This is a genomic window from Nocardia sp. NPDC050793 (assembly GCF_040654065.1).
In the GTDB taxonomy this organism is placed as follows: Bacteria; Actinomycetota; Actinomycetes; order Mycobacteriales; family Mycobacteriaceae; genus Nocardia.
Genome location: NZ_JBFAHG010000008.1, coordinates 225,720 through 283,038, shown reverse-complemented (window position 1 = coordinate 283,038; position 57,319 = coordinate 225,720). Strand labels below are relative to the sequence as shown.

Annotated in this window: 53 protein-coding genes and 2 pseudogenes (1 of these 55 running past the window's edge); 34 read left to right on the top strand and 21 right to left on the bottom strand. The window is 65.2% G+C overall.

Translation table 11 applies throughout. The features are described 5' to 3' along the window. The 3 genes from AB0H50_RS26460 to AB0H50_RS26450 form a co-directional block, all read left to right on the top strand. Positions 1–702, top strand: partial view of a methyltransferase domain-containing protein gene (locus tag AB0H50_RS26460; RefSeq protein ID WP_357457469.1) — the 3' portion only. 96 nt of this gene lie to the left of the window's left edge; only the last 702 of its 798 coding nucleotides appear in the window; the start codon falls outside the window, past its left edge; its stop codon occupies positions 700–702. A 16-nt stretch (positions 703–718) separates the two neighbouring features. Next, positions 719–1,663: a helix-turn-helix domain-containing protein gene (locus tag AB0H50_RS26455; RefSeq protein WP_357457467.1), complete on the top strand. Its 945-nt coding sequence runs from the start codon at positions 719–721 to the stop codon at positions 1,661–1,663. Positions 1,664–1,782: 119 nt separating this feature from the next. Then, a complete protein-coding gene (locus AB0H50_RS26450) occupies positions 1,783–2,784 on the top strand; it encodes a carbon-nitrogen hydrolase family protein (protein WP_357457465.1) in 1,002 nt (333 codons plus the stop codon). A gap of 268 nt (positions 2,785–3,052) precedes the next feature. On the opposite strand, the gene AB0H50_RS26445 is transcribed toward AB0H50_RS26450, so the two are convergent. Next, positions 3,053–4,027: a helix-turn-helix domain-containing protein gene (locus AB0H50_RS26445; protein ID WP_357457463.1), complete on the bottom strand. Its 975-nt coding sequence runs from the start codon at positions 4,025–4,027 to the stop codon at positions 3,053–3,055. Between the two features lie 102 nt (positions 4,028–4,129). On the opposite strand from AB0H50_RS26445, the gene AB0H50_RS26440 reads away from it, so the two are divergent. The 9 genes from AB0H50_RS26440 (at position 4,130) to AB0H50_RS26400 (ending at position 15,262) form a co-directional block, all read left to right on the top strand. Further along, positions 4,130–5,182, top strand: coding sequence for a nuclear transport factor 2 family protein (locus tag AB0H50_RS26440; protein WP_357457461.1), 1,053 nt, complete (start codon positions 4,130–4,132; stop codon positions 5,180–5,182). 324 nt (positions 5,183–5,506) lie between these two features. Then, positions 5,507–6,774 (top strand): IS3 family transposase gene (locus tag AB0H50_RS26435; protein ID WP_357457459.1). Its coding sequence is split into 2 segments (ribosomal slippage): positions 5,507–5,780 and positions 5,780–6,774, totalling 1,269 coding nucleotides; the frame shifts between segments, so codons are not numbered across the junction. 4 nt (positions 6,775–6,778) lie between these two features. Next, on the top strand, positions 6,779–9,553 hold the full coding sequence (locus AB0H50_RS26430; protein ID WP_357457457.1) for a hypothetical protein: 2,775 nt from the start codon (positions 6,779–6,781) through the stop codon (positions 9,551–9,553). 88 nt (positions 9,554–9,641) lie between these two features. Continuing rightward, positions 9,642–9,944, top strand: a complete 303-nt coding sequence (locus AB0H50_RS26425; protein WP_357457455.1) for a metalloregulator ArsR/SmtB family transcription factor — start codon at positions 9,642–9,644, stop codon at positions 9,942–9,944. Positions 9,945–10,128: 184 nt separating this feature from the next. Further along, complete coding sequence (locus AB0H50_RS26420; protein WP_357457453.1) at positions 10,129–10,626, top strand: RidA family protein; 498 nt, start codon at positions 10,129–10,131, stop codon at positions 10,624–10,626. After that, positions 10,626–11,639, top strand: coding sequence for a threonine/serine dehydratase (locus AB0H50_RS26415; protein WP_357457451.1), 1,014 nt, complete (start codon positions 10,626–10,628; stop codon positions 11,637–11,639). Before AB0H50_RS26420 ends, AB0H50_RS26415 begins: the two co-directional genes overlap by 1 nt. A gap of 314 nt (positions 11,640–11,953) precedes the next feature. Further along, on the top strand, positions 11,954–12,235 hold the full coding sequence (locus AB0H50_RS26410) for a hypothetical protein (protein ID WP_357457449.1): 282 nt from the start codon (positions 11,954–11,956) through the stop codon (positions 12,233–12,235). A gap of 239 nt (positions 12,236–12,474) precedes the next feature. Further along, positions 12,475–13,947 (top strand): aminotransferase class V-fold PLP-dependent enzyme, encoded by a 1,473-nt coding sequence (locus tag AB0H50_RS26405; protein WP_357457447.1) that lies wholly within the window; start codon positions 12,475–12,477, stop codon positions 13,945–13,947. 82 nt (positions 13,948–14,029) lie between these two features. Further along, positions 14,030–15,262 (top strand): MFS transporter, encoded by a 1,233-nt coding sequence (locus AB0H50_RS26400; RefSeq protein WP_357457445.1) that lies wholly within the window; start codon positions 14,030–14,032, stop codon positions 15,260–15,262. Between the two features lie 195 nt (positions 15,263–15,457). Here AB0H50_RS26400 and pcaD read toward each other — a convergent pair whose 3' ends face one another. The 7 genes from pcaD to catA are packed head-to-tail and all read right to left on the bottom strand — an operon-like array spanning position 15,458 to position 21,342. After that, positions 15,458–16,246 (bottom strand): 3-oxoadipate enol-lactonase, encoded by a 789-nt coding sequence (pcaD, locus tag AB0H50_RS26395; RefSeq protein ID WP_357457443.1) that lies wholly within the window; start codon positions 16,244–16,246, stop codon positions 15,458–15,460. Further along, positions 16,246–17,424, bottom strand: coding sequence for a thiolase family protein (locus tag AB0H50_RS26390; protein WP_357457441.1), 1,179 nt, complete (start codon positions 17,422–17,424; stop codon positions 16,246–16,248). Before AB0H50_RS26390 ends, pcaD begins: the two co-directional genes overlap by 1 nt. Beyond that, positions 17,421–18,203, bottom strand: a complete 783-nt coding sequence (locus AB0H50_RS26385) for a CoA-transferase subunit beta (protein WP_357457439.1) — start codon at positions 18,201–18,203, stop codon at positions 17,421–17,423. The genes AB0H50_RS26390 and AB0H50_RS26385 overlap by 4 nt, the downstream gene beginning before the upstream one ends. Continuing rightward, a complete protein-coding gene (locus tag AB0H50_RS26380; RefSeq protein ID WP_357457438.1) occupies positions 18,200–18,985 on the bottom strand; it encodes a CoA-transferase in 786 nt (261 codons plus the stop codon). The genes AB0H50_RS26385 and AB0H50_RS26380 overlap by 4 nt, the downstream gene beginning before the upstream one ends. Positions 18,986–19,018: 33 nt before the next feature. Beyond that, positions 19,019–19,345, bottom strand: coding sequence for a muconolactone Delta-isomerase (catC, locus tag AB0H50_RS26375; RefSeq protein ID WP_357457436.1), 327 nt, complete (start codon positions 19,343–19,345; stop codon positions 19,019–19,021). 14 nt (positions 19,346–19,359) lie between these two features. Next, positions 19,360–20,481, bottom strand: a complete 1,122-nt coding sequence (locus AB0H50_RS26370; RefSeq protein ID WP_357457434.1) for a muconate/chloromuconate family cycloisomerase — start codon at positions 20,479–20,481, stop codon at positions 19,360–19,362. 21 nt (positions 20,482–20,502) lie between these two features. Then, positions 20,503–21,342, bottom strand: a complete 840-nt coding sequence (catA, locus tag AB0H50_RS26365; protein ID WP_357457677.1) for a catechol 1,2-dioxygenase — start codon at positions 21,340–21,342, stop codon at positions 20,503–20,505. Between the two features lie 278 nt (positions 21,343–21,620). Here catA and AB0H50_RS26360 point away from each other — a divergent pair, with 278 nt between their 5' ends. Next, positions 21,621–22,622, top strand: a complete 1,002-nt coding sequence (locus AB0H50_RS26360) for a helix-turn-helix domain-containing protein (RefSeq protein ID WP_357457432.1) — start codon at positions 21,621–21,623, stop codon at positions 22,620–22,622. A gap of 15 nt (positions 22,623–22,637) precedes the next feature. On the opposite strand, the gene AB0H50_RS26355 is transcribed toward AB0H50_RS26360, so the two are convergent. Together AB0H50_RS26355 and AB0H50_RS26350 are read right to left on the bottom strand one after the other, a co-directional pair. Then, on the bottom strand, positions 22,638–22,907 hold the full coding sequence (locus AB0H50_RS26355) for a hypothetical protein (RefSeq protein ID WP_357457430.1): 270 nt from the start codon (positions 22,905–22,907) through the stop codon (positions 22,638–22,640). Between the two features lie 158 nt (positions 22,908–23,065). Next, entirely contained in the window at positions 23,066–24,571 is a 1,506-nt protein-coding gene (locus AB0H50_RS26350) for a PAS domain S-box protein (protein ID WP_357457428.1), read from the bottom strand. 197 nt (positions 24,572–24,768) lie between these two features. Here AB0H50_RS26350 and AB0H50_RS26345 point away from each other — a divergent pair, with 197 nt between their 5' ends. The 7 genes from AB0H50_RS26345 to AB0H50_RS26315 all read left to right on the top strand — a co-directional run bounded on the left by AB0H50_RS26345 (position 24,769) and on the right by AB0H50_RS26315 (position 30,457). Next, positions 24,769–25,923, top strand: a complete 1,155-nt coding sequence (locus AB0H50_RS26345) for an acyl-CoA dehydrogenase family protein (RefSeq protein ID WP_357457675.1) — start codon at positions 24,769–24,771, stop codon at positions 25,921–25,923. A gap of 46 nt (positions 25,924–25,969) precedes the next feature. Beyond that, positions 25,970–26,347 (top strand): hypothetical protein, encoded by a 378-nt coding sequence (locus AB0H50_RS26340; protein ID WP_357457426.1) that lies wholly within the window; start codon positions 25,970–25,972, stop codon positions 26,345–26,347. Between the two features lie 6 nt (positions 26,348–26,353). Next, on the top strand, positions 26,354–26,887 hold the full coding sequence (locus AB0H50_RS26335) for a nuclear transport factor 2 family protein (RefSeq protein WP_357457424.1): 534 nt from the start codon (positions 26,354–26,356) through the stop codon (positions 26,885–26,887). A gap of 13 nt (positions 26,888–26,900) precedes the next feature. Next, complete coding sequence (locus AB0H50_RS26330) at positions 26,901–28,190, top strand: aromatic ring-hydroxylating dioxygenase subunit alpha (RefSeq protein ID WP_357457422.1); 1,290 nt, start codon at positions 26,901–26,903, stop codon at positions 28,188–28,190. Continuing rightward, the gene (locus AB0H50_RS26325) at positions 28,177–28,680 is read left to right on the top strand and encodes an aromatic-ring-hydroxylating dioxygenase subunit beta (RefSeq protein WP_357457420.1); all 504 of its coding nucleotides are present in this window, start codon (positions 28,177–28,179) and stop codon (positions 28,678–28,680) included. The genes AB0H50_RS26330 and AB0H50_RS26325 overlap by 14 nt, the downstream gene beginning before the upstream one ends. A 33-nt stretch (positions 28,681–28,713) precedes the next feature. Continuing rightward, the gene (locus tag AB0H50_RS26320) at positions 28,714–29,454 is read left to right on the top strand and encodes an SDR family oxidoreductase (RefSeq protein ID WP_357457418.1); all 741 of its coding nucleotides are present in this window, start codon (positions 28,714–28,716) and stop codon (positions 29,452–29,454) included. A gap of 76 nt (positions 29,455–29,530) precedes the next feature. Then, positions 29,531–30,457, top strand: a complete 927-nt coding sequence (locus AB0H50_RS26315) for a PDR/VanB family oxidoreductase (RefSeq protein WP_357457673.1) — start codon at positions 29,531–29,533, stop codon at positions 30,455–30,457. Between the two features lie 15 nt (positions 30,458–30,472). Here AB0H50_RS26315 and AB0H50_RS26310 read toward each other — a convergent pair whose 3' ends face one another. From AB0H50_RS26310 to AB0H50_RS26295, 4 genes are all read right to left on the bottom strand, one after another. Continuing rightward, entirely contained in the window at positions 30,473–31,093 is a 621-nt protein-coding gene (locus AB0H50_RS26310) for a response regulator (RefSeq protein ID WP_357457416.1), read from the bottom strand. A 36-nt stretch (positions 31,094–31,129) separates the two neighbouring features. Continuing rightward, positions 31,130–32,416 carry an amidase gene (locus tag AB0H50_RS26305; protein WP_357457414.1) on the bottom strand — a complete coding sequence of 429 codons (1,287 nt, stop codon included), beginning with the start codon at positions 32,414–32,416 and terminating at the stop codon, positions 31,130–31,132. A 100-nt stretch (positions 32,417–32,516) separates the two neighbouring features. Further along, the gene (locus AB0H50_RS26300; protein WP_357457412.1) at positions 32,517–33,104 is read right to left on the bottom strand and encodes a flavin reductase; all 588 of its coding nucleotides are present in this window, start codon (positions 33,102–33,104) and stop codon (positions 32,517–32,519) included. Between the two features lie 182 nt (positions 33,105–33,286). Continuing rightward, positions 33,287–34,723 (bottom strand): aldehyde dehydrogenase family protein, encoded by a 1,437-nt coding sequence (locus tag AB0H50_RS26295; RefSeq protein ID WP_357457410.1) that lies wholly within the window; start codon positions 34,721–34,723, stop codon positions 33,287–33,289. A 394-nt stretch (positions 34,724–35,117) separates the two neighbouring features. On the opposite strand from AB0H50_RS26295, the gene AB0H50_RS26290 reads away from it, so the two are divergent. Next, the gene (locus AB0H50_RS26290) at positions 35,118–36,656 is read left to right on the top strand and encodes an acyl-CoA synthetase (protein WP_357457408.1); all 1,539 of its coding nucleotides are present in this window, start codon (positions 35,118–35,120) and stop codon (positions 36,654–36,656) included. A 141-nt stretch (positions 36,657–36,797) separates the two neighbouring features. On the opposite strand, the gene AB0H50_RS26285 is transcribed toward AB0H50_RS26290, so the two are convergent. Further along, positions 36,798–37,229 carry a CBS domain-containing protein gene (locus AB0H50_RS26285; protein ID WP_357457406.1) on the bottom strand — a complete coding sequence of 144 codons (432 nt, stop codon included), beginning with the start codon at positions 37,227–37,229 and terminating at the stop codon, positions 36,798–36,800. 198 nt (positions 37,230–37,427) lie between these two features. Between AB0H50_RS26285 and AB0H50_RS26280 the strand changes: the two are divergent. Further along, positions 37,428–38,013: pseudogene (locus AB0H50_RS26280) on the top strand (biotin transporter BioY). Continuing rightward, the gene (locus AB0H50_RS26275) at positions 38,006–38,986 is read left to right on the top strand and encodes an IS5 family transposase (RefSeq protein WP_357457404.1); all 981 of its coding nucleotides are present in this window, start codon (positions 38,006–38,008) and stop codon (positions 38,984–38,986) included. Before AB0H50_RS26280 ends, AB0H50_RS26275 begins: the two are co-directional and overlap by 8 nt. Before the next feature lie 323 nt (positions 38,987–39,309). Here AB0H50_RS26275 and AB0H50_RS26270 read toward each other — a convergent pair. From AB0H50_RS26270 to AB0H50_RS26260, 3 genes and pseudogenes are all read right to left on the bottom strand, one after another. Beyond that, positions 39,310–40,215 (bottom strand): annotated as a pseudogene (locus AB0H50_RS26270) (molybdopterin-dependent oxidoreductase); the annotation flags it as partial. Positions 40,216–40,409: 194 nt separating this feature from the next. Continuing rightward, on the bottom strand, positions 40,410–40,589 hold the full coding sequence (locus AB0H50_RS26265; RefSeq protein ID WP_357457402.1) for a hypothetical protein: 180 nt from the start codon (positions 40,587–40,589) through the stop codon (positions 40,410–40,412). A gap of 61 nt (positions 40,590–40,650) precedes the next feature. Further along, the gene (locus AB0H50_RS26260) at positions 40,651–41,112 is read right to left on the bottom strand and encodes a nuclear transport factor 2 family protein (protein WP_357457400.1); all 462 of its coding nucleotides are present in this window, start codon (positions 41,110–41,112) and stop codon (positions 40,651–40,653) included. 187 nt (positions 41,113–41,299) lie between these two features. Here AB0H50_RS26260 and AB0H50_RS26255 point away from each other — a divergent pair, with 187 nt between their 5' ends. Next, positions 41,300–41,746 (top strand): sigma 54 modulation/S30EA ribosomal C-terminal domain-containing protein, encoded by a 447-nt coding sequence (locus tag AB0H50_RS26255; RefSeq protein WP_357457399.1) that lies wholly within the window; start codon positions 41,300–41,302, stop codon positions 41,744–41,746. 9 nt (positions 41,747–41,755) lie between these two features. Continuing rightward, the gene (locus AB0H50_RS26250) at positions 41,756–42,715 is read left to right on the top strand and encodes an acyl-ACP desaturase (RefSeq protein WP_357457397.1); all 960 of its coding nucleotides are present in this window, start codon (positions 41,756–41,758) and stop codon (positions 42,713–42,715) included. Positions 42,716–42,965: 250 nt separating this feature from the next. Here the strand turns inward: AB0H50_RS26250 and AB0H50_RS26245 are convergent, their stop codons facing one another. Then, positions 42,966–43,403: a pyridoxamine 5'-phosphate oxidase family protein gene (locus tag AB0H50_RS26245; protein WP_357457395.1), complete on the bottom strand. Its 438-nt coding sequence runs from the start codon at positions 43,401–43,403 to the stop codon at positions 42,966–42,968. 368 nt (positions 43,404–43,771) lie between these two features. Between AB0H50_RS26245 and AB0H50_RS26240 the strand changes: the two genes are divergently transcribed. Next, a complete protein-coding gene (locus tag AB0H50_RS26240) occupies positions 43,772–44,797 on the top strand; it encodes a hypothetical protein (RefSeq protein ID WP_357457393.1) in 1,026 nt (341 codons plus the stop codon). Between the two features lie 29 nt (positions 44,798–44,826). Here the strand turns inward: AB0H50_RS26240 and AB0H50_RS26235 are convergent, their stop codons facing one another. Further along, on the bottom strand, positions 44,827–45,306 hold the full coding sequence (locus tag AB0H50_RS26235) for a GNAT family N-acetyltransferase (protein ID WP_357457391.1): 480 nt from the start codon (positions 45,304–45,306) through the stop codon (positions 44,827–44,829). A gap of 219 nt (positions 45,307–45,525) precedes the next feature. Between AB0H50_RS26235 and AB0H50_RS26230 the strand changes: the two genes are divergently transcribed. The 8 genes from AB0H50_RS26230 to AB0H50_RS26195 all read left to right on the top strand — a co-directional run bounded on the left by AB0H50_RS26230 (position 45,526) and on the right by AB0H50_RS26195 (position 56,137). Continuing rightward, positions 45,526–45,882: a hypothetical protein gene (locus tag AB0H50_RS26230; RefSeq protein WP_357457390.1), complete on the top strand. Its 357-nt coding sequence runs from the start codon at positions 45,526–45,528 to the stop codon at positions 45,880–45,882. Next, a complete protein-coding gene (locus AB0H50_RS26225; RefSeq protein WP_357457388.1) occupies positions 45,882–46,922 on the top strand; it encodes a hypothetical protein in 1,041 nt (346 codons plus the stop codon). The genes AB0H50_RS26230 and AB0H50_RS26225 overlap by 1 nt, the downstream gene beginning before the upstream one ends. A gap of 187 nt (positions 46,923–47,109) precedes the next feature. Continuing rightward, entirely contained in the window at positions 47,110–49,011 is a 1,902-nt protein-coding gene (locus AB0H50_RS26220) for a glycoside hydrolase domain-containing protein (RefSeq protein WP_357457386.1), read from the top strand. 567 nt (positions 49,012–49,578) lie between these two features. Continuing rightward, positions 49,579–50,010 (top strand): Fur family transcriptional regulator, encoded by a 432-nt coding sequence (locus AB0H50_RS26215; protein WP_357457384.1) that lies wholly within the window; start codon positions 49,579–49,581, stop codon positions 50,008–50,010. Positions 50,011–50,049: 39 nt separating this feature from the next. Continuing rightward, the gene (katG, locus tag AB0H50_RS26210; protein WP_357457382.1) at positions 50,050–52,281 is read left to right on the top strand and encodes a catalase/peroxidase HPI; all 2,232 of its coding nucleotides are present in this window, start codon (positions 50,050–50,052) and stop codon (positions 52,279–52,281) included. A gap of 242 nt (positions 52,282–52,523) precedes the next feature. Continuing rightward, positions 52,524–53,240 (top strand): metal-dependent hydrolase, encoded by a 717-nt coding sequence (locus AB0H50_RS26205; RefSeq protein WP_357457380.1) that lies wholly within the window; start codon positions 52,524–52,526, stop codon positions 53,238–53,240. Positions 53,241–53,836: 596 nt separating this feature from the next. Beyond that, complete coding sequence (locus tag AB0H50_RS26200; RefSeq protein ID WP_357457378.1) at positions 53,837–54,841, top strand: SMP-30/gluconolactonase/LRE family protein; 1,005 nt, start codon at positions 53,837–53,839, stop codon at positions 54,839–54,841. A gap of 45 nt (positions 54,842–54,886) precedes the next feature. Further along, positions 54,887–56,137 carry an alpha/beta hydrolase gene (locus AB0H50_RS26195; protein ID WP_357457376.1) on the top strand — a complete coding sequence of 417 codons (1,251 nt, stop codon included), beginning with the start codon at positions 54,887–54,889 and terminating at the stop codon, positions 56,135–56,137. Between the two features lie 7 nt (positions 56,138–56,144). Here AB0H50_RS26195 and AB0H50_RS26190 read toward each other — a convergent pair whose 3' ends face one another. Further along, the gene (locus tag AB0H50_RS26190) at positions 56,145–57,236 is read right to left on the bottom strand and encodes a hypothetical protein (protein ID WP_357457374.1); all 1,092 of its coding nucleotides are present in this window, start codon (positions 57,234–57,236) and stop codon (positions 56,145–56,147) included. Between the last annotated feature and the right edge of the window lie 83 nt (positions 57,237–57,319).

Here is a 57,319-nt window from a genome sequence, read left to right as displayed (position 1 = left end):
GTCATCGACACGATGAAAAGGCTTGGCATCGACGCTGTCTCGAGAAAGGTGTTGGTGGTCGGCGGTGGGCGCGGGATCCTGCCGAGCGGTCTGGCGCGGCAGGGCTTCGATGTGACGGCCGTCGACCCGTCCGGCAGCGCGACCACGATGGCGCGCGCTGCTGCCGAGCGCGACGGTCTGGCCATCGTGTACCGGACCGCACCGGCCGAGGACCTTGGTGCGGTGGAGGGCAGCTTCGATGTCGCGTACTACGCCGATACGTTCGAGATCACCTCGGACCTGGAGCGTGTCATCGAGCACGCCGCCGGTGCACTGGCAACGGGGGGTGTGCTCTTCTATGACACCGTCAATCGCACACTGTTGTCCCGCTTGGTCTATCTCGGTATGTTCCAAAGGATTCCGATGACCCGGATCATGCCTCGCGGGCGGTACGCGGCCGATCGGCTGCGCAGGCCGGACGAGCTTGCCGAGGTTCTGGAGCGATATGGACTCCACAATGAAGACGTCTGCGACTTCAAACCCAAGAACGCGCTTGGTCTTCTGAACGGAGTCCGCGCCCTCCGCCGCGGTGCGATCACCGACGAACAGATCGCGGCGATGGTCGATTTCGTCCTGAATCCTGATGGCCGGCCGGTGGTCACTTATCTCGGGTACGCGCGAAAACGTCTGAAGCTGCCCGCACCCGACAACGTACGCCGCTAGTGTCCTACGCCTGGAAATGTCCGTTATCTTGGACCGGCGTAGCTATGCCGAATTCAGCACTCGCGGGTTGCCCGTGGGAGATGCTTTCCCCTACTGGCGGGAGGTGATCTGCGCGACGTTCGTCCGATTGGCTGCGGAACCGGTGGGCGACGGCGGATTCACCGGGAAGATCGTGCACGTGCCCGTCGGTGACATCGAGTTGTCGACGGTGAGGGCCACCAGCCAGCATGTCTGGCGCACCCGCAGCCTGATCGGTCGCGACAGCGAGGAGTATCTGCTGGCGAGTATCCAGCTCGACGGTCGCGGACGCGTGGAGCAGGACGGACGGACCGCCGTCCTGACAGCCGGAGACATGGCGTTCTACGACAGCGTTCGCCCATACTCCCTGCACTTCGACGACATGTTCCATCAGCTCGTAGTCCAGGTGCCGAAGCGGGAATTGCTGCTGCGTGACACCCGGCAGCTGACTGCGCGCACTCTCGGCGGCGGTACTCCAGGTGCGGTCGTTTCGGCCTTCTTCACCTCGTTGCGTGAGGTAGCCACCGTAGCGGGTGCGCAGTCGGCGGTGCTCGTCCCGCATGCCATAGGGCTGATCGTGGCGGCTGCGTCATTCGCCGCCGGCACCGAACCGGGGCCGTACGCGGCAAACGCCGTCGAGCGCCAGCGCGTCATGGACTTTCTGCACCGCAACTTCGCTGATTCGCGGCTCGATGCCACCGTCATCGCGCGGGCATGCAACGTATCGCGTCGTTCGCTGTACCGCATCGTCGGCGGGGATGGCATCGCCGCCCAACTGCGCCGAATCCGGATCGAGCGCGCAAAGGCGATGCTGGCGCACGATCCGGGCAGGCCGATCGGATCGCTCGCTGCTGCGTGCGGTTTCGAGAGCGAGTCCGGGTTCCATCGCGCGTTCCGGGACGTCACCGGGCAGACGCCAGGTGGCTATCGGGAAGCACTGTGAACCGGACAGAATCTCGGCACACCGCGTCAGTAACCGCGGCATGACTGGTCAGCCGTGACCGACATTCACCGGGCATCCTCTGAACTCACCGAGCCCCGATAAGGATAGAGGAGACCGAAATGCAACAGACCGTACGCGTTGCCGCAGTGCAAGCCGAACCCGCCTGGCTGGACCTGGCCGCCGGGGTGGACCAGATGACTTCACTCATCGCCGAGGCAGCAGCCGGTGGCGCCGAGTTGGTGACGTTCGGCGAAACCTTCATTCCCGGCTACCCGGCATGGATCTGGCTCGATTCCCCCGCCGCCGGCATGCAGTTTGTTCCCCGGTACGCGGCCAACTCGATGACCCGCGACGGCGCGGAGATGGACCGGATCCGACAGGCCGCCGCCGCGCACTCCGTGCACGTCGTCTTCGGATTCAGCGAGCGGGCCGGCGGCAGTCTCTATATGGCCCAGGCGATCATCTCCAATACCGGCGAGCTGATCGCGGTGCGACGCAAACTCAAGCCGACCCACGTGGAGCGCTCGGTCTTCGGCGAGGGCGACGGCAGCGACCTGACGGTCTACGACACCACGCTGGGGCGGATCGGAGCGTTGAATTGCTGGGAGCACTTGCAGCCGCTGACCAAGTACGCGATGTACAGCCAAGGCGAGGAGATCCACGTCGCAAGCTGGCCCAGCTTCTCGCTGTACCGCGGTGTCGCACAGGCGCTGGGACCGGAGGTGAATACCGCCGCCAGCGTGATGTACGCGGTGGAGGGACAGACTTTCGTCGTCGCCCCGTGCGGGGTCGTCGGGGATGCCGCGCTCGAGTTGTTTTGCGACACTGACCTCAAGCGTCAATTACTGTGGCCGGGCGGCGGGCACTCCCGCATCATCGGCCCCGAAGGCACGCAGCTGGCGCAGCCGTTGGCCGAGACAGAGGAAGGCATCCTCTACGCCGATCTGCACTCCGACCTCATCGCGATCGCCAAGTCAGCCGCCGACCCGGTAGGCCACTACTCGCGCCCGGACGTGCTGCGGCTGCTGTTCAACCGCAACCCCACACCGAAGGTGATCGAGGTCCCGCGGGACGAGCAGCCGACAGACGAGGAGTTCGCGCCAACGCCGATGCCGGCCTGAGGGCCAGGCGGATCGATGGAGTCAGCGACATCCGTGCAGCTGGTCCGGCCGACGGGTCTGTGTCAGGACTGGCAACGGCACTGATCCGTCCCTCGCGGCTCGGTTCGCAGCGTCGATACGGCAGGTGACTATGGCCGTGCTTTGCCGCTGGTACCGGGCCGCGAGTGGGTTGGCGCAGGTGGGTGATTTCATCCTGAATCCTGATCGGTGTGGTCGCCTCTCTCTGGTACGCGCGGGTCTGCAGCTGTCCGCCCGGCGACGTGCGCGGCTAGGATGACGCCGTTGTGGGGTGGGTGGTGTGGAACATGGTGCGGTAGGCCTGTGGTGAGATGCCGATGAAGCGGGTGAAGTGGTAGCGCAGTGTGTTCGCGGCTCCGAAGCCGGTTTGTTCGGCGATGCGGTCGATGGACAGGGTGGTGGTTTCCAGTAGCTGTTGGGCCCGGTTGGTGCGGGCGCGGAGTAGCCACTGCAGTGGTGTGGTGCCGATTTGGGCGCGGAAGTGCCGGTTGAGGCTGCGGATGCTGGTTCGGGTGTGGCGGGCGATGTCGTGCAGGGTCAAGGGGTGGTGGAGGTTGGTTTCCATCCAGTCCAGGGTGTCTTGCAGGATAGTGTCGTGGTCGCTGGGGTCGGGGTATTCGATGAATTGTGCTTGGCCGCCGTCGCGTTGCGGGGCCATGACCAGGCGGCGGGCTGTGGCGGCGGCGCGGGCGGCGCCGAGATCTCGCCGGAGTAGGTGCAGGCAGAGGTCGAGTCCGGCGGCGACGCCGGCGGAGGTGAGCAGGAGGCCGTTGTCGATGAACAGGACTGTGGGGTCGACCTCGATGCGTGGGTAGCGGTGGGCTAGTTCGGTGGCGTGTTGCCAGTGGGTGGTGGCGCGCATGCCGTCGAGCAGGCCGGTGGCGGCGAGGGTGAACGCGCCGATGCAGACCGACCCCAGTCGGGCTCCGCGCGCGGCGGCGGTGCGGAGTGTGTCGAGCACGGGGTCATCGGGCGGTCCGGCACGGAAGTCGGCGCTGCCGGGGATGATGATCGTGTCGGCGTCGGTCAGGCTGTCGAGGTCCCATGGGGTGTGCAGTTGCAAGTCGCCGAGGCCGGCGTCGGTGGTCACGCTGCGGCCGGGGGCGGTGATTCGGATCTCGTAGTGAGTGCCAGTGGCTCTGTTGGCGGTGCCGAAGACCTGGCCTGGGATGGCGAGTTCGAAGCCGACCACGTTGTCGAGTGCGAGAACCGCGACAATGTGCATGGCCACAATTTAGCGCATATCGGCATTATCGCCACTGGTTCGGGCAGTGCCGCAGGTCGCAGGATCGAAGCCGGAGCAATCAAACGATCGAGGAGCGCCGCTGTGGCTGATGACCTGCCCGACTTCTACACCGACTTCCAGTTGCCCGAGACCGCGTTGGCGGTAGCGGCGTTTCGGTTCGCCGAACAGGCCGAATCCGCTGTCGTGTTCCACCACAGCGTGCGTGCCTTCGTGTACGCGCGGGTGCTGGCCGAGCGGCGGGGGCTGGTGGCGGCCGCGGACTACGACGAGGAGTTGCTGTTCCTCGGCTGCGTCCTGCACGACCTCGGTTTGAGCGAACCAGGTAATGGTGATCAGCGATTCGAGGTCGACGGAGCCGATATGGCCGCGGCGTTCCTGCTCGAGCAGGGGGTGGAGGAAAGCCGGATCGAAACGGTGTGGGACGCGGTCGCTTTGCACACCTCTGTGGGGATCGCGGGTCGCAAACGCCCGGAGATCGCATTGACCCACGCCGGTACCGGCGCCGACGTGATCGGGCTCGACCGCGAGCTGCTGCCCGCCGATCTGGTGGAGCGTGTGCATGCCGTGCTCCCGCGAGCCGATATCGGCTACGCATTGACCGATGCGATCGTGGCCCAGACCATCGGAAAGCCGGGTAAGGCCACCCCGATGAGCTTCCCGGGTGAGCTGCTGCGCAGGCACCTGCCGGTCGGGGCGATGCCGTACTGGCATGATCTGCTGCTGCAGAACGGGTGGGGAGATCAGCCCGCCGCCGCCCGAACCGAGGGCGTGGCCGGTACTCCGGAAGAACTGGGTCCGTTGTTCATGAAGAACCTTGCCGCGGGCGATCTGGAGGGCTTGGTGTCGCTGTATGAACCGGAAGCGACGTTCGTACCGGCTCCGGGTGTAGTCGTCTACGGTACCGAGGCGATCCGCGACAGCCTCCGCGGCTACATCGAAGGCGGTGCGCGTATCTCCTTGGCATTGCGGAAGATTCACACCGTCGGGGACGTGGCCGTCCTATCCAGCTCCGCCACGGCGACCGGACTGGCTCCGGGTGGGGAGGTGCTCACGACGACGACAACGGAAGTTGTCCGCCGGCAGCCGGACGGCCGCTGGCTGTACGTCGTCGACGATCCCTTCTTCCAAGCCTGACCGAGGCTAGCGGAACACAACCTGATCCCGAGCCGGTTCGGCCGGCTCGGGATCAGTCCACTGCTACGGCAGGGGAAGTCAGGTCGGTGATGGGCCAGTGCAACGACCAGTACCGCTCGCAACGCACGCTCGCCGGCGCTGTCAGGGTGTAACTCCCGAGCGGGTCGTGAAAGTGCACGGCCGATCGCCAGTAGGCGGCAATGGATCAGGGTGCTCCACGCGACCTGAGCCGGTGAGTCGGCCGGTGTTGGCCACGTTTCGTCAAATTCGTGAATCGCCCCGGGTTTGGTGCTCACCTTCTTTCTTGGGAAGGATGGGCAGACCATGCCATCGAAGTACGACGAAGCGACCAGGGCCAAGGCTGTGCGGCTGGTCGTCGATCACCGCGACGACTACGACAGTGAGTGGGCCGCGATCAAGGCGGTCTCGGCTCGGTTGGGAATGACCGCGGAGACCCTGCGGAAGTGGGTGCGCCAGGCCGCGGTCGACGCAGGTGAGACCGAGGGTGTCTCGGCGGATGCGGCGCGGGAGATCCGCGAGTTGAAGCGTAAGAACGCCGAACTTGAGCAGACGATCGAAATCCTCAAGGCCGCAACGAGTTTCTTCGTGCGGGAGAGCGACCCGCGACACCGATAATTTGTGCGTTCATCATCGAGCATCGGGCTCGGTTCGGGGTCGCTCCGATCTGCCGTGTGCTGACCGCGCACGGCGTCAAGATTGCCCCGAGAACCTTCTATGCCTGGCTGAATCGCCCGCCGTCGAAACGGGCGCTGTGGGACACCGCGATCACCGAAATGCTGGCCGGCTACTACGAGCCCGACGCCAACGGCCGCCGCAAACCCGAATCGCTCTACGGCGCGGAAAAGATGTGGGGCCACCTGCAACGCGAAGGCATTCCGGTGGCCCGGTGCACGGTAGAGCGGCTGATGCGCATCAACGGGTGGCGAGGTGTGGTGCGGCGCAGGGCGGTTCGCGCTACCGAGGCCGATCCGACCGGGCCGCGGGCGACGGATCTGGTGGACCGGAATTTCCGGGTTCCGGCCCCGAATCTGCTGGTCGTCGCCGATTTCACCTATGTTCGGCTGGCGAGCGGAGGTTTCGTCTACACCGCGTTCGTCGTCGACGCCTACGCGGGCCGGATCGTGGGCTGGGAATGCTCGACCAGCAAACAGACCGCGTTCGTGGAATCGGCCATCCGGCAAGCCGCCGCGTTGCGGGCGCGTCAAGGGCGGGCGTGGACCGGGTCCACGATTCATCATTCGGATGCGGGCTCGCAATATACGTCGGTGAAATTCGGTGAGACACTGATGCTTTCGGGACTTCGACCTTCGATAGGCTCAGTTGGGGACGCCTTCGACAATGCCCTCGCCGAGACCACGATCGGGCTCTACAAGACCGAAGCGGTCCGCGACGATTCGCCGTTTCGGCGCGGTCCTCTGAACCGACTGGCAGATGTCGAGCTACTCACCCACGAGTGGGTCAGCTGGTTCAATCACTCCCGGCTGATGCACCGGCTCGGCCGCCGACCACCGGTCGAGTACGAAGCCGACTACTATTCGACCTGCGCCGAGCAACCGGCTGGAGACAGATAACCGGGTGTGCACGAAAGCCGGGGCGATTCATGTCACGTTCTCGAAGCCCATCGATGCGATGGGTGGCCGGCCCACCGTCGTCGCCGAACCTCCCAGCGAACCAGAGGAATTCGGCACCACGTCGACAGGAAGTGGCGAGCTGTCACCGAGTGCCGTGTACAGCGGCAACTTCGGCGAGGAGCGGCACAGACCGGCCAGCTCCCGTTGGTCTGATCCCGAGCCGATTCCCGGCGCAGCTCCTGGACGTGGCGATGAGCCGAGAACCGAGCGTCGCGATGACCAGCTCGACCATGTCGCCGATGATGCGACGGTCGAGTCGGGACCCAAACGGATCTTCAGCTCCGCCACCCTCGCCATGATCCGTCGCGTCCGCGCCGCCTTGCCTGTCGACTGGAGGGGATGGGACGAGCTCATGACAACGGTTCGGCCTCCCGAGACATCCCTGGCGCGAGAGAGCTATCTCACCGAAGAGTTCATCGCGTATCAGGAGCGCCGCTTGGCAGCGCTGCACGCCGAGCCTGATTTCGCGCGGTACAAAGCTGCAGAGCGCGCCGACCTAGGCGTCACCCATCGCGATCTCAAGGCGGGCGTCTACGAGCTGGAAGAAGAACTCAAGCGCAAGCAGGAACAGAGTCTCACGTTTCCCCGTGTCGCGGACAGCGTGGAACGCGTGCGCCGCAAACTGGAGGCCGCGCGGGGCGAACTCGAGGGCTTCGAGAAATACCTCCGTGTGCGTGATCGGCTCAGCGGCGCGCTCGCAAGCCTGGACGAGCTCCACCGCGACCCGCCCGCCGACCGCGACTGGCAGCAGATGGCACCCGAGCTCCGCAAGCCGAACTACCGCTTCGACGACAAAGGCAATCGCCTGCCGCCTCCCGAACTCGAGGCCTGCCTCGACGTGGTCCTCCGGACGGGTGCGGCGATCTTGAACGACATCCATCAGGCGTTCAACAGTGACGCCACGGTCCTGCGGCGCCGCAATGAACTCCAGGCAACACTGCAGTTCACCGAGAGCTACTACGAGGCCGCGCGCTTGCTCGCCCGTGCCGAGCGCGAGGTCATCCTCCGGGCGCTTGCCGAGGTGCGGCCGTTCGGTGGGTATGAGCAAGGCGCGGAGGCCGCCGCGGCGGTGCATGAGGGAGTGGCGGAGGGGACGCAGTCCACGAAGGAGGATCTACGTGCGGCCGAGCAGTTATTCCCCACTGACTGGGTCCGCGCCGCGGCCGCCCGCGGTTTGCTGGTGCTCAACAACACTAAAAGCGGGCCGGAGGCGGCCATCAGTGGCCGCGCCCACTTCGTGGCGGGTGGCGCGGGCCGGCGGGATCTGATCGTGGCCGTGCTCGGGTCCGACAGCCCCTATTACTGGGCGTTCGACAGCTGGTCGCGGGAGATCATGGCTCATGAGCTCGGGCATCGGATGGAGCTAGTGATACCGGGGCTGATGGCGCTGCAGTACGCTCTCGTCCGCCGCCGCGCGACCGACGAGAACGGGAACCTCGAAGACCGCATTGAGCTCTACCCGGACAAAGACCCTAAGGATGTGTTCGGGCGGGCCTCCCATCACCGGTTCGGCGATGACCAGTTGGACGGCTTCGTCCTGGCAGCGATGCTGCTCCTGCTCCCCCCGCACCGGGAACCCGGCTTGCCGTTCGGGAACGAGCGCGGACTCCCGGACGCCCAACCGGCTGACACCGAAACCACTCGCGAAACCGAATCCGTACCCGCGGCAGCCGCCCCCTCCGACGACCGGTCGACCGAGACCGCGCCGACCCCGTGGCGCGCTGTGGGGTCGCCCGATGACGATGCCCGGCACAGCCGCTACACCCAGCAGCCAGCCACGACCGGGGGCCGCTCCACGGCCTCCGCGTATCCCCGGCCGGAACAGCCCGCCCGCCTGGGAGCCGACGCCGTGGCGAATACGCGGCAGCAAAACACGGAATCCGCAGCACCGGAACAGCCGAAGACACCGAACCAGCTGCGATTCACGCCTGAGCAGACCGCCGCCTTGGCGGAAGTGCTGACCGAACGCGATCAGGAAGTTTCACTGGTCACCGATCAGGTGCGCGACCTGGAGAACTCGCTGGTGCCGTTGCTCGACGATTCAGCTGGGGCCAGCCTGGTTTCTCCGCAAACCGGTACGCCGCGAGAACACCTGGACGCGAATGTCCAGCTCGGGGAGCTCCGGCCGGAACGACCTGGGCGGCATGCTGAATCATCTTCGGCCGAGCCGGAGGCGGGCCCCGCAGGCAAACCCGCTATCGGCGGCACTCCCAGCATCAGGAGCGGACCCGCGACCGACGAAGGCGACGTGAGACCACCACCTGGGCCTTCGTCGTCGATCGACAAATACCTGGAAGGTTTGGCGCAGCGGCTGGCCGACCAGGAGGCGAGTTCGCAGTACCCGGCTCCCAACGGCGAATCCGACGAGGAATGGCAAGCATGCGATCGCGAGATCCAAAACACGACAACAGCATCGCGTCCAGGTGATTTCCCCATCTCTACCGGCGACTTTCCTGCACACCACGAGTCAGTCGGCCGGTCGGTTGTCGCGCCGCTTGTTCCAGAAGACGCAACCGCAGCTGACGGGAACGGAGGCGACGATTTCGCCGATGACTCGACGATCGAGCCAGAACCAGAACCGATTATCCGCTCCGAAACCCGAAAGACGATCGACGACGTCCGCGACACCTTGCCTGTCGGCTGGGGCGAGTGGGACGCCCTCATGCCCGCCAAGACGGTTAGGCCTCCCGAGACGTCCCTGGACCGACTGACTTCATGAGTTCGTGCCGGGGTCGGGCGGTTGGCTCCCGGAGTGATCGGTTCGTGAACCGGTAGACAGGCGATTAGTTAATTTGCATAATGTCTACATGTTGGACGCGGACCTGCTCAAGGCGCTCGCCAATGAGAAGCGGCTGCTGGTACTGGAGTGGTTGCGTGACCCGCAGGCGCACTTCCCTCCGCAGCGCGACGGCGACCTGCTGCGGGACGGTGTGTGCTCGTTGTTCATCGCCGAAAAGCTCGCGGTGAGCCAGCCGACGTGTGGTGAGCACCTGAAAGTGCTCAGTCGCGCTGGGCTGATCCGTGGCAAGAAGATCAAGCAGTGGGTGTTCTACCAGCGGGATGAAGAGCGCATCGCCGAGGCGAAGGGGTTGCTGGGCGGTGATTGGTGAACCGCGGTACCGGAACTGATGGGGCAGCTGTGGGGCGTTCGCCGCGACCGAGAAGGCTGAAGAACTTGCCGGGAGTGACGGTGGCACCGTCTTGCCGATGAGCTACCGCCCGCGATTGGAACTCGTCGACCCGACTCTGCTCACCGTGCCCCCGATGTAGAAAAACAAGCTATAGGAGGCTCACATGAGCGCATCCGCGACGGCCGAAGAACGGCTCGCCCGGCTCGGTCTGACGCTACCGGCCCCACCCGAACCGGTTGCGGCGTTCCAGCCCTATGCCCGCGCTGGTGCCACCGTGTACGTCTCTGGCCAGATCGCTACTCGCGACGGCCGACTCGTCGCGACCGGCCGCCTCGGCGCCGAGGTGGATCTGGCCACCGGACAGGACGCCGCCCGCGCCTGCGCGATGAACGTGCTTGCGCAGCTACGTGCCGCGGCGGGCTCACTGGACGCCGTGGCTCAGCTGGTCAAGATCACGGTGTTCGTCGCGTCCGATCCCGCCTTCACTCAGCAGCCACAGGTCGCCGACGGTGCCTCTCAACTACTCAGTGAGGTACTCGGGCCGGCCGGATCGCATGCCCGCGCAGCCGTGGGTGCAGCCGCGCTCCCTTTAGGGACCCCGGTCGAGATCGAAGCCATCGCCACACTGGCAACCACTGTCGAGCCCGGGATGTCGCAGTAATGACCATTATCGCGCGCGACACTCCGCCACCCGAGAGTGCGAGCCTGATCACCCCCGAGGAGATCCGGCGAACGTTCCACATGATCGAACCGTACGTGCGGCGTACCCCCGTCGTGGAGGTCGACCTGCGCGACCTTGCCCTCCCGAGCGGGAAAGCGGCGCCGCCACGGTTGGTGCTCAAACTGGAACAGTTGCAACGCGCGGGCTCGTTCAAAGTACGTGGTGCGTTCGCGAACCTTCTGCTCCGCGACCTACCCGATGCCGGCGTGGTCGCGGCGTCCGGCGGCAACCACGGTGTGGCCGTCGCCTACGCCGCACACGAACTCGGGGTGCCTGCCCGAATCTACGTCCCCACGATCTCCGCACCCGCCAAGATCGAGAAGATCCGCTCTCTCGGCGCGAGCCTCGTCGTCGGTGGTGACCGCTACGCCGACGCCTTGGCCGCCGCCCAGGACTGGATGACTCGCTCCAGAGCATTGCACGTTCACGCGTTCGACCAGCGCGAGACCTTGCTCGGGCAAGGCAGCATCGGCCTCGAGTTGGCCGACCAGGTCCCCGATGTGGACACCGTGCTGGTACCCGTCGGTGGCGGTGGGCTGATCGGTGGGATCGCCGCCGCCTTCGCCGGTTCCGCGCGCGTGATCGGAGTCGAACCCACCGACGCTCCCACCCTCGCCACCGCTCGAGCCCACGGCGCGCCGACCGACGCCCCCACCGGAAGCATCGCCGCAGACGCGCTGGCACCGAAACGCATCGGCGACCTCGTCTTCCCGATCACCCAGTCGTACGTCAGCGACGTCGTACTTGTCGACGACCAAGCCATCCGAACCGCGCAGCACACTCTCTGGCACGCCACTCGGCTGACTGTGGAACCTGCCGCAGCGGTCGGGATCGCAGCCCTGATCAGCGGCGCCTACCCGTTCGGTCCCGGTGAACGTATCGCTGTCGTCATCAGTGGAGCCAATACGACACCCACAATTCCCGACACAACAGCGTTTACCTCACCAGCCTGATGAACCCATCAGCGTCACTGCAGGGAGCGATACCCGGGCCGGCAAGGCTCGGGTACGCGTTCGCCTACCGCCGTGTAAGCGACGAGGACGAGCCGCTCGAAGAACCCACCGAGTTCTGCTGGGCGTGCTCGTGCTCGCCGGTCAAGGGTGCGGCAACTACGCCGGGAAGGTAGCAGACTGGGCCAGCGACAATCCTGCCGACGGCTGGAACGAGGTGTTCAGGTGGGCATCCTGGATGCATTCGGGCGGTGCCGCGCTGACCGGTTCGGCGATGCTCAGTTGCACGTCCTCGTCTCGGCGGTGATGCTTCTCCTATGACCTGGACCGTCTACAGCCGAAACACCAATCCGATCGGTGAGCGCTGGCTCAACTGGAACGGCCGGGACTGGGTCGCCGACGCGGAAACCACGGCGATACTCACTTGGCCCGGGTTCTCGTTCTTGCTCACCCCGACCGGCCCCGAACAAGTCGGTATCGGGTCTACCGAGTCCGAGCTGTTCGCCGCCGCACTGCATGTCATCCCCGCACCAGGTACCGCAGGCGAGGTACCTGCCTACCCGCGCGTCCCCAGGCTGCCTGATGGGGCAGTGGGCTGATTTGGGGTGATGCGGCGGCCTCCGAAGGCCGCTGGTTATCTGTGGCCGACGATACGTCCTGCACGGCGCGATGGGTGATCGGCGGAAAGTGACCGAACCGGCGCCGGATCCGGTCGGCGGGCGGAACCTTCCAGCATGAAATCGGTTGTGCGGATGTGTGTTCGGCTTGGCCTGAATTCGGTGAAATGTGGCGATATCGCGGCTTCCGGGAGCCTGGTCGACTTCGCGATGCTGGATCTGTGGCGAAGATCGTGAATCCCGGACCACTGGAACTGGCTGCCGACGAGGCCGCTCGGCTACTCGCCCTGGCTACCGATCTCGTGCTTCGACATGCCGAGGAAGTGCCGGATAGTCCGGTCGCTCCCGTCGAGCCCTATCGCGACGATATCCGGGAGTGGCTGGCGGACTATGACTTTCGCGCACCGCGCCCGGCCGAGGAAACGCTGCCCGAGGTGATGGATACGTTGCGGCGGTGGGGCGTGCACACCACCCATCCGCGATATTTCGGCTTGTTCAACCCGACGCCCACCTGGTGGGGAGTGGCGGGCGAACTGCTCGCCGCGGGCGTCAACCCACAGCTGGCCGCGTACAGTCATGCTCCTGCGGCGGTCGAGATCGAACGGCATGTCCTGCGTTTCCTCGCCGAGCGCCTCGGACTGCCGAGCGCCTCGGAAGCCAGTTTCACCGTCGGCGGGGCGGAGGCGAACCTGACCGCCGTCCTGGTCGCGCTGACCCGACGCTTCGCCCGTTTCACCGAATACGGCCTTGCCGGGGTGCCCGGCTGGCCGGTGTTCTACACCTCGGCCGAGAGCCATCTGGCGTGGTTGAAGATCGCACATCTGACCGGGCTCGGTCGCGAAGCTGTGCGGCTGGTGCCGGTCGACGACCGGCACCAGCTCGATCCGGTCCGATTGCGCGAGTTGTACAACAAGGACCTGGCCGCGGGACGCACACCGTTTCTGCTGATCGGCACCGCCGGAACGACCGGGGGCGGGATCATCGATCCGCTCCCGGAACTGGCCCGCCTAGCCCAGGAATGGGGCCTGCACTTCCACGTCGACGCGGCATGGGCCGGTGCGGTGGCCCTATCCGACCGGCTGCGGCCGCTGCTGGCCGGGGTGGCAACGGCGGACAGCGTCACGGTGGACGCGCACAAATGGCTGTCGGCACCGATGGGCGCGGGAATTTTCTTCACCCGGCACCACGGTGCCTTGGCCGAGACCTTTCACGTGAGCACGACATTCATGCCCGACACGGAGGGGGTCGCGGATCCCTACACCACCAGCGTGCAGTGGTCGCGCCGCTTCGCTGGACTGAAGGTCTTCCTGGCCATGGCCGCGGTGGGCGAGGCCGGGTTCGCGGCCCAGGTGGAACGCGACGTCGAACTGGGCGAGCTGCTCGCCCATCGACTGGCCGAGACCGGGTGGTGGCAGATCAATCACACCCCGCTTCCGGTCGTGTGCGTCATCGACCCGGAAGCGGACGAGACAGGCGTCGAGCACAGTAGGCGCTGGCATACTGCCGTCGCCGAACATGTGGTGCGCAGCGGGCAAGGCTGGATCGCCTCGCTCGACCTCGGCGGGCGCCCTGCCCTGCGGCTCTGCGTCACGAGCTATCGCACCCAGCCGCATGACATCGACCAGGTAGTCGCCGTGCTCGACAAGGCGCGCGGCGCAGTCAACGCCTTGTTCAAGCACCAATCCCGTAGCTAGCAGCGATCGCCGCCCGCACTCCCGCGCGACCACTGTGGCCGCGCAGGGCAGTGCGAGGCCGCCGAGCCACAGACATGGGGACATGATGAACAGCACTGCCACGGCCGCTGCGAAATCGACTCGCCTGGTCGTCCTTGTCTTCGCGATTACTGCGGGGTCTTCCGCGGCCTGCCTTTATTACCTGCAGCCATTGCTGGACGAGATCGCGCGGGAATTGCACGTCTCGACGGCGACCGCCTGCCTGGTGGTGAGTGCGGCGCAGGTCGGTTACCTCTGCGGGCTCGCGCTCGTGGTGCCGCTGGGAGACTTCCTGGAGCGGCGCCGCTTGGTCCCGGCGCTATTGGCGGCTTCGGTTGCGGCTCTCGCTGTTTCGGCGACCGCACCGAACTTCGTCATGCTGCTGCTCGGCGCCTTCGTCACCGGCGTGACCGCGTCGGCCACGCAGGTCGTCGTGCCGTGGGTGTCGGCTCTCGCCGATCCGGACCGGCGCAGTGAGATCGTCGGCACGGTGATGAGCGGTCTGCTGCTGGGAATTCTGCTGTCCCGCGTGCTGGCTGGGGCAGTCGCGCAGCTCGGTGGTTGGCGTGCGGTGCTGTGCACCGCGGCGGGCATCCAGCTGGCGATGTCGGTCAGCGTCTATGTCCTCGCGCCGAGCACCGGACGAGCCGCGACGGGGGAGCGCTACCCGGAGGTTCTCGCCTCTATCGTCGCCCTGATCCGGGTTCATCCGGTGCTGCGCCACCGCATGGCTCTCGGGTTCCTCATCATGGCTTGCTTTTCGGGTGTTTGGACCGCGATCGCGTTCCTACTCGCCGGCGCTCATTCGAGTCCGTACCACTACCCCGAGTTCGCCATCGGATTGTTCGGCCTTGCCGGAGTCGCCGGTGCTCTCGGTGCGCCGGTCGTGGGGCGGCTGGCCGATCGGGGACGCCTGCATGCGATGACGACGTTCACCTGGACGACGTTGCTGTGCAGCTGGGCGCTGCTGTGGTGGGGAGGCCACCATGTGGCGGCCTTGATCGTCGCGTTGCTGGTGTTCGACTTCGGGATCCAGGGCGCCCAGTTGACCAATCAAGGCGCGATCTACGCACTCGATCCGGCTTCCCGTAGCAGGCTCACAACGGCCTACATGGTGACCTATTTTCTTGGCGGCGTCGCTGGTTCGGTCACCGCGGGAGCCGCATACCAGTCCGGCGGGTGGGCAATGGTGTGTGGAATAGGTTTCGCCGCAACGGTTCTGGGGTCGGCGCTGTGGGCGGTGTTCGCCCGGCGGATGGCGAGCCGGACACGCCCTGCGACTGCCCCGGCATCCTGAAATCGTCAGGAAAATGACCCTTTCCGGATAGCAGCATGTCGTGGTGGCCAGGTGGTGTGGCCGTGTTCGAGGGGGAGCAGCATGAGCGCCCAGCGCTATCGGCCCCGATTCCGTGGCGGGCACAGGCTGCGCCGGGCCGCACGGTCGATGAACTCCGGTGAGATGACCGCCAGGCCCGGCGCAGCGGGATGTCGACTACGGTGTCTCGGCCGACTGCATGCTGGCGTGCCGAATGATCAGTGCGGTAAGTGCTTCGCTCTGTTCGACGTTGGCGAGGTGGGCCGCCGGTCGAACCACATGCAGACGCCCGTGTCCGACCGCGTCGGCGATGCGGGACCCGTGCGCAGGCGGTGTCGCTTGGTCGTTCTCGCCGGCCACAACCAGCACCGGTACGTCGATCGCGGATAGGCCGGTGGCGATGTCCATGGTCTCGATGGCTTCGCAACAAGCGGCGTAGCCCTCGGCCGGGGTCGCAGCGACCATGTTTTCGTAAAAATCGATGTGGTCGGGATGGGTGTTATGCCACTGGGGCGTGAACCAGCGCTGTACCACGCCGGCTGCGACTCCAGCGGTGCCCTCGGCGCGGACCAACCGGGCTCTCGATCCGTAGCTGCCGGTCTGACCGAGATCTACCGATGTACAGCACAGTGTGAGTGTTCGGAGGCGTTCGGCAGCGTGCTGTGCGAGCCACATGCCGACCATGCCGCCGAGGGAGAGACCGACGAAATGCGCTTGCCGGACACCGACGCGGTTGAGCATGGCGAGTACATCCCCGCCGAGGTCTGCCAGCGAGTAGGGACCGGTCGGCACCGGTGAGCTACCGTGACCGCGGTGGTCGTAGCGCACCACCCGGAATCCTGCCCGAAGCAACGCGGGGACCTGTGGATCCCACATGCGGAGGTCACTGCCCAACGATCCACTCAGGACCATGGCCGGACCGTCGGCGGGTCCTTCATCGAGAACGTGGACGGGGACGGTGTTCATTAGGCAGCCTCCAAGACGACGGCCAACCCTTGCCCGACGCCGACGCACAGCGTGGCCAGGCCCCAGCGAACGCCGCGGCGACGCATTTCTCGGGCGAGTTGATTGACGACGCGTGCGCCTGACGCGCCGAGGGGATGTCCGAGCGCGATCGCGCCGCCGTTGACGTTGACGATGTCCGGGTCCAACTCCGGCCAACTGGCCAGGCAGGCCAGCGATTGCGCGGCGAATGCCTCGTTGAGCTCGACGACGCCCACCTCACCCCAGCCGATACCCGCGCGGCTGAGCGCGATCTCGGCGGCACGCACCGGGCCGATGCCGAAGATGTGCGGGTCGACTCCAGCCGAGCCGCGACCTGCGATGCGAGCCAGCGGTGCACGGCCGACACGGTCGGCAGCAGCTTCAGCGCCGAGTAGAAGTGCACAGGCGCCGTCGGTGAGCGGCGAGGCGTTTCCCGCAGTGACGGTGCCATTTGCGCGGAATGCCGGCCGCAGCCCGGCGAGTTTGTCGACCGTGGTGTCGGGCCGCAATGGTTCATCGCGCATCAGGTCGGTTCCAGGGAGCGGGATGACGTGGTCTGCGTAAAAGCCGTTGCGCCATGCTTCGGCGGCGAGTTGATGACTTCGGGTGGCGTATTCGTCTTGCTCTTCGCGGGCGATGCCGAACACGTCGGCGAGAATCTCAGTGCCTTCGCCGAGCGAAACGGTCCACTGCTCGGGCATCGCGGGGTTGACCATTCGCCAGCCGAGAGTGGTCGAGTACAGGGCTGCGTCGGTGGCGGGATAGCCCTTGGCCGGCTTGGGCAGCACCCAGGGGGCGCGGCTCATCGATTCGACGCCGCCTGCGACAACGACTGCCGCGTCACCGGTTTCGATCAGCCGTGATGCGGAAAGCGCAGCGTCCAAGCCTGATCCGCAGAGTCGATTCACGGTGGTGGCGGGCACCGAGGTGGGGAAGTCCGCCAGCAGCGCGGCCATGCGTGCGACGTTGCGGTTGTCTTCGCCTGCCTGGTTGGCGTCGCCGAGGATGACCTCGTCGACGTCCGCTGGATCGAGTTCTGTGCGCTCGACCAGTTCATAAAGGACATGTGCGGCGAGGTCGTCGGGACGCACACCGGCCAGGGCGCCACCGTAGCGGCCGAACGGGGTGCGGACGCCGTCGTACAGGAATGCGGCAGTCATCGCGCGGCTTTCAGTGAACGGAGGGCGGAAAGCTCTTCTTCGCTGGGCGGTTCGATGCGGGCCAGGTCGGAGGCGGTCTGGAGATCCCAGCCGGTCGCATCACGGACCTGTTCGACGGTCACGCCCGGGTGCAGCGCAGTGAGGATCAGTTCGCCGGTGTCGTCGGGTCGCATGATGCCCAGGTCGGTGATCACCAGGGTGGGTCCCGCGCCGCGCAGGCCGAGTGCGGCGCGTTCACCGCGTCCGCGTCCGTGGCCGAAGGAGGTGATGAAGTCGATGGTGTCGACGAATGAGCGCCTCGATTGCCGTACCACGACGAACACTTCGCCGCAGGCGGCCGCGATCTCAGGGGCACCGCCGGCGCCGGGCAGGCGAACCGCGGGGTGGTGATAGTCGCCACCGATGACGGTCGTGTTGATGTTGCCGTATTTGTCCAGTTGCGCGGCGCCGAGGAAGCCGATGTCGATGCGACCGGGCTGGAGCCAATAGTTGAATACCTCCGGGACGGTGATCACCGCATCGGCGGTTTCGGCGAGGATGCCGTCACCGATCGAGGCGGGCAAGCGCGTGGGTTTCGAGCCCAGCGTCCCGGATTCGTATATCAGCACCAGATCGCGAGCGTGGGTGGTGCGGGCGAGATTGGCGGCGGTGGATGGTAACCCGATCCCGACGAAGCAGCGTTTGCCGTCCTGCAGGACTCGTGCAGCGGCGACGGTCATCATTTCGTCGGAGGTGTAGGTGGCCGCAGGTCGGGTGTCCGTGGCTGCTGGGGTGGTCATGGTTTGCTTTCCGTGAAGATGTGTTGGTCGAGCCAGTCGGTGAAGACGGCCCGATCGCGGCTGATGGCGTCCCAAGCGGCGTAGGAGTCGTTGTCTCGTTCGGAATAGCCCTGTGCGTAGGACGGATGTGCTCCCCCGGGGACCTCGGCCACCGCGGTGACCGACCACGCGGGGAGCACGATGGCGCCGGGCACCGGTGTGAGGGCCTCGACGGTTTCTTCGACAGTCACGATGCTGCGCCGGGCGGCCAGCACCGCTTCCTTCTGCACGCCGAGTAGTCCCCACAATTGGACGTTTCCGCGCCGGTCTGCCCGCTGCGCATGGATGATCGCGACATCCGGATTGATCGCCGGAACGGCGGTGAGTCGCTCGCCGGTGAACGGGCAGGTGATCGGCTTGATCGTGTCGGTCACCGAAGGCAGATCGGTGCCGACGTACCCGCGCAGCACTGCGAACGGAAGTCCCGACGCGCCGGCGACGTACCGGTTGGCCATGCCCGCGTGGGAGTGCTCTTCGATCTCCAGCGCTACAGGCCAGGAGTTCTGCACCGCGTCACGGAAACGGTGCAGCGAACCGACGCCTGGGTTGCCGCCCCAGGAGAAGACCAGTTTGCGGGCGCATCCTGCGCCGATGAGCTGGTCATAGACGATATCGGGCGTCATTCGAACGAGCGTCAGATCGCGTTTGCGTCGGCGGATGATCTCGTGCCCGGCCGCCACTGGAATGAGATGCGTGAACCCCTCCAGCGCTACGACGTCGCCGTCGTGAACGAGTTCGTCCACTGCCTGTGACAGTGGCATCAAGGTGGCCATATTTCACGCACCTGCAGGTCCGGCGCTCACGCCCGTGTGCTCGGTCTGCGCCCGGATATCAGAGCCGTGCCGGGTCAGCGGCAGGATGTCGATCTCCATGTACGCGAAAAGTGGTAGATTCCATAGGATTTCATGTAACTCGTCGGCCGAGTCGACGTCGAACACGCTGATGTTGCTGTACTGCCCGACGATGCGCCAGATATGGCGCCACTTGCCGGATCGCTGGAGTCGTTGGCTGTAGTCCTTCTCGCGGGCCACGATCTGCGCGCGCTGGTCGGGATCGAGATCGTGCGGAATTCGCACGTCCATCCGCACGTGGAAGAGGGCCATGTCGGGTACTCCTGTCAGTTCCTGGTGAACATCCGTACGGCGTCGAGGTCGAGTTCCACACCCAGTCCGGGACCTTGCGGTAGTGCGACTCGCCCGTCGGCGTAGCGCAGCGGTTCGATGAGCAGCTGCTCGGCGAACAACAGCGGCCCGAACAACTCGGAGCCGACATTGATACCTGGCTGGGCACAGGCGAAATGGATCGAAGCCGCGGTCCCGATCGGACCCTCGATGGAGGTTGCTCCGTGGCAGGCGATCCCTGCGGCCTGCGCAACAGCGACGATCACGCGGCTGCGGGCCAGCCCACCGCATTTGGTCGTCTTCACCGCGATGACATCGGCCGCCCGCCTCCGTGCGACCTCGAATGCATCATACGGCGAGCACACGCTCTCGTCGGCCATGATCGGCACCGGCAGTATCTGTCGGAGCTCGGCGAGCACCTCAAGTTGCTCACCGGGCGTCGGCTGTTCGATCAGTTCCACACCAGCTTCGGCCAGGCGCGGAAGGTAGCGCAGCGCGGTGAGCCGATCCCAGCGGGCGTTGATGTCGACCCGGACACCGGCCTTGCCGCGGAGCGCTTGAGCGATGGCGGCCACGCGTTCGGTGTCCTCGGCCGGATCGAGAGCGCCCATCTTGAGTTTGAAGCTGAAATGCAGCCGCTGCGCCAGCTTCTGCTCGGCTTCCGCGACGATCTCATCCACTGGCGCTGCGCCGAGCGCCCACGTCACCTCGACGCTGTCCCGGAACGCTCCACCCAACAGCGTGTGCACGGGCACGCCCAGACTGCGCGCCCACGCGTCGTGCAACGCCACATCGACGGCGGCCTTGGCGAAGTCCGCTCTCGCGACGACTCTTTCGATGTCGAGCATGATGCCGGTGATCTCATCGACACGTCGGCCCACGATCACCGGCGCGATGTATCCATCGATGATGGCCTTCATCGTCTCGACCGACTCGCCGCCCCACCACGGACCGCCGGGCACGACACCCTCGCCGTAGCCGACCACACCGCCTGTAGTGCGGATCGCGACCAGCAGCAGCGGCTGCCGATCCATGGAGGTAGTGGCGAACTTGTGCGGACGCACCAGCGGGATGTCGAGGATTGTGGTCTGCAAGGACTCGATAGTCAGCTCGTTCAACGCGCGCCTTTCAGGGGTTGTTCAGGCAGGGTCGAGTACGAAGTCGTATGCGGCATGCGCAACACCGTCGGCGTCGGTCCGCGGGCGCAGTATCAGCTCGGGTTTGACCGCGGCGGCGACGTCGTCGTCTACCCATTCGCCGCCGTCGAAGTACAGCTGGGTCGTGATGGTCCTCTTGCCGGGTGCCTTCACCATCAGATGCAAATGCGCAGGGCGCCACGGGTGCCATCCGGCCTTCTCGATGAACCAGCCGGTCGGCCCATCTGTCGGAATTTGGTAGGGCGCCGGTTGGATCGTTGTGATTTCGAAGCGGCCGTCGGCGTCGACTTCCACCGTGCCGCGGAGGATTCCGTCGGGAGTATTGCTGGCGAAATGGGAGTAGTACCCCTCGGCATCGGCATGCCAGATCTCCACCGTCGCCTCCGGCAGCCCGTTGCCGGCGAGGTCACGTACCTGTCCGGCGAACACCAATTTCGTGCCCGACTCGTCGGGCCGCATAGGCAGGGTGCACCGCGATGGGAGGTGCAGGGTGTCCGGCACGTAGTACGGGCCTTCGATGCTGCCCTTGGAGCCGCACCGGCCGCGGGAGGCGACAACTTCGATGTTGTGCTCGACGAACACGTCCAGCCACAGCGGCCACTCGCCGTACTCGCCGACATCGATCAACCACTGCTTGAGCACTCGGTACTCGGGGTAAGTGATGCCGTGCCGGTCGATGATCGTCGCGAACGCTTCGAGAACGTCGGTGGCGATGGCCGCCAGGCGTTCCGGGGGCGTTTCCGCGCTGATTCGGGTGCTGGTGAATTTCGCGGTGGCGGCGGTACCGGAGCCTACCGCGGTGGGTGTTTCGACGTTCATGATGGCTGATTCCCTGAGGTAGTGGTCTGCGGTTGGTGCGCTGGATGCGCCGAGCGGTGGAGATAGTTGCCAGCACGGCGGTGCAGCGACCATGATGGGTTCCATCGCTCGCCGTGTGCGCCCGGGTACCGTTCAGAATCGGTGATCGGGCTCGATCGGACTTGCGGGACGACGCACCGAAGTAGCGTGGGCGCGCACAAAATGATTCGGTCCGCGGTGAAACCCCGGATGCCGACGCTGTCGCTTGGACCAGTAGTGCGGTGAGCAGCAGGAGAATCGCGATGAATATGCACACCAACGACGCACTCGCCGTCGCCGACCGTGCGCCGGTGTCGTTCGATAAATGGTTCGAGCGCGTGTCCGCGACGTATGTTCCGGTCCGCGCTAGCCTGCACGACACGGACTTACGTTCGTCCTTCCGCGGAAACCTCTTCGCACGGACGGTCGGCGGGATTCACCTCAGCGAGGTCAGCGGCGGTCCAGTGCACATCAAACGGTCGCTCCGGGACATCCGCCGCGCGGATCCGGGATACCTGAAGATCGGCTACCAAGCCGGCGGCAACGCGTTACTCAGCCAAAATGATCGACAGGTGCCGATGCAACCCGGCGATTTTGTTCTGTACGACACGAGCATCCCGTACGAGATCGTGTTCGATGGTCCGTTCCGCATGATGGTGCTGATGATTCCCCGCCATGCTCTCGACGTGTCCCCCCGCCAGTTGACCACCGCCCTTCTCGAGCGATTCCGGGCTTCTGATGGTGGTACGGCTGCTCTGGCCGCAGGATTTCTGCAGCACGTAAACCTGATGGTCCGTACCGACTCCCTGCCGCGTCGGCCGCGTGTCACCGACGCGATGCTCCAATTGGTGTCCGCTGCCTTCGAAGAACATCTTGATGAGCCGTCGGTTACGGGGGCGCGGGAAGGTCTCTATCTCGCCTCGAAGAAATACATCGACGACAACCTGCACGACTGCGATCTCACTCCGTCCACAGTCGCTGCGGCGCACCACGTATCACTGCGCATGCTGCAGTCGGTCTTCCGAGATGAAGGCGAGACGGTGGTCGACCTGATACGGTCACGAAGGCTCGAACGGTGCCGCCGAGATCTCGCGGACCCGAATATGGGTCACTGGTCGATCTCGGCCATCTGCGCCCGTCATGGCCTGCATAATCTCTCGCATTTCTCGCATATGTTCAAGGAACGGTTCGGCGTCGCCCCGCGCGAGTACCGCTCGAGCAGGCGCGGCGCCGCCGCTGACCCTCGACCCGAGGTCAGGGGGTGAGCCCCGCGCTGGACGTCAAGTCGCCCACGTGGCCTCGGCGATCCAGTACTCGCTGCCGTCGGCGCTGACTCCGCGTTTCCACTCTGTCGTGCGCCTCAAGCCGGGTTCCACCCGTGCGGTCGCTTTATCGGCCCCCTCGGGTCCGTCCTCTGCTACTTGCCAGTGGACCCAGTTCACTTCGTTCCCGTCCTCGTCGTGCACGAACAGGTCGACGTGGTGCCATCCGTAACCGTGCGTATCCGCGTAGCAGGTCAAGAACGTCCGAAAGTGATTCGCATAGTCCACAGGTGGTCTCCAATGATGCGGTGATTCTTCGCGATACGCAGGTCAGGAAGAAATGTCTACTCGTCCGGCGCGGGCGCCATCGATCGACTCCTTACAGTCGAGCATGGCCGTCGGTTCCGGTCGAGTTCTGCGAACCGTTGAGTCCGTGCGCTCCGTGGTCATTGCTCGGCCGCTATCGGAAGCGAGAAAGTAAAGATCGCCCCGTGAGGTTCTCGGTGCCCGGCGCGGATCCTCCCGCCCTGCCGCGTGATTATTCTATGACTCAAAGCGAGGCCGATGCCATGACCGGTCCCTTTGGAGGTGAATGCGCCGTCGAATATGCGACCGTCGGGTATGTGCGCTATTCCCGTTCCATTGTCTTCGACGCTGAGCTCGCCATCGGTGCCGCATATGCTTGTGTATATCCGCACCAGTCGGTCGGCTTCCGGCCACGCCGCCATCTCATCGATGGCGTTGAAGCAGAGATTCAGGATGACTTGACCGGTCAGCACCCTTTCGCACGAGATTTCTATCGGTGTGGAAAAGTAATCGTATTCCACACGTACACCTCTTTCGCGGGCGCGGAGGTCGATAAAATATGAGCACTCTTCCAATATCTCGTTCAGATCGACGATCTGCTTGGATTCCTCGAGCTGGGTGACGTACTCGCGGAGGCTTCGAACGATCTCGTTCGCTCGGTCGAGCTGTTGCCGAGCCTCACGCAGACCCCACATCACCTCCTGCTGGTTGCTCTGCGTGTCACGCAACCTGCTCTGTGTGCCTGCTATGAAGTTCGTCGCCGCGGCGAGTGGTTGGGCGAGCTCGTGGGCTATGGCCATCGCCATATCGCCCATGGCATTGTACCGGGCAAGGTAGTTCAGGTACTGCGAGTCCCGCTCGTGGTCCTGTTCGGTGCGGACGCGGTCGGTGATGTCGTGGAACAACACCAGATGGCCGCTCAAGTCGTTCTCGATGGAGATATGCTGGCAGCTGGCCGCATGCCAGCGTCGTTCGCCGCCGGGTAGGTCGACCTCGTAACGCAAGCTTTGTGGTGTCCCACCGGCGGTCGTCGCAATCAGCGCCCGCCGTATGTGGTCCTGGGACGGCCCGGTTCGGCAGAAGCTCGTGAAGTCGGAGCCGATCAACGACGTTACGGGGACCTTCAGCAAGGCTGCGGCAGCCTCGCTTGCATACGAAATCCGACTGTCGTCGTCGAGCACCAGAATTCCTTCCGCCATGTTGCGCAAGAATGCCGCAAGGCGGGCTTCGGTACGAGTCAGCTCGGCTTCGGTTCGGGTAAGATTGCGGCGCGTCATGGCTTCTTGTTCGATATCGCGGAACTGCACCATCACCGCGCTTCTTCCGGCCAAATCGACATGCACTGCGATAGCTTCGGAGAGAATGACGCGACCGCTCTTCGATCGATAAGCCCATTCGATGACGGCGACGCCGTTGTCGACAGCGTCCTGTAGCCACCTTCGGCCGACGGATCGTCGATACTGCTCCTCTTGCGCGCTCATATCGGGCGCTTTGAGCGGCAGGAGTTCTTCGACAGTGAAACCAAGTAGATCGGTTGCGGCTTTATTGGCCCAGAGGATTTCCTTGGTGTCCGCGTCATGCACGAGAATGCAGTATCGGAGACCGTCGACCAGTCTCTCGTAGTCGGCCGGAACCAACTTGTACACAACTGCCTCCTTCGCCCGGGTCGAGTCTACTCACGATCCTCGTATCCGACGGTAGGTAATACCTTCAGGCGATGACAAGATGCCTGCACAATCGCAAAGAAAGACCTGATTGAGAGTCCTTTGTCGCCGCCTTAGCGTGAGTACGAACGACGAGTCGATCTCCCCGTAAGCTCTCGCGTCGATTGGAGTCCACCGAGATGGCCGATGCCTCAACCCTCGAACCGGCAGATCCTGTCCAGACCTTGTCGTTCGATGACGTACTCGATCATGTGGCAGCGCGCCGCCAAGAATTCGCCGACCAGAAGTACATCCCCCGAGATATGATCGAGGAGTTCAAGCAGGTCGGGATCTATCGGGCCGCGACCCCGCGCCGGTTCGGCGGCGACGCCCGCCCGCCGGCGGAATTCCTCGCAATGATCGAGCGGATCTCGGCGGTCGATGCCTCCGCTGGATGGGTGGCCAGCTTCGGCTCGGCGCTGATCTACTTGGCCGCTCTGCCACTGCATACCCAAGCCGAGCTGTACAAGGACAGCCCTGATGTCGTCTTCGCCGGAGGGTTGTTTCCTGTGCAGCCTGCCGAGCCGGTCGCCGGAGGCCTGAAGATCACCGGCCAGTGGAAGTTCGCCAGTGGATGCAAAGGAGCCGACATACTCGGAGTCGGGATCCGGGCGGGTGAATCGACTGCCGGCAAACCTCGAACCGCGTTGCTGTGGCCGAAGGATGTCGAGATCGTCGAGAACTGGGATGTTCTCGGGTTGTCCGGCACCGGAAGCCATGAGTTGAAGGTCGACGGCGTGGTCGTGCCGGAAGACCGGACCTTCATCCGCGGAGGCACTCCCACTGTTGACGAACCCCTGTACCGGTATCCGTCGATTGCCTACGCCGCGCAAGTCCTGGCGGTTGTCAATCTCGGAGTGGGACGCGCTGCGCTCGATCACGCGACCAAAGTGGGTTCCGGTCATACCGGCATAACCGGTGCTCCCAAACTGGCTGATCGCGCCTACTACCGGATCGACGTCGCGAAGGCAGAGGCAGCGCTGCGCTCGGCGCGGGCGTTCTTCTATGAGATCACCGAGGAAGCCTATGCGGCTGTGCTCGACGGCGATTCGGTCTCCGACAAGACCGCGGCGCTGTTACGGCTGGCATCCACCCACGCCGCCAAAGCCGGGGCGGCGGCGGTGCACACCGCTTTCCAACTGTCGGGTACGGGAGCGATCTACGACGGCAATCCGATGCAGCGCTACATGCGCGAAAGCTTGGTACCGCCGCAACATGCTTTCCTCGGCGACGGCATCTATGACAGTGCCGGCTCTGTCCTGATGGGCATTCCTCCCTTCCCCGGATTCATCTGAACGGTACCAACCCACCCGCCAGCCACTTCTCGAGCAGGAGCGTCCTATGACCGCAACCACGACCACGCCGCTGCGGGTCTTGTTCTGTATCGCCATCAACCAGAATTTCTTCGACCTACCGCCGGACGAAGTCGGTTCGGTGTGGAAGGCATTCTCCGGGATGATGGAGGCGATCGGGCGGACTCCCGGCGTCGTCGTTATCGGAGATTTCGACGACGACAGTCACATGGTCGGGCCCTCCGATGGCTGGCCGTGGACCTGCTACATCCTCGCCGACGTCGACCGGCAGGAGACCGTCAAATCCGTATGCAACCTCTTCCGCACGACGCCGGTAGGCGAACACAGGCTGTGGCGATACGCGAAGATCGAGGCACGCATCGGCCGCGCGCTCACCGTTCGTGACGACGTCGACCTCCCGGACTGACCGATAATGACTCAGTTACCGGCACGCGCCGGCGAGGCCACGAAAGACCCGCGCGAGCCGACCGGCAAGCGTGATGCTGTACATCGAACCATCTGTCGCTACATGGAGTTGTGTGACGTTCCGTCCGTGGACTTTTCGCTCACGGAACTGGCCTCGCTCTTCAGCTACGACGCGGTATGGGAAGGTGTGGGGCCGGAATACGCAAGCAAGTTCGGCACGCAGCGTGGGCGACCGGCCATCGCGGGGATGCTCGCCCAGTTCCTCCCTCCGAATCCACATTTCATCCGCAATGTCCACCTGTTGACAAACGAACTGATCGACGTCGCGGAGGCACACGCTCGTGGACGGTGGCTCTTGCAGCAACTGTCGGCCTACGCGGATGGTCGATCAGAGCTGATGGTAGCTCGGGTATCGGCGGATTGCGTATTCGATCGGGGAATCGCGCGAATCAAGCATTTCCGCACCGAGAAGTTGTTCGTGACGCCCCTCGACTCTGCGGCGATCCACCTTTCCCCGGACTCCGCAGCCGGGCGAACATGAAGAGAGAAATTTGATGACTATTTCCTTCGGGCCAGCAGAAGGGCGGCCGGAATACTCGCAGTTGGTAGCCGATGATCGTGTGGCAGGTGCGTTGTACACCGACCCGGAGATCTTCGAGCTCGAACTCGAGCGAATATTCTATCGAACCTGGGTGTGGGTGGCGCACGTGAGTGAGATCCCCGAACCGGGCAGCTACAAGATGGCTACGATCGGGCGGCAGCCGGTGATCGTGAACCGCGACCGCAAAGGGCAGTTCAATGTCCTGCTGAATCGCTGCCGTCACCGTGGGGCGAGCGTCTGCGAGGTTCCGAGGGGCAAGGGCAATGGCTTCACCTGCCCTTATCACAGCTGGTCGTACTCTCTCGATGGCCGCCTGCGTGGGGTTCCTTACCCCGGCGGATACAGCGAAGACCTGGACAAAAATGAGCTGTCCCTGCAGCGATTGCGGGTCGAGTCCTATGCCGGAATGATTTTCGCGAGCTTCGACCCCGATATCGAGCCGTTGGCAGACTTCCTCGGTGACGCCAAGGTCTGGATAGACCTGTTCATGAAGCAGGGCGCAGGCTACCCGATCAAAACGCAGGGCGAGCACCGTTTCCGGTTCCGTGGAAACTGGAAGATCCAGCTGGAGAACACCACCGATGGTTATCACTTCCCGATCGTGCATAGGTCGTGGATGTCCTCGGTCGATGCCGAAACTGCCGGCATGCTCTCGTTCATGACCGACGACCAGGCCGTGACGCATGCTCTCGGCAACGGGCACAGCGTGGCGATCATGGTTCCGGAACATGTCGATCTGGGTTACGACGACGGTTCCGAGCAACTGCAAGAGCGCTTCGATCACATCGTCGAAGAGCTGTCCGAGACGATGCCAGCCGACCAGGTGCGAAGGATTGTGCGCTCGATGCACGGAGCGGGCTTCAACCTGAATATCTTTCCCAACATTGCGATGTCGATGTCCTTCTTCCGGGTCCTACGTCCGATCGCGGTGGACGAAACCGAGATCCGGCACATCGCGCTGGGTATGGACGGCGGCCCGGAGATCGTCAATCGTGAACGGCTTCGAATCCATGAGCACTTTCAAGGGCCCTTCGGTTTCGGCAGCCCGGACGATTCCGAGGCGTGGGATCGCGTGCAGCGCGGGACTCACGGCGCACCCGACATGCCGATCATGGTCAACCGCGGCCTCAATCGAGAGGCGGTCGACAGCAATGGTCACCGCACCTCCCATGTCACCGATGAAACCGGCATGCGTGCCGCCTATGCGATGTGGAAGAAGATGATGAGTGATGATCAGCGCTGACCTGACGACATCGATCTCGGACGCGCGGGTATCGCAGGCCGTCGTGTTCATCTGGCACGAAGCGGCGTTGTTGGACGCCAAGAACTACCAGGCGTGGGATGCCTTGTGGACGGGCGACGGCCGCTACGTCGTCCCGATCGATCCCGATACCGATGACTTCGACGCGCACCTGAACATGATCAACGACAACACCCGGATGCGTCGGATGCGGATCGAGCGACTGACCTCTGGCTATTCGATGTCGGCGCTGGCGGCGGCGCGAACCGTACGGACGGTGTCCCGCTTCACCCTCGAAGACCGGACGGACGAGACCCTCACGCTGCGCTCGGCGCAGATCTTGGTCGCTTTCAAACGTGAGGACCAGCAAGTATTCGCCGCTGACGTCACCCATCGGATCCGGTTCACCGGTCCCGAACCGCGGCTCGAGCTGAAGGTGGTTCGCCTGGTCAATTCCGAGGCCGCGGTCAACGCCGCGGGATATCTGCTGTAGCCGTTGGATTTTGACGCGAAGAGAGAGCCTGATATGGATACCGTCGCAGTCGTGACCGGCGCCGGGCGCGGACTCGGGGCTGTAATCGCCCGTCAACTGTACGACCGCGGCCACCGTGTCGCGCTTGCCGATATCGACATCGCCGCGGCTTCGAGCACTGCCGCCGAGATCGATTCGACAGGATCGCGGGTAATCGCGGTGGCCCTGGATGTGCGAAGCAAGAACAGCTTCGAAAACGTGCGCGACGCTGTGATCGAGCAGTGGGGGAGCGTCGAGGTGCTGGTCAACAACGCGGGGCAGGCACAGATCCGCGCACTGATGGCTATCACCCCGCAAGAGTTCTGCGGCATCGTGGAGACGAATCTCAACGGCGCCTTCTTCGGGTGCCAGGTGTTCGGAGCGTATTTCGCCGAACGCGGCTACGGTCGCATCGTCAACATCGCCTCACTGGCCGGGCAGAACGGCGGGACGGCAACGGGCGCCCACTATGCGGCCGCCAAGGGCGGTGTCGCGACGTTGACCAAGGTCTTCGCCCGCGAACTCGCACGGTCGGGCGTCACCGTCAACGCCGTCTCACCGGGCCCGCTGGACCTTCCGTTCGTGCACGAGACCGTTCCTACGGAGAAGCTGGCCGCGATCGTCTCCACGATCCCGGTCGGCGCGCTCGGCTCGCCAGGTTTTGTCGCCGAAACCGTTGCGCTGCTGGCCTCGCAGTCGGCTTCGACGGTCACTGGAGCCTGCTGGGACATCAATGGCGGCCTGTACATGCGCTGACAACCGTCGACGCGTCGAGCAAAGTGGCATGGAAAGAAGTACTAGAGCAATGTTCACTGTCCGAGTCGTGGAAATCATGCAGGAAGCCGAAGGAATCAAGTCCTTCCGCCTCGCACGGCCCGATGGGTCCGCCTTCGAGCCGTATTCCCCGGGCGCCCACATCGACGTGGTCGGCCCCACTGACGTGCTGAACCAATACTCCTTGTGCGGCCCGCCCGACCAGCTCGAAACCTATTTGATCGCAGTCAAACGCGAGCACGGGCCACGAGGCGGCTCAGCCGCTCTGCACGACAAGGTCGACATTGGGACGAACCTGCGGATCAGCGCGCCGCGAAGCCTTTTGGAACTCGCCGACGACGTCGACAAGCACATTCTGGTCGCCGCCGGTATTGGTCTCACCCCGATGCTGAGCCTGGCCTATGCGTCGCACGCCAGGCGACAACCCTTCGAACTGCACTACTTCGTGCGCAGCCGAAGGGCCGCGGCTTTCGTCGATCTGCTGGAGAAGTCGGACTTTGGCGACCGAGTCCAGCTACATGCGGGTCTGACCCGGGACGAGCAGTACTCAGTTCTCCGCGAAGCGCTCACCACGGTCGCACCGGCAACGCACGTGTACATATGTGGCCCGGCCGGCTTCATGGAACGAGTGCGGCAACTCGCCGAGCCCTCCGTCGGCGACGCGCATGTCCACGTCGAACACTTCGCAGCCGGAACCAGAAACGAGGAGAGACAGGACAAATCTTTCGAAATCGAATTGGACACCGGTGAGGTCTTCGAGGTACCGCCCGGAAAGAGCATCGCCGAGGTGCTGGAGGAGAACGGCCTCGATATAGACACCTCGTGCCGCGAGGGAATCTGCGGCACGTGTGTTCTGGATGTTCTGTCTGGCATCCCCGACCATCGTGACCAGTGCCTGACCAAGCGGGAGAAGCAAGCCGCCGATCGGATCGCGGCCTGTGTGTCCCGCGCGAATTCTCCTCGATTGGTGATCGAGCTTCCCTGACCTGAGGCTGCCCGGCTAGGCCACCGTGATCCCGGCTTGGAGAAGGTCGCGAACAAGGACCGCGATGCTCTCCGAATGCGTCTTCTCCTTGATCCGAGTCCTATGCACGTCGACGGTCTTGACGCTGATTCCGAGATTTTTCGCGATGCCCTTACTCGGCAGGCCGTCGATGACGAAGGTCAGGATTTCTCGCTCGCGCACGGTGAGTGTCTTGATCCGGGCGAGCAGCCGATCCCGGTTTCCGGCCTCCACGAAGCGCCTGTGCGCGACCTGTAGCGCATCTTGGATCACATCGAGAATCTGCTGGGGGTCGTACGGCTTCTCGATGAAAGTAAGCGCCCCCTTCTGCATGGCCCGCACCGACATCTTGATGTCACCGTGAGCGGAGACGAACACGATCGGGATCGTCGAACCGGCATCGAGAAGCTTCTGCTGCAGCTGGAAGCCGCTCGCTTCGGGCATGCGGACATCCAGCACGAGGCAGGCCGGGATGTCGGTACGGAGGTTCTTCAAGAAGGAATCGACCGAATAGAACGACTGCGACCGGATGGCGACGGACTCGAGCAGCCACGCCAGCGAGGCGCAGAGCTCGCGATCGTCATCGACGATGTAGACCTGTGTTTGATGCGGCTCCATCGATCCCTACCTGGAAGAGAAAGCGTTCAGTTTCGGTCAACACAGCAGCTGTTCTATCCATAGGGCTCCCGCGAAGAGTTCGTTCTCGGCACCCGGGCGTGCAATGAGTTGTAACCCGAGAGGTAGCCCGCTGCTGTCGCGGTTTCCCGGAATCGTCACGACCGGAAAACCCATGGCCTGCCATGGCCGACTCAGGACGGGCGACCCTGTGGCAGCGATTCCGCGTGGCGCCGACCCGAGCGCGGCCGGACCCAGGATCATCCCGACTTGGTCCAGTATCGACAACATCCGTTCACGGATGTCCGTGATCGCATCGAGCGCACGCCGATATTCGGTCACTGATGTCGCAGCACCGGCGTCGAACAGTTCGGCCAATGCCGAGCTGATCCGTTCGGGCTGCGCGGCCTCGCCGGCCCGTTCCCGCACGGCTTCGTAGGCCATGACGGTGTGGTGATGGTGGGCCAAGGCAACGATGTCGTCAGAGGCTCGAAGTTCCCGGCACATTCCACCGGCAGCCTGGACGGCCGCGGCTGTCGAGTGCAACGCTGCCGCCATCTCGGACGACAGCTGACCCAACTCGGCTCCACTCCATACCCACAGGGGGCGTGGCGCTGTCCGAGCGGAAACCGGGTCGGTTGATGCCCCATGTCGCAGAGCCGTCCACGCGAAGTGTAAATCGGCGACCGTGGCAGCCAGCAGACCGAGGGAATCCAAGCTGGGGCTCAACCCGGTAACACCGTCCAACGGGATCGCATTCTTGGCGGTCACGAATCCGGCCACGCCACAGTACGACGCGGGTCTCGTCAGCGAACCCGCGGTCTGGGTACCGAGCGCAAAGGGCACCATTCCGGCGGCCACCGCGGCCGCGGATCCGCTCGACGAACCACCCGGCGTATGGTCGAGCGCGTGCGGGTTGCGGGTCGGACCAGGCCGGAAGTACCCGAACTCCGTCGTGACGGTCTTGCCGAGCGGGACAGCTCCGACTGCTCGCGCTCGCGCCACGCATACCGCGTCCGCGGTGGCTGCTTTTCGATCGCTACGGAGTTCGCTTCCGCACCGAGTCGGCATCCCTGCCACGTCGATGAGATCTTTGACTGCCAGCGGCACGCCCCACAAAGGACCAGACCGCGTGCCCTCTATCGAGTGCGCTTCGGCGAGAACCAATTCGGCATCGATGTGTTCCCATGCTCGGATTACCGAATCGGTGCGATCAATCCGATCGAGCGCCTCCGCTGCGACCCGAGTCGGGCTGGTCTCCCCGCTTTGCAGACGACCGACCAGCTCGCGCAGTGAATTCGGCGCTTCTTTCCTTGCCCGGTTCACGCCGTCACAGCTTTCTTTCGACTGTTCGCGAACGCACACAATCGTTGCGGGCCCACCGGAACGGTGCGGGCGCCGGCGGGGAGCGAGATTTTGTCAGCGGTCATGAGACCATCGTGGTCTGAGACGGGACCGGAGTCACCGTGCTCGGATCGGACCACTCGTCATACAGTGGCCACTCCGGCGATTCCACCGGGTCCGACAATCGGTGAAATTTTCGCTGGTAATAGACCAGGCTGTCGCCGTGGGTACGAGTGGAAATCTGCTCGAGTTCGACGAAGATGACCGAGTGCGATCCGACCTCCGTGTAGTCAGATATGCGGCCCACCAATGCGACATGGGCGTTCCGGAGGACTGGAACGCCGATTTTCGCGTCTTCCCAGATGTCCCAGTGGAACCTTTCATCCATTGGCACCTTCGTGACGCCGGCGAAGTGTGAGGCCAATTTCTCATCGTTGCCGGCGAGCGCGTTGATCGCGATCCTGCCATTTCTCAGGAAGACATCGTGCATCGCGCTGCTCCGGTTGATGCAGACCAGTACCGTGGGCGGGGAATCCGTCACCGAGCACACTGCTGTAACCGTCATGCCGCATCGCCCGAAGGCGCCCTCGGTGGTGATGACGATGACGGCCGCTGGAAGATTCGCCATTGCAGCGCGGAATTCCATTTGAACGGAACTAATTTCAGCCATTCTCAGCCTCCATCGGTTGAACGGGAACCCCTACCTTTCGGCGCCCTGCTGATGTTCGAAACACTACTGCCGGCTGGCGGTTATGGGAACTGGTAGTGCCCCTTACGATTTCGTAGCGTGCCGCCGATGCAGGTAGGGGATTCCTTTAGTAGGACCTTCGTCGAAGTGACCCGGGTAGTTCTTCAGGCGCCTTGTGCAGTTCCCTGAATCGGTTGGCTGACGACGCGTGTGGCAGCAAGAGATTTGAGACCCTCGACGCCGAATTCGAGACCGTATCCCGAGGCCTTTACCCCACCGAACGGAACGTCCGGATGAGGAACCGCGTGCGAGTTGATCCAGACCGTCCCCGCTTCCAGCCTGTCCGAGACGTACTGGGCGAGCTTCTGATCCTTGGTCCAAACCGAGGCGCCGAGACCGGCCGGAAGACGGTTGGCGCTGGCGATCGCGTCATCGACGTTGCTGTATCGAATCACCGGCAGCGCGGGTCCGAACTGTTCTTCGTCCACCAAGCGAGCCCCATCGGCGAGGTCGGCGACGATCGTGATCGGATAGAAGAGCTCGCCGAGTTCGGTCGCAGGCTCACCGCCGGTCACGATCCTGCCGCCGCGTTCCTTTGCGTCCTCGACGAGTTCGGCCACGATGTCGAACTGTTTCTTGTTCTGAAGCGGGCCGAGCACACTGTTCTCGTCCATGCTGAGGCCCATGGGTGCTTGCTTCGCGAAATCTGCGAGTGCCGCCAGAGTCTTCTCATAGATATCTTCGTGCACATAGAGACGCTTCAATGCCGCACATGTCTGGCCCGTATTGATAAATGCTCCCCAGAACAGGCCTTCTGCGATGTCGGCAGGGTCTGCGTCGCTGAGTACGATACCGGCGTCGTTCCCGCCCAATTCCAAGGTGAGGCGCGCCAGGTTGGCGGCCGAGCTGCGTACGATGGCGCGGCCTGTCGCAGTAGACCCGGTAAACATGACTTTCGCTACGTCGGGGTGCTCGGAAAGCCCTGCTCCCAGTTCGCGGTCACCGGAAATCGCGGTAAGAACGCCTGCCGGAAGCTCGTCGTTCATAACGGCGATCAAGGCGAGGACACTCAACGGTGTGAACTCCGAGGGTTTGACGACGACCGAATTACCCATGCGAAGTGCGGGCGCGATCTGCCAGATACCGATCATCATCGGAAAGTTCCACGGTCCAATGGCCGCGACCACACCGAGCGCCCGGTAGTGCACCGTGGAGCGCCATTCTCCGTCATCACGTACGACTTCCGGCTGGAGATCGATGTCAGCTGTCGCCCGTAGCCAGGCCACGCAGGCGCCGACCTCCTGTCGTGCGTTAGGACCGTTGAGCGGCTTCCCATTCTCTCGGCCAAGCAACTCGGCGAGGGCCTCCGAGGCCTCTTCGATGCGATCGGCGACGCGGTGCAGGATACGTGACCGTTCAGCGTGCCCGAGAAACTCCCACGCGGGTTGGGCGCTGCGGGCAGACGAGATCGCCTTTTCGAGGTCGACCTTCGTATGCACCGGCGCATATCCCAGTACGGCTCCGGTGGCTGGCTCTTTGATCGCACGTCCCCCGTCGGGGTCCACGCTGATACGCGCCATGAGTTCGTGCATGCTCGGCATGACAGTCTCCCGAATATATCTCTGCAATGGTGACAAGTAGCCTAGGGCTGCCCGCAGTCTCGCATTTGCGAAAAAGCGCACGTCTTTTGCGTTTCTGCGCTGACCGCATCGATCTGGCAGCATGGAACGGACGTGATCCGAGAACCGTCTACTCGGCGGCGGATCATCGACATGTCGACCGGTGCCGCGGCTCCTCTCCGCACGTGGTCGCGGCATCAATGCCTTGGTCAGCTCCGGAGAATCGGGCGGTGCCCGGCATGTCCGGATCTGTGGGGTACGTGTCCTTGTGGGCACAGCCCGGCGGCTCGAGACTGGGCTCGTCGGTGACCCCGACCCACAAGGCGGACCACGATCACGACGACCGCAATCGTTCGAGCTCCTAGGAGAATTTGAGGTGTTTCCCGGAACCTACGCCGTTGTCACGCCGGACCGGCCGGCGGTCATCATGGCCGCCACCGGTCGCGTACTGACCTACGGTGAACTCGATGACCGTTCGGCGCGGCTGGCGGCCGCCCTGCACGCGCTGGGCCTGCGCCGTGGAGATGTCATCGCAATGGTGTCCGACAATGTCGCGGAGGCCTTCGAGATTTATTGGGCCGCATTGCGTTCGGGTCTGTATGTCACCGCGATCAACCGGCATCTGAAGCCAACGGAAGTGGCCTATATCGTGCGTGACAGCGGAGCCGCGATGCTGTTCGCCTCAGCCGGCGTGGCCGATCTTGCCGAGCAGGTGCTGGACGAGGTGCACGAGCTGTCGCACCGGTATGCGTTCGGCGGTGAAATCTCCGGATACGGGTCCTGCGACGATCTGCTGGCTCAGGCGGGCCCGCGCTTGACCGATCAGCCCAGAGGTTCCGACCTGCTGTATTCCTCCGGAACTACTGGCCGCCCCAAGGGCATCAAGCCGCCTCTGCCCAATGGTCGAGTCGATGAGCCCGGTGATCCATTCGTGGGCCTGCTGGCCGGCGTTCTGGGGTTCACCAGCGAAGACGTGTATCTGTCGCCGGCGCCGATCTACCATGCTGCACCGTTGAAGTATTGCGGCGCAGTTCATGCACTGGGTGGCACCGTCGTGTTGATGGAGAAGTTCGGTGCCGAAGAGGCGCTTGCCGCTATCGAGCGCTATCGGGTCACCGCCACGCAGATGGTCCCGACGATGTTCGTGCGCATGCTGCAGCTGCCCGCCGAGGTGCGTGAACGCTATGACGTGTCGTCACTGCGGTTGGCATTGCATGCCGCCGCACCGTGCCCGCCGGACGTCAAGGACGCGATGCTCGAGTGGTGGGGCCCGATCGTGCTCGAGTACTACAGCGCCACCGAGATGGTCGGCATGACTGTGATGACGGCAGCCGAATGGCAGCACAAGCGCGGATCGGTCGGCAAGGCCGTCCTCGGCGTGCTACGCATCTGCGACGACGACGGTAGGGAGCTTCCAGCCGGCGAGGTCGGCACCATCTATTTCGAGCGCGATGCCGCGCCGTTCGTCTATCACAACGATCCCGAGAAGACAGCTGCGGCGAGGCACCCTGACCACGACAACTGGTCGACCGTCGGTGACATCGGCTATGTCGACGACGACGGTTACCTGTTCCTCACCGATCGCAAGTCGTTCATGATCATCTCTGGTGGGGTCAATATCTACCCGCAAGAGATCGAGAACGTTCTGACTCTGCATCCTGCGATCTTCGACGTCGCCGCGATCGGGGTACCCGATCCGGGAATGGGTGAACAGGTCAAGGTCGTGGTCCAGTTGCGGGAAGGCGTCACCGGCAGCGAGGAACTGGCCGACGAACTCATCGGCTATGTGCGTGACCGGCTCGCCCACTACAAAGCGCCGCGGTCTGTTGATTTCGTCACGGACCTGCCGCGTACACCAACCGGGAAGCTCGTCAAGCGTGTACTGAAAGCCCGCTACGAAGGGACAATGGCGTGACCATGCATCTGTCACGCCGGATTCGTAGGGGTATTGGCAAGAGGCACTGAAGAAGTCGTGGCCGACGAACTCGGCCAGCCGCAACGCCGCCGTCTTCGCCGAGCTACGCCGGGTTGCGGTGGAGGTGAACGGACCTCCGAGTCAGGACGTGGCCTGGCCCGGCGTGGGAAGATTTGCGGCGCAAATGGCTTCGACGAATTCGCCGACTTGGTGCTCGGGCAGCTGTCGCGCGAGATCCGCCTCGGTGATGATGCCGGCGAGCCGGCCCTGAGCGGTTACCGGAAGCCTGCGGATACGGAACTCGGTCATACACGCGAGAACGTCGCTGATGTCCGCGCTGACGTCGACGGTATGCATCTCATCGGCGCCCTGGGTGAGTTCCCCCGCCGTGGTCGTGCTGGGATTCATCCCGACACCGACAACCTTCACGACGATGTCGCGATCGGTCACGATCCCGACCGGATGGCCTTCACCGTCACAGACGGGGAGTGCGCCGATGTCGAGCTGGCGCATCCGCTGGGCCGCGTAGTCCATGGTGTCGCGTATGTGGATGCACTCGACATCCGGGCGCATGACGGTCTCCGCAGTGATCATGCTGAGCCTCCTCGATACGAACCGTCGGTTGCCGCTCGACCATCACTCGGATCCCGCCCCGGCGATAGGGGACAAGGTCACACTCGAGGTCATCGGCATCGTCGGCGTCAGGCCATGCGTGCCACCATCCTCGACCTGCCATCTTGAACGTCGTTCAAGTTTTAGCGGAGGGTTGTCGTGGCGGGTGTCGAGAACTCTCGGAAGTCGAGGACTGGTATTTCGGCGCGCGGATATGGCGCGGATCGCGGTTTTCGCGGCGCTGATCGCCGCGCTGGGTCTGCCAGGGGCCATCACGGTTGGATTCAGCGGCGTGCCGATCACCGTGCAGACTCTCGGTGTCATCCTGGCCGGAGCGGTACTCGGGGCGCGCAAGGGCACGGCCGCGGTGCTGGTTTTCCTCGCGCTCACGATGATCGGTCTACCGCTGCTGTCCGGTGGCCGCAACGGTTTGACGGCGCTGGCGGGGCCCAGCGCCGGATACCTGATCGGCTGGATTCCCGCGGCACTGGTCATCGGGCTGCTCACCGCCTGGATCCTGCCGAAATACCCGATCGCCCTCGGCCTGCTGATCAACGCCGCCGGCGGGATGCTGGTCATCTACCTCTGCGGCATAGCCGGGCTGCTTGTGCGCACCGATCTGGGGCTCTGGGCCGCGATCTCGACCAATGGCGCGTTCATTCCGGGCGACCTGGCAAAAGTCGTCGTCGCGACGGTGGTGGCCAAGGGTGTGCACCGTGCGTACCCCGGTCTGATCCATGCTTAGTCCCGAACTCGGCGGCGCAGGCGATCAGCCTGCCCTCGACTTCGACTTCGACGGCCGCACCCACACCTATCGCGACCTCGACCGGGCGATCGAGCAGTGGATCGCTCGGCAGGGTGACGCGACCATCTATGACGCGTCGACCCTCTCGGTTCCGGACGCGTTGGTCTGTGTCTGTGCCGCGGCTCGGCGCGGCATCCCCGTGATCGTCGAGAATCCGGACGCTCGTCCGCACCGCCCGAGCATTCCACCGTCGGCGTTTCTCCTAGTGGCGACATCGGGGTCGACCGGACGCCCGCGGCCACTCGCCAGGACTGCCGCCTCCTGGTACGACAGCTACCCTGCGTTCACCGCGATCGACTGGGTGGCTTCGATCGATTCCACCATCCTGCGCGTCCATCAACATGGCGCGAACCTGCCCCGCCGCGCAGTGGCTTCTTCGAATTACGCGAACCTGCTGGATGAACCGGCGGACCACGCGATCGGCCGCTCTCGGGGCGGACTGACTACCAAGGCCCATTTGGTCGTCGACGGAAACGGGCGGGGGTTTGTCGCTGCTGCTGACGCCGGGGCAGGCCGGAGGCAGCCCGATGCTGCCGCACGTCCTCGACGGGATCGTGGTGCACGTCTCGAAGGCGGGCCACCGCGGCGGACCCCTGAGCAGGTCATCGCGGACAAGGCGTACTCCTCGGCATCCAACCGTAACCTGCTACGGCGCAAGGGAATCAGCATCGTCATACCCGAACGGTCCGACCAGATAGCCAACCGCAAACGCCGAGGCAGCCTCAGTGGCCGGCCTCCGGAAGTCGACCGGACCGCCTATAAGCGCCGCAATGTGGTCGAGCGCGCCTTCAGCAGAATCAAGCAATGGCGCGCCATCGCTACCAGGTATGACAAACTCGCCCTGGCCTACCGTGCCGGGCCGCTCCTGGCACTGATCATCGAATGGCTCCGTTTATTGGGAGACACTGCCTAGCGCGGGGCCAGCCCACCTCGGTTCCGCGCATTGTGGCTCGGTCCGCCGCAAGCTTCGTGATGTGCGAATTCGGTTGTGCTGCATGCATATCGGCAGTCACACCGAAGGAACGGAGAAGGCGATGATGTGGTTGGAACGCGACAAGACGGTAGGCAAAGCCCTGAAGAGCTGGGGAGCGAAGCTGCGCATGACCGTGTGCGCCCGTCTTCACCCTGGCAGCGGTCGCGATCATCTTGGTCGCAGCGAGATAATCGGCTCCCACGCATGATCGCGCTGATCTATCGGCTTTTCTGGGTTCAATTCGCAGCAATATCGAGCGTGCGGTCGGTGACGTACATGTCCACGGCCACATAGAAATCCAGCGTCTCCAGCGCCGCACCCAACCGGCCGCGCTGCGGAGTCGACAGCACCGGGTTGCCCGCGTAGGTGATCATCGCCCGGATCCGGCCGGGGCCGTCGGTCAGGATCTCCTCCGCCAGCGCCGCCACCGGCAATTCGGAGCGGAACGACTTGTAGGCGCCCGAGCTGTCGGTCCACGCCCCGTATCCCATCGGCAGATACTTCGCATACCGGGCCGCGTCGATCGGCGGGGTCGCGAACATCTGCCCGCCCGGCCGATCCAGGTTTCCGGTGACGGCGTTGATCGTGTTCACCAGCCAATGCGTCAGCGTGCCCGTCACCTGCTGGGACACCCCGATCCGGGCGTAGAGCACCGCCGACGGCGCCGCCGCGTGCTCGCGCGCCAGCCTGCGGATCGTCTCGGCATCCACCCCAGCGTGCGGCGCCATCACCTCCGGCGTCACTCCGGCGACCAGTGCCCGCAACTCCGGCCACCCCGAGCACTGGGTGTGGATCGAATGCCGGTCGCACAGATCCTCGGTCACCAGCACGTGCAGCATGCCCAGCAGCAGATTGCCGAGGTACATCCCGATCGCGCTCGACCCGTGCTCGGCGCGCACCGCACGCAGCCGCCGCCCGATCTCGGCGAACGCCTCGTCCCAGCCGATCGGCTCGAACGTCTCGCCCATCCGCCGCACCGGGGTGCGCAGCCGGTCCGGGTCGTGATGCAGCCCGCCCATCGCTGTCGCCTTCGGGCAGATATACCCTTTCGACAGCACGTCTTCGGGATTGCCTTCGATCCGGGTGACCCGCTGGTCCTCGACGGTCACCAGAATCCCGCAGTGGGCTTCGCACAGCGTGCACTGCCGGGCGATTGTGGTAGCGCTCATGGGTTTTCGACACCTTCCGCCGGTCGCTGGCCCCAGGCTACCGCCCACGCCCACTGCCGTAGATCCACTTACGGTCGGAATTTCGGACGACAGGAAAGCGGCAGGAGAACTCTCATGGCGTCCGAACGTCGCGGACTTGCAGACAAATCGGGACCTGGCCGTGGAGGAAGCCAGGTCCCAGATTTTCGGGGGTCTCAGAGGCAGAAGCTGAGGGACACCGACCCGAGCGGAATGTTCAGGCAGATCGCCACCGGCCCGAGGAGCGCGGGGGTCGTCTCGGGCGACGGCGCGGCCGACGCGGTGGGAGCGGCGATAGTGCAGACGGACAGGGGGATCACAATGGCGGCGAGCGCCGCGGCAGCCTTGGCGAGCATTTCCACAATCCTTTACTGACGGACAACTACAACAAACCGACCCGCTATAGATCGTGCGCCCCTACGGTGACAGGGACAAGTCTTGCCGCCCAGTCGCCCCGATCGGCGGAGGACCGATCGGCTCGAGCACACGCTCCACCAGCGCGGTATTGCAGTACTCGACGACCTCGGCCAGCCGCCCCTCCACGACACGGAAAATCATGCAGTACGTCTGCTCGTAAGCCTCGCCCCGCGTGGTGACACCGTGGCCGCGAGCCTGCACGACGACGCGATCACCGTCGCCGAGAACGCTGTCCGCCGCCAGGCGATAGCTGACGAACTGCGCCATCAGCGGCCCCAACAATCCTTTCAGGACAACGGCTTTCGGTGCCCACGTACCCGACCAGGACCAATCACCGGGAAAGATCCACGCGAAGTCGTCGGCCATGGCTTCACCGAGGGCGCGCATATCGCCGTCGGCCATTCGATCGAAGACCCCGCGCACGAGTTCGACATTCGGGTTCTCCGCGTTCGACATGATCATCACCCTATTGTGCCGACAAGCGGAACCAGCGATGAGTTCTCCGCTACCCGCTGTCGGGCAAGCACTTTCCAGCAGGACCAGTGCAGGTCCTCGGTCCCCGCCCGCGATGACCTTCGGCCCTGGGTTCGCGGGCGGCTCGCTGGTGGCATAGGTGCGGCGCATTGCCAGAGCGAGGAGGCAGGATTCGGTGAGTTCCGACACAGCGATCAGCGACATCGATGACGCGGCGCAGACAGCGAGGCCGGTTGTTCGCCACGAACACCGTGTGCTTCCGGTCGTTTCGGTCGCCGAGGCCGCGGCCGAAATGGCCGCCCGCGGCGGCGAGGCGTTGCTGTTCACCGACATCGAGACCGGTATGGACGCGGTGCTGTATCGGGGCGGCCCCTATGGCGTGCGGTTGGCGCGCCAGCACCGCCGAGGCTTGCCCAGCGACGCGCAGGCGCCCGCGCTGACCGTCGACGCGCGCCCGACGCCATATCTCGAGGAAACCGAGGCCGTGGAGCGGCTGTGCCGGTTCGGCTTGCCGTTCGTCTTCTTCAACGACCCGCGCGACGGGCGGGGCAGGTTGCTCTCTCGCGGCCACGACGGCGAACTGACCGTCGTGACGCCGCGACCCACCGAAACGGAAAGGTGAACCACGACAATGGCACGCGATCTGACCCAGCGCGAGCTTCTCACCGAACTGGAGCCCGTCGCCGAGACCTGCGTGAACCGGCACCTGTCGCTGGCGAAGGACTGGCAGCCACACGACTACGTGCCATGGGAGCAGGGCCGCAACTTCGCCGCGCTCGGCGGAACCGATTGGGAGCCGGGCCAATCCGCGCTCAGCGACGTTGCCAAGGCGGCGATGGTGACCAACCTGCTGACCGAGGACAATCTGCCCTCCTACCATCGAGAGATCGCCGAGAACTTCTCCCGCGACGGCGCCTGGGGCACCTGGGTGGGTCGCTGGACCGCCGAGGAGATGCGCCACAGCACGGTGATTCGCGACTACCTGGTGGTGACCAGGGGCGTGGACCCGGTCGCGCTGGAACAGGCCAGGATGGCGCACATGACCAACGGTTTCGACCCCGGCATCGGGCGCACCGAGGTCGACAGCGGCGCCGGATTCCTGCATTCGGTCGCCTACGTCAGTTTCCAAGAGCTCGCGACCCGCATCACCCACCGCAACACCGGCAAGGTGTGCCACGACCCGGTCGCCGACCGCATGCTGCAACGCATCGCCGCCGACGAGAACCTGCACATGATCTTCTACCGCACGGTCTGCGCGGCCGCGCTCGACCTGGTGCCCGACCAGGCCATCGAAGCCATCGACGCCATCGTGGAGAACTTCCAGATGCCCGGCGCGGGCATGCCCGGCTTCCGGCGCAACGGCGTGCTCATGGCCAAACACGGCGTCTACGATCTGCGCCAGCATCTGCAGGAAGTACTCGAACCGGTGCTGCGGCAGTGGAACATCTTCGAACGCAACGACTTCGGGCCGCGCGGCGAAATCGTCCTGGAACGCCTCGCGGCCTTCATCGACGACCTCGAGCGCGTGCGAATCCCGCGCTTCGAGGAACAGCGTGAGCGCGCCCTCGCGCGGGAGCGGGCCAAAGCCTGAACCGCCCGTTAGGTGGTCGCTTTCGAAACGGCTGCCGCGTGTGTCTCTACCGGTGGGCTCGTCTCCCGACGAGTCCACCATCCGGGCGATGCACGGAATATCAATGCGCAGAATATGTTTCGAGAACGTCTCGGGCGGTGCGGATGTCCGCCCTGCTGTCGATCGACAATGCCGCGGCGGCTCGCACCGGCCGAACGGCGGGTAGCGTCCCGGGCCCGGCAAGGTGTGGCGCCGCGAGCCCGCCACTCGCTCACAGGTTGTCGAAGAGTCCGACTCCGGAGACGATCGTGGTCTCGATTTCGATCACGCCGTCCATCGGCGAATCGATCCAAGGTCGCAGCAGCCGCTGGTAGCGGGCGATCCGGACGGCGTCGGTGACCGGGCGCGCGATTCCGGTGACCACGACCGACCATCCGGTGCGATTGACGATGTCGATGTCGTCGGCTTCGTAGGCCACCACGATGCCCGCCCGCTTCTGCACGGCGGTGGAGAACTGCGATCCGAGCCGGGTGCGCACGATGACATGCTCGCCGTCGAGCAGATGGTTGACCGGGCGAATCGCAGGCAGCGCATCGCGGGTGTACACCACTCGACCGAACGGGGCTTGCGCGAGCAGCGACAAGGCCTGCTCGCGATCCAGTTCGACGACGGTACGGCCGGCCCGGTCCGCGGCGGGTAGGCCGCTCATCCGTGCGCGCCTTGTCCGGCCCGGTCGCGGCCGATCGGGCGGGAACGCCGGAGGGAACGGACGGATCCCACCGTGATGGCCGGTTCGGAAGGTCCCATGATGCCCCATCCGTTCGCGCGTTCGTGATCACCTCGGTGCTGGTCGTTTCATGCCACCAGCTCGCCCGGATCCCCGTTAGGGTCGAAGGTCGCCTGCGCGGAGGACCAACGACCTGCCCGCGGCAAAGCCCCTGCGACGAACCATCGTCCGCCGTTGGGCCGGTCACGGTCGCCACACGCGCCCCGCCGTCGGCGACAAGTGACGATCGACCCCAGAGCAGCGGCACAATGGCCGTCTCGGGACGCCCGCGCAGCGCCGACACTGGACTCATGACCGACAGCACCGCACTTCCCGCATCCTCCGTGCCGGATACGCCCACCCTGCTGGCGGCACTGCAGCTGGCCACCCGCGCCCCCTCGGTGCACAACACCCAGCCGTGGCGCTGGGAGTTCGACGGCACCCGGCTCGACCTCTATCGCGACAGCGACCGGCTGCTGACCGCCGCCGACCCGCACGGACGCCAGCTGGTGATCAGCTGCGGCGCGATACTGCACCACCTGCGCACCGCCCTCGCCGCCCGCGGCTGGCACACCGACACCCAACGTATCCCCGAACCGGCCCGGCCGGACCTGCTGGCCACCATCACCTTCCGCGCCTGGCCCGACCCGCCCGCGGGCGTGCTGACCCGCGCGCAGGCCATCGAGAATCGGCACACCGATCGACTGCCGATGGCTCCGCCGCCGAGGTTGACCGAACTGGTGCACACCGCACGGATGCTCGTCAGCCCGCACGACGTCGAACTCGACGTCCTCGACGACAGCGCCCGCCCTTTGCTGGCGGCAGCCTCCGAACACGCCGACGCCAACCGCCGCTACGACATGGACTACCAATCCGAATTACATTGGTGGACAGGACATTCCGGCACCAAGGAAGGCGTTCCCTCCACCGCTCTCGCCTCCGACGCCGAAGCCGCGCACGTGCCGATCGCCCGCAAGTTCCCTTCCGCGCCGCACTCCGACCGTCGCGCTGACCTCGACGACCAGGCCGCCCTGCTGGTGCTCAGCTCGCCCGGCCACACCGCCGCCGACTGGCTCCACGTCGGCGAAGCCCTCTCCGCGGTGCTGCTCGAATGCACCTCGACGGGGTTGGCGACCTGCGCACTGACCCATATCACCGAACTGCCCGCCGCCAGGGAATCGATCCACAGCGTGCTCACCCGTGCGGGCATCCCGCAGGTCATCATCCGCGTCGGCGCCGCACCGGCCGAGGACACACCACCGCCGCCCACACCACGACGCCCGGTCACCGAAATCCTCACCGTCCGCGACCGCCCGGCGCCCGCTACGGGCGGCTGAGCCAGCCGGCGGGACTGCTTCTCCGCTGGTCACCGAGACGCGGGCGGGGGATCGCCGCACACCGAGAGAACGAACGTCACCATGTCGCGTCCTTGGCCGTTGTAGTCGCGCACCGGTTCGCCGACCTCGAATCCCATCGCTTCGTGAAACGCGATGGAGTTCGTGTTGCCAGGCGAGGTGATCGCGCGGATCATCGTGCGCCCGTCGAGCCGAGCACCGTCGATGAACCGGTGATACAGCCCTCGCGCCAAGCCGCTACCGCGCTGGCCGGGGCGGACGCCGACGAAATGAATGTATGCCTCGTCGACGTGGTCGGGTGAGAAGAAGCCGGCGAGGAACCCGGCCAGCTCGCCGTCGCATTCGGCGACGAGGCTGGTGGCGGCGAAATGATCGAAGAACAAGCGGGGCAGCGACGCGGACACCGGGCGCCCCCACCACGCATCGACGACGGCGATGACCGCGTCGTAATCTCCGGATGTAGCCGGTCGCAACCGTATCCGTCCTCGCACGAACGGTGATTGTGCCAGCCGCCGTTTCCTCCAGCGGCCCGGTCAGCGCTGGCTCGCTCGCCGCGCAGGGTGTCGACGATGCTGGAGGCTGGAGCTAGGGTTTGCCGCGGTTCGGTTCGTCACCACCGCGCCGAACCCGCCCCGGAGCCGGCGGATGCCCGGGGAAACGCGTAGTCCAGTACTCATGAGAAGTTCGGTCGGATCGTCCACGATCATCCCATGGCGAACATGTACGTCCTGCTGAACACCTCCGCACCCGGAGGCGGCAGCGCGTTTCGGGACGCCGTCGATGACAACGGCGGTCGGCTACTGGCATATGTGCCGCCCGTGGCGCTCATCGACGGCACCGACTCCACCAGCGACGCACTGCAGGCACTCGTCGGTGATGCCGTGCTCGCGGTGGGTGTGGAGAATGTCGGCAACCTGCTCTTCGCAGCCATCGGTGATCCTCAACTGACCGAGTTGCTCGGTGTCCTGGGCTTGACGACCTCATCGATCGTGCAGGCCGCGGAACTGGTGCGTCCCGCACCGGGGCTCGAGTGGTTCGGCTTCGGCTGCACTGATCAGGAGGTCTGATGAGTGTTCCACTGATCGGTTTGGTGGCCGTCGGAACGATATTCGTCGAGGGCGGCCCCGGCACAACCGAAGCCTTCACCGAAGCAGAACGCTCCGCTGCTCAGCTCGCCGTGTTCCTGGCCGAGCAGCAACTCGCCCGCATGTCGGTGCGGTTCTCTCCGAACACCTTCCTGCAGTGCAGCTTCTTCAACGAGTTCCGTTCGGCCGTCATCAACCCCGGATTCATCTCACCGCCGACGAACACCACTACGAACCCGCTGCTGCGGCAGTCGGAGATCGACACGCGAGAACCGCAATGGCGCGAGCTTGCGATGGAAGCAATCGGCTTTCCCGCGGCAGCAGGCGCACAGCGCGAGCGCTACCAGGACGAACTTCTCCTCAAGGACTGGCGCGTACCGCAGAAACCCCGCCACGCGATCATCATCTTCGTCACCAAGTTCCCAACCGGCTGGATGGCCTACGCCGATCCCGCCGAGAGATCGACAACGGTGCAGTTCGACTGGATCGGTTCCGCCGGTGTGAAATTCCTGAGTACGGGAACGTTCGGCTACGGCCTCGCGAACCTCGACAGAGTCCTCGCCCATGAGATCGGGCACCTGTTCGGCGGCCTCGACGAGTACGGTCCGTGCCGGTCGTTCGACACCAGCGGCCCGAGACCCACGACCAACGCCAACTGTGGCGGCTTCGAGGACTGCTTGATGAAGCACAACTCACCGGTGCTGTGCCCAGCCACCGCCGAGCACCTCGGCTGGGTGGATCTCGACGGCGACGGTGCCGTCGACGGAGGCATCGCGGTGGTCACGCACATGAGCTCACATTCCGGCCGCGGCGGTGACACGGTGTCGATCTTCGGGGAAGGGCTCGGGGAAAGCCGATCCGTCGTATTCGTGGGTGTCGGCGCCGCAGCGTTCACCATCGTCGCCGACACCCGCCTGGACGTCGTCGTACCCGACGGCAGCGGCACCGACATCGACCTGTTCGTCACCACACCGTTCGGCGTGACGGCCCCAGCGGTGGCGCTTCGCTTCAGCTACATCTGACCCGCGTCGAGCGCCATCGCGCCCAAGCCCAAGTGGCGTAGCCGAACACGGAGCCGGAAGCGAGTAGTCACTACTCGCGCTGAGCCCGGCGGCCCGGAAGAAGATGAGGACGCGGTGATCTATCAGGACCGGCGAGATACGGCACAACGTGGCCGGATGAGTTGAGGGGTGAACGATGTTCGGTGGCATGGATCGCGACGACTACAACGCACTCGGTGACCAGGTGATGGCCCCGATCCGCGCAGAGACCAACCTGCGCTGGATCGGCTTCTTCCTGACGCACTTCGCCACCGCGCCGGGCACGACGTGGACAGCGCGGCGGGGCCGCACGCCGGCCGTGTCGACGTGGCGGTTTCTGCGCTCCGAGGGGTGGGGGGTTGCCCCACTCTTCGTTGCCCGGCAATTCCTGCCTCCACCCAGCCCCGACGCCCCGCGCCCCCCGAATCCCGAGTGGAACGAAGCCAACGGCATCACCGACGCCCACCATGCGCTCGCATTGGCCCGCGCCGATGACGCCGCCAACTTGGTGGACATCGAACGCGGGGCGACCATCTACCTCGATCTCGAGCACGACGGGTTCGCGTCGGTAGATTCGGCTCAGAAGTACCTGAAGGGATGGTTCGACACCGTCCGCAATGCGGGTTTCCGCCCCGGAGTCTACTGCTGGAAGCCAATTCCCAAGCCGACTCAGACGTGGACTTCTGACGGCCCCATGATTCGGTCGCTGTTCCCCGACGTCGCGATCTGGCTGATCCGAATTCCCGAGTCACAGCCGGTGGTCTACAACGAGCAGACCGGATGGGTGACGCTGAACCCGGTTGTGGATTACCACGACGCCGACGGGGAAACGAGGGTTCCCGAAGGCTACGTGGCCGCACAGTATGCGTGGTACAACTCCGGGCGGGCTGTTCACAGCGCCAAACTGAAAACCGGCCCGCACAGCTCCCACACGATGGCGCCCATCGACTTCGACGCGGCGTTGGTCAGTGACCCGTCACACCCGGAAGACCGTGCCGCCGTGGCATTTTCGCGATGGAAAGTCAACGAGCCGACGGTCATATTCCTATATCCCGGCTCAGTGATGTGGTCGAGCCGGGTCAACGGAAACTGGGGCGAGTGGGTTGGCGGGTTCGGCCGTGCCAACGAAGCCCCGATAACAGATCTGGGCTATGGGCGGTGGTTCGACACCAGGTCGGTCGCCGCCGCCTCACGCGGCGACAACCTGGCCGACCTCTTCGGCCTCGGTGTCGACGGTTCGGTCTTCACCTGCTGGAACGTCGGAGGCGACGAGTGGTCCGGCCCAGGTCTGATCGGCGGCCCACACACCGCACGCCACGGCTCTGCCATCGCCGCGGTGTCCCGCAAGGTCGGAGTTCTCGACGTTTTCTTCTTCAACGTCAGCCACGAGATGGCCAGCACCTGGTGGAGCCTCGACTCGACGGATTGGGGCAGCCACACCGGTGCCATCACCCACGGCTTCTCCTTTCACCCCGCAAGCAGCATCGATGCGCTGGTCTCGCCGGTCGACAGCGAGCGGCTCGATGTTTTCGCCGTCGACTGGTCCAACACGACCCGGTGGACGCAGTGGCGCAGCCCGGGACCGTGGCAATCGGTGCAGGTCGCCGGCGGCGGAGCCGTTGACCCCGCGCTCGGTGTCCATGCCGCCTGGTTCGGCGGGCGCATCCACCTCGTCGCCGGAATGCGGGACGGAACACTGGCCCACTCGAGCCATCCCGACGGGAACCTCGCCACTCCCTGGGCATCACACGGTGCCGTGCCGGTCGCCGGACCGACAGGCCGGATCATGGGGTTCTGCGTCACCGCGCTCGACGACATCCTCGTGGTCGCCGGCGTGCGATCGGATCAAACGCTGGCGTGGTGCGCGTTCGAGGCAGGGAGCTGGAGCGCGCCGGGAACCAACATTGCCGCGCCCGCGCATTCATCCTCCGGGCGTATCGGCGCGATGCGGTTCGATGGCAGCGCGGTCGACGTCGTCGTCCCGAACCAGGAGTCGAGCTTCGTGTATCACCGCCTGACCCGCGGCGGTCCCGGGTCGCCTCCCACACTCAGCCAGACATGGGTCTTCTGAGCCATGGACCATTGGAGCGGCGATGACATCGACATCGGCACCGCCCTCGCCGAAAGCCCTCGCGCACCGGAGGCCGACACATGAATCAACGCGACAGCAGCCCTCGGCCCCGACGCTGACGACACTCGAGTTCCTAGCCTTCGCCATGAACCCCGAAAACACGAGAGGGTGCCGAAAAGCCAGTTTCGTCACGGTGACGTTTTATTGGGGAGGTTGCCGCGGGTTGGGGAAGTGGCAATCGAGCCGAATCTTGGCTACATCCAAGATATTTGGACCAACTTCGACGATCACCGGAAAATTTACGGTCGCCGAAAAATGCGACGAGGGGACGGTGCGACGTTCCGTACGCCAGCACGACATTCCAGCGAACCCGAGGACCGGCGGGCACCGCCGAGCACCGGACGGCGGCGCGTAACAGCGGTCGAATCAACGACATTCGCCCGATGGCCAACCCCTTCCGGCGAACCGTTCTCGCGCCGATAATCGACATTATGTCAAGTAAAGCCCGTGGGACGCATTCCCCCAAATCGCCCACGGCGAAGACTTGACTAGGTCATACTTCAGAACGTGTCCACCACCTCGGACTTCGAGCGCATGCTTCGCGGCGCCGCCCTGCGGGTGACCGCGCCGCGACTCGCGGTGCTGGCCGCGGTGCACGACCATCCCCACTCCGATACGGACTCGATCCTCGCCCGCGTGCGCCGAACGCTCGGCTCGGTCTCCCACCAAGCCGTCTACGACGTGCTGCGCGCACTGACCGCCGCCGGATTGATCCGGCGCATCCAGCCGATGGGTTCCGTAGCTCGCTACGAGACCCGGGTCGGCGACAACCACCACCACCTCGTCTGCCGATCCTGCGGCGCCATCGTCGACGTCGACTGCTCCATCGGCGAGGCGCCCTGCCTGACCGCGTCCGACGACAACGGTTTCGTCCTCGACGAAGCCGAAGTCATCTACTGGGGCCTGTGCCCCCGGTGCGCACAACGGACAAACCCCTGATCACAGCCCGATTCACCCTCCCCCGAAAGGAAAATCGCTGTGCTTGAAGAACATCCGCCCATCGCAGAGGCGAACACCGAACCCGCGGGAAGTGGTTGCCCCGTCGCGTCCGGTCGGTTGAAATACCCGACCGAGGGCGGAGGTAACCGTGACTGGTGGCCCAACCAGCTCAACCTCAAAATCCTTCAGAAGAACCCCGCCGTGGCCAACCCCATGGGCGAGGACTTCGACTACGCCGCGGAATTCGCGACCCTCGACCTTGCCGCGGTCAAGCGCGACATCGTCGAGATCATGACGACCTCGCAGGACTGGTGGCCCGCCGACTACGGCCACTACGGGCCGTTCTTCGTCCGGATGGCCTGGCACGCCGCGGGCACCTACCGCATCAACGACGGGCGCGGCGGCGCGGGCGCGGGCATGCAGCGGTTCGCGCCGCTCAACAGCTGGCCCGACAACGCCAGCCTGGACAAGGCACGCCGCCTGCTGTGGCCGGTCAAGAAGAAGTTCGGCAAGAAACTCTCCTGGGCCGACCTGATCGTCTACGCAGGCAACGTCGCGCTCGAGGACATGGGCTTCGAAACCTTCGGTTTCGGTGGCGGCCGCGTCGACCAGTGGGAGCCCGAGGAGGACGTCTACTGGGGCCCGGAGCAGACCTGGCTCGGCGACGAACGCTACTCCGGCACCCGCGACCTGGAGACACCGCTGGCCGCGGTGCAGATGGGCCTGATCTACGTGAACCCGGAGGGGCCCAACGGCAACCCCGATCCCCTCGCCGCGGCGACCGACATCCGCGAGACCTTCCACCGCATGGCCATGAACGACGAAGAGACGGCGGCACTGATCGTCGGCGGCCACACCTTCGGCAAGACCCACGGCGCCGGCCCGGCCGACCACGTCGGCCCCGAGCCGGAGGCCGCACCGCTCGAGGAGCAGGGCCTCGGCTGGACGAGCTCCTTCGGCACCGGCGTCGGCAAGGACGCGATCACCAGCGGCCTCGAAGGCGCGTGGACCCCCACTCCCACCAAGTGGGACAACAGCTTCCTCGAAACCCTCTACGGCTACGAGTGGGAGAAGACCAAGAGCCCCGCGGGCGCGTGGCAGTACGTGCCCAAGGACGGCGCGGGCCAAGGCACCGTGCCCGACGCCCACGACCCGTCGAAGTCGCACACCCCGGTGATGCTGACGACCGACCTCTCGATGCGGATCGACCCGATCTACGAGCAGATCACCCGCCGCTGGCTCGACCACCCCGAAGAGCTCGCCGAAGCGTTCGCCAAGGCGTGGTACAAGCTGACCCACCGCGACATGGGACCGATCGTCCGCTACCTCGGACCGCTCGTCCCGCAGGAGGTGCTGCTCTGGCAGGACCCCATCCCCGCGGTGACGCACGATCTCATCGGTTCGGCGGACATCGCCGACCTGAAGGGCCGGATTCTGGGCTCGGGTCTGACTGTCGCCCAGCTGGTCTCGACCGCGTGGGCCGCGGCGGCCTCGTTCCGCGGCAGCGACAAACGTGGCGGCGCGAACGGCGGACGCATCCGCCTCGAACCGCAGAGCGGATGGGAGGTCAACGAACCCGACGAGCTCGCCCAGGTGGTGCGCGTCCTGGAAGGCATCCAGGACGCGTTCAACGCCGCCCAGACCGGGAACACCCGCGTCTCGTTCGCCGACCTCGTCGTGCTCGGCGGCTGCGCGGCCGTCGAACAGGCCGCGAAGAACGCCGGATTCGAGATCGAGGTGCCGTTCACGCCGGGACGAACGGACGCGACGCAGGAATGGACCGATGTGGAGTCCTTCTCCGCACTCGAGCCGAACGCTGACGGCTTCCGCAACTACCTCGGCAAGGGCGGCAAGCTGCCCGCCGAGTACCTGCTGATCGACAAGGCGAACCTGCTCACCCTCAGCGCACCGCAGCTGACGGTCCTCGTCGGCGGCCTGCGCGTCCTCGGCGCGAACTACAAGCAGTCGCCGCTGGGCGTATTCACCGATACCCCAGGGTCGTTGACCAACGACTTCTTCGTGAACCTGCTCGACATGGGCACGACGTGGGAGCCGTCGCAGACCGATGACGGCACCTATGTGGGCAAGGACCGCGCCACCGGCGCGACCAAGTGGACCGGCAGCCGCGCCGACCTCGTCTTCGGATCGAACTCGCAGCTGCGCGCCCTCGCCGAGGTCTACGGGACCGACGACGCGAAGCAGAAGTTCATCGAGGACTTCGTCGCGGCCTGGGACAAGGTCATGAACCTCGACCGGTTCGACCTGGCCTGATCACGACGGCGCTCCGTTGAACTTTCCGAGGTGTTGAACTTCCGGAGGCGTTGAACTTCCGGAGGTGCTGAATCGCCGACGATTCGCGGAGCGCCGTCACCAGCCCGCCGACGTGTAACCAACGGCACTCCAGTCCAGAACGCAACTCCCCCAAGTCATTCGAGGGCGGCACGCCCTGGTTGACATAATCGGCCGTGCGGCGATTATGTCGCACTATCGGGCGTTCAACTAATCTCCAAGCGGTGCTTGGACATTCACATGCGACCAGCGGCGCGCTCGCCTGGTCGGTGGCGGCGGCGACGCTGCCTCTCGCGGCGTTGACCTACCCGGTATTGCAGACCAGCGAGGCCCGCCTCGGCCCGGTCGACGTCCTCCTCGGCGTCTTCCTGACCGCAGGCGCGGCGCTGCTGCCCGATGCCGACCACCCCAAGGGAACGATCGCGCATGTGCTCGGCCCACTCTCCTACTTCCTCTGCAAAGTCATATCGACCGTCGCGGGCGGACACCGGCAGGCCACCCATTCCTTCGCATTCGTGATCGTCGCCGCATACGGCACCTGGGCCGGAATGCATTGGATCGGGCGCGGATTCACCCTCTCGCTCGTGTTCTTCCTGCTCGCCCTGGCGGTGCGGGCACTCCACCTGTACCCGCCGGGCGACGGGATCCGCTCGTGGGGCACAGTCGTCGTCCTCGCGACCGCGGGCACCTTCGCGATGGACAACTGGATCAGCGACCGGCCCGCCTGGTTGCCGTTCTGCGTCGGCCTCGGCGCCTTCGCCCACCTCATCGGTGACTGCCTGACCGAACGCGGCTGCCGGCTGTTATGGCCGTTGAAGTTGCGCACCCGCGTGCCAATCATCGAACGAACCGGGAACAAGCTCGAAACCTGGATCCTCACACCGCTGTTCGCCGTCGCCACGCTCGGCGTGCTGTGGCACGTCTTCACCACGACTCCGTAGCGGAACAAGTGGGCCGCCACGGCGGCCCACCTCTCCCCTGGTCTGTGCGGTCTTTAGTCGTGAGGTTCTGAGAGAAGCTGCCCGATAAGTGGTTTGCAACATAGATCGATATGCATATCTAGATAGCAGTATCTCACTTCGACCTTCACGACGGGGCCCAGGGCCTTCGGTCGATCCGCTCGAGATCACGTGCCCAAGCGCTCGAGGAACGCGGCGAAGGCCGCCACATCCGCGGCCGACCACTCCCCAGGCCGGTCTCCAGCACCGCTATGCCGTACGCGCACCCCACCTCCAAGCGCCGCTCCCCTCGCCGGCGATGCGGAACTTGCATGCCAATCCCGGCTCCGTATCGGGAATACGGTCGATGAGACCGGCTTTCACCATCGCGGCCGCCTGCCGGTGCAGCGTCGAGGCGCCCAACCCGCAGGCATCGCTCAACGCCCCACCTCCCTGTCCTTGCTTCGCCCGGCGTGCCGGGCGTCAAGGGCTTTATCGGTGGGCACACATGGCTAGATGCGCATATCTACGTAGCACGATGTAGATCACTCGGTCGATTCTGCACCGATTCCAGCTCCGCCGCGGATACGCTGGCCGCCATGTTCGCAGGATCGACGATGCAACCGCACCGCTGGACTCCGCCCCCAGCCCCCGAGCGGGCGCGTGAGAAGCGCAGCACTCCCCCACTGCCGCCGGTAACCAGGATCGAACTTCCCGGCGCAGCACCCGAAGACGTCGTGCGCACGCCGGATGGAAAGGTGATCGCCGGCCTCGAGAACGGCGCGATCGTGAGCATCGACCCCGCCGACGGATCGGTGCGCGAAGTGGCGAACACCGGCGGCCGTCCGCTGGGACTGCACGCCGACGCGGACGGCTCCCTGCTCATCTGCGATTTCGCTCGCGGGCTGCTGCATATGGATCCCGACGGCACGCTCGAGGTACTCGTCGACGAGATCGACGGCGAGCGACTAGCCTTCGCCAGCAATGTGGTTCGCGATGTCGACGGCACCGTCTACTTCTCCGCGTCCTCGCGCCGCTACCCCCTCGACCAGTGGATGGGCGACCTGCTGGAGCATTCCGGAACCGGCCGCCTGTTCCGGCGCGACCCTTCGGGCAAGGTCGAAACCCTCATCGACGGACTGCAATTCGCCAACGGCGTGGTCCTCGCGCCCGACCGCTCCTGCGTGCTGGTGGCCGAGACCGGAGCGTATCGCGTGACTCGCTATTGGCTCACCGGGCCGCGGACGGGTACGCACGACCGGCTCATCGAGAACCTGCCGGGTTTCCCGGACAACATGGCGCTCGGCAGCGACGGCCTGGTCTGGATCACGCTGCCCGCTCCGCGCGATCCCCTACTGGATCGCCTACTCCCCTTGCCTGGCTTGCTGCGCCGCGTGGTGTGGTCGCTGCCCGCCTGGGCGCATCCGAAACCGCCGCGAACAGTCTGGGTGCAAGCGGTCGATTTCGACGGGACGGTCGTGCACGATCTCCAGACCGAGGGCACAGATTTCTCGATGGTCACCGGGGTGATGGAACACGACGGCACGTTGTATCTGGGCAGTTTGACGGAGTCGGCGGTCGCCGTCAGCCACGTGCCGAGCTGAACATTCTCCAAGACAGCTTTCAGTGCACACATGTACACTGAAGGCATGTCGGAGAGAATCCCGCAGCGACGGGCGGAGGTTCGCGCGCTGGCCCGCTTGGCGGGCGACGAACTCGGTGGCGCGGTGGACGGCATCGCGGCGATCCATCGGGCGGTGTCGGATCGTGTGTTCGCGGCGGTGCGCTCGGGTGTCGGCCCCGCCGCGGAGCCGGTGAAGGTGGTGCACGACGCGATCACCGATGGGGTGTACCGGGTCGTCGGGACTGCTGCGATAACCGCGGGGGCGGTGGGCGAACGAGCTGCGGATCTGCCGGGCGCTCCCCCGTCCCGCACGGTGTGGGGTTCTGGTTTCCTCGCGGCGTTGCACGGCCTGATCGGCGACAGCCTCGAGGCGAGCGCGCCGGTCCTCGCCGGTCCGATGACGATCCGAGTGAACGGCGATCCCGTTGCGCCGGAGTCGATCTCCGAGCATGTGCCACCGTGCGATCACCTGGTGGTCTTCCTGCACGGCCTGGTCGAGACGGAGCACGCATGGCGCTGGGGCGGGCGGGCGACCTATGCCGAGCGCTCGACGACAGACCTGGGGTGCGCATGCGTACAGGTGCGCTACAACAGTGGACTGCACATTTCCGAGAACGCCCGGGAGCTGGCCGATCTGATGGAGCGGCTCGTCGAGCACTGGCCGGTGCCGGTGCGGCGGATCTCGCTGGTCGGGCATTCGATGGGCGGGTTGGTCGCGCGGGCGGCGTGTTTCGATGCGGCGGAACAGAACCGGGTGTGGGTGCGGCTGGTGCGCCAGATCGTGTGTCTTGGTTCGCCGCATCTGGGTGCGCCGCTGGAGCAGGTGGTACATCGGTTGTCGGCGGCGCTGGTGTGGTTGCCGGAGACCCGCCCGGTGGGCCGGATGCTGCGGCGGCGCAGTGCGGGGATCCGGGATCTACGTTACGGCTCGCTGGTGGACGAGGATTGGCGCGGGGTGGACGCCGATGCGCTGGAACGGCGTGCGGTACAGGAGGTTCCGCTGTTGGCGGGGGCGGACCACTACTTTGTGACCGCGTCGTTCACGCGGAGTCCGCGTCATCCGCTGGGCCGGTTCATCGGTGACGGTCTGGTGTTGACGCCGAGCGGCGCTGGCCGGAGCCGGGTAAGGCGGCTCGGTTTCGCGGAGGAAAACGGTCTGCACGTGCCGGGCGCGCATCATCTGGCGCTGTTGAATCACGAGGCGGTGTATGCCGCGTTGCGTGGTTGGCTCGGCGGTGCGCCCGCCGCGGCCCTCGGTACGGGCCGGGCGGGGTGAGGCCGGTTCAGAAGAGGCGTTCGGAGTGGTTGTCGGCGGCGCGGCGGACGTCGGCGGCGAACCGCTCTTCGATGTCGGTGTCGTCATCGTGGTGGACGGCGTAGAGCAGCAGGCAGCCGCGGATGCCGTCGAGCAGGTCTTCCAGCAGATCGAGTGCCGGGCGCGCGGGATCGAGCCGGCTGACGCGGAACTCGGCGAGCATGGCGGCGCGGGTGGCGTTGTCGATCTCGTAGCGGCGGGCGTGCTCTTCGAGTTCGGCGACCCGGGCGACGACGGCCCAGGGGGCTGGCAGGTGTCCTTCGGAGACGGCGACGGCTTCGGCGATGAGATCGACGACGATGTCGGTGGCCGTTTCGCCGTTGTCGAGTCGTTCCAGGACGAGGGTGGGGGTCGCGACGGGGATGGCTTCGATGTCGTCGGCTTCGGCGATGACGTCGGTGATGGGGAGGTCGGCGAGTTCGCCCGCGATCTCGGCGGCGGCGTGCAGCCAGTGGGCGGCGGCGACGGAGGCGGAGGCGGGGTCGAGTTCGGTGAACAGTTCGGTTGCGCCGAGCGGGTCGGTGCGCAGCAGTGTGTCGGCAGCGTGGACCTGGGCGGGTGAGACGTCGGGTCGGGAGAGTTCGACGGCTTGCCGGGCGCGTCCGGAGAGGTCGCCGAGTTCGGCGGCTTCGATGGCGGCCTGTTCGCGGTGGATCTCGGCGACGATGGTTTCGGTGAGTTCGGCGGCGTCGATGCTGTGCAGGCAGCGACCGACGCGGTGGGCGGATTCGACGACGCCGCTGTAGGAGACGAGCAGGCCGGCTTCGGTGGGCAGGTTCGGGTTGCGCAGACCGTTTTCGACCACGGTGAAGTTGCGGCGTTCTTCGGCGCGGCGCCAGGCTTCGCTGTCGGGGACCTCGGGGTCGCCCGCGGCGGCCGCGGGGTGGGTGTAGGTGCGCCAGTGGAAGCGCGACAGTGTGGTCAGATTCGACGCCAGATCCGTTGCGAGCTCGGGTGTTGTCGGCGGCAGCAGGGCTACCGTCTCGGCCTGGTCGCCGCGGCCGGTCGCCCAGATGGCGACGAGTGCGTTGCGTGCGGCGTCGAATGCGTATCGGGTCACGTGGCACATCCTCACTCATCGGGTGGCGGCGCGCGGGTGTTGGGTTGCTTTGGTTGTGCCGCCGACGGCGTTTCGGCGTGGCA

Excerpts from the sequence above, each read along its gene's own strand:
- AB0H50_RS26325 (WP_357457420.1), top strand. The coding sequence starts at position 28,177 with ATGATCAGCGCTGACCTGACGACATCGATCTCGGACGCGCGGGTATCG.
- AB0H50_RS26385 (WP_357457439.1), bottom strand. The coding sequence starts at position 18,203 with ATGACCACCCCAGCAGCCACGGACACCCGACCTGCGGCCACCTACACC.
- AB0H50_RS26225 (WP_357457388.1), top strand. The coding sequence starts at position 45,882 with ATGAGTGTTCCACTGATCGGTTTGGTGGCCGTCGGAACGATATTCGTC.
- AB0H50_RS26245 (WP_357457395.1), bottom strand. The coding sequence starts at position 43,403 with ATGAGCGGCCTACCCGCCGCGGACCGGGCCGGCCGTACCGTCGTCGAA.
- AB0H50_RS26220 (WP_357457386.1), top strand. The coding sequence starts at position 47,110 with ATGGATCGCGACGACTACAACGCACTCGGTGACCAGGTGATGGCCCCG.
- AB0H50_RS26320 (WP_357457418.1), top strand. The coding sequence starts at position 28,714 with ATGGATACCGTCGCAGTCGTGACCGGCGCCGGGCGCGGACTCGGGGCT.
- AB0H50_RS26295 (WP_357457410.1), bottom strand. The coding sequence starts at position 34,723 with ATGCCGAGCATGCACGAACTCATGGCGCGTATCAGCGTGGACCCCGAC.
- AB0H50_RS26260 (WP_357457400.1), bottom strand. The coding sequence starts at position 41,112 with ATGATCATGTCGAACGCGGAGAACCCGAATGTCGAACTCGTGCGCGGG.
- AB0H50_RS26250 (WP_357457397.1), top strand. The coding sequence starts at position 41,756 with ATGGCACGCGATCTGACCCAGCGCGAGCTTCTCACCGAACTGGAGCCC.
- AB0H50_RS26390 (WP_357457441.1), bottom strand. The coding sequence starts at position 17,424 with ATGACTGCCGCATTCCTGTACGACGGCGTCCGCACCCCGTTCGGCCGC.
- AB0H50_RS26200 (WP_357457378.1), top strand. The coding sequence starts at position 53,837 with ATGTTCGCAGGATCGACGATGCAACCGCACCGCTGGACTCCGCCCCCA.
- AB0H50_RS26310 (WP_357457416.1), bottom strand. The coding sequence starts at position 31,093 with ATGGAGCCGCATCAAACACAGGTCTACATCGTCGATGACGATCGCGAG.
- AB0H50_RS26340 (WP_357457426.1), top strand. The coding sequence starts at position 25,970 with ATGACCGCAACCACGACCACGCCGCTGCGGGTCTTGTTCTGTATCGCC.
- AB0H50_RS26300 (WP_357457412.1), bottom strand. The coding sequence starts at position 33,104 with ATGGCTGAAATTAGTTCCGTTCAAATGGAATTCCGCGCTGCAATGGCG.
- AB0H50_RS26265 (WP_357457402.1), bottom strand. The coding sequence starts at position 40,589 with ATGCTCGCCAAGGCTGCCGCGGCGCTCGCCGCCATTGTGATCCCCCTG.
- AB0H50_RS26445 (WP_357457463.1), bottom strand. The coding sequence starts at position 4,027 with ATGCACATTGTCGCGGTTCTCGCACTCGACAACGTGGTCGGCTTCGAA.
- AB0H50_RS26330 (WP_357457422.1), top strand. The coding sequence starts at position 26,901 with ATGACTATTTCCTTCGGGCCAGCAGAAGGGCGGCCGGAATACTCGCAG.
- AB0H50_RS26450 (WP_357457465.1), top strand. The coding sequence starts at position 1,783 with ATGCAACAGACCGTACGCGTTGCCGCAGTGCAAGCCGAACCCGCCTGG.
- AB0H50_RS26195 (WP_357457376.1), top strand. The coding sequence starts at position 54,887 with ATGTCGGAGAGAATCCCGCAGCGACGGGCGGAGGTTCGCGCGCTGGCC.
- AB0H50_RS26415 (WP_357457451.1), top strand. The coding sequence starts at position 10,626 with ATGACCATTATCGCGCGCGACACTCCGCCACCCGAGAGTGCGAGCCTG.
- AB0H50_RS26400 (WP_357457445.1), top strand. The coding sequence starts at position 14,030 with ATGATGAACAGCACTGCCACGGCCGCTGCGAAATCGACTCGCCTGGTC.
- AB0H50_RS26315 (WP_357457673.1), top strand. The coding sequence starts at position 29,531 with ATGCAGGAAGCCGAAGGAATCAAGTCCTTCCGCCTCGCACGGCCCGAT.
- AB0H50_RS26345 (WP_357457675.1), top strand. The coding sequence starts at position 24,769 with ATGGCCGATGCCTCAACCCTCGAACCGGCAGATCCTGTCCAGACCTTG.
- AB0H50_RS26230 (WP_357457390.1), top strand. The coding sequence starts at position 45,526 with ATGGCGAACATGTACGTCCTGCTGAACACCTCCGCACCCGGAGGCGGC.
- AB0H50_RS26240 (WP_357457393.1), top strand. The coding sequence starts at position 43,772 with ATGACCGACAGCACCGCACTTCCCGCATCCTCCGTGCCGGATACGCCC.
- AB0H50_RS26335 (WP_357457424.1), top strand. The coding sequence starts at position 26,354 with ATGACTCAGTTACCGGCACGCGCCGGCGAGGCCACGAAAGACCCGCGC.
- AB0H50_RS26360 (WP_357457432.1), top strand. The coding sequence starts at position 21,621 with ATGAATATGCACACCAACGACGCACTCGCCGTCGCCGACCGTGCGCCG.
- AB0H50_RS26275 (WP_357457404.1), top strand. The coding sequence starts at position 38,006 with ATGCTTAGTCCCGAACTCGGCGGCGCAGGCGATCAGCCTGCCCTCGAC.
- AB0H50_RS26420 (WP_357457453.1), top strand. The coding sequence starts at position 10,129 with ATGAGCGCATCCGCGACGGCCGAAGAACGGCTCGCCCGGCTCGGTCTG.
- AB0H50_RS26285 (WP_357457406.1), bottom strand. The coding sequence starts at position 37,229 with ATGCGCCCGGATGTCGAGTGCATCCACATACGCGACACCATGGACTAC.
- pcaD (WP_357457443.1), bottom strand. The coding sequence starts at position 16,246 with ATGAACACCGTCCCCGTCCACGTTCTCGATGAAGGACCCGCCGACGGT.
- AB0H50_RS26425 (WP_357457455.1), top strand. The coding sequence starts at position 9,642 with ATGTTGGACGCGGACCTGCTCAAGGCGCTCGCCAATGAGAAGCGGCTG.
- AB0H50_RS26455 (WP_357457467.1), top strand. The coding sequence starts at position 719 with ATGTCCGTTATCTTGGACCGGCGTAGCTATGCCGAATTCAGCACTCGC.
- AB0H50_RS26410 (WP_357457449.1), top strand. The coding sequence starts at position 11,954 with ATGACCTGGACCGTCTACAGCCGAAACACCAATCCGATCGGTGAGCGC.
- catC (WP_357457436.1), bottom strand. The coding sequence starts at position 19,345 with ATGGCCCTCTTCCACGTGCGGATGGACGTGCGAATTCCGCACGATCTC.